Origin of the sequence: Acutalibacter sp. LFL-21, assembly GCF_025630755.1 — a bacterium.
GTDB lineage: Bacteria > Bacillota > Clostridia > Oscillospirales > Acutalibacteraceae > Acutalibacter > Acutalibacter stercoravium.
In genome coordinates this window covers 341,143-398,813 of record NZ_JAOTNT010000001.1, presented here as the reverse complement: position 1 = coordinate 398,813, position 57,671 = coordinate 341,143, and the positions used below count along the sequence as shown (strand labels likewise).

General features: G+C 58.4%; 43 protein-coding genes, 2 tRNA genes and 1 pseudogene (1 of these 46 running past the window's edge). 33 read left to right on the top strand and 13 right to left on the bottom strand.

Going from position 1 to position 57,671, the window contains the following annotated elements; genetic code table 11:
• Positions 1-104 precede the first annotated feature (104 nt).
• On the bottom strand, positions 105-2,012 hold the full coding sequence (locus ODJ80_RS01755; protein ID WP_263040643.1) for an ABC transporter ATP-binding protein: 1,908 nt from the start codon (positions 2,010-2,012) through the stop codon (positions 105-107).
• Positions 2,005-3,765 carry an ABC transporter ATP-binding protein gene (locus ODJ80_RS01750; RefSeq protein ID WP_178864256.1) on the bottom strand — a complete coding sequence of 587 codons (1,761 nt, stop codon included), beginning with the start codon at positions 3,763-3,765 and terminating at the stop codon, positions 2,005-2,007. Before ODJ80_RS01750 ends, ODJ80_RS01755 begins: the two co-directional genes overlap by 8 nt.
• 415 nt (positions 3,766-4,180) lie before the next feature.
• Between ODJ80_RS01750 and ODJ80_RS01745 the strand changes: the two genes are divergently transcribed.
• The 5 genes from ODJ80_RS01745 to ODJ80_RS01725 all read left to right on the top strand — a co-directional run bounded on the left by ODJ80_RS01745 (position 4,181) and on the right by ODJ80_RS01725 (position 19,261).
• Positions 4,181-5,575, top strand: coding sequence for an MATE family efflux transporter (locus ODJ80_RS01745; protein ID WP_442863878.1), 1,395 nt, complete (start codon positions 4,181-4,183; stop codon positions 5,573-5,575).
• Between the two features lie 148 nt (positions 5,576-5,723).
• A complete protein-coding gene (locus ODJ80_RS01740; RefSeq protein ID WP_263040642.1) occupies positions 5,724-6,560 on the top strand; it encodes a tyrosine-type recombinase/integrase in 837 nt (278 codons plus the stop codon).
• A 354-nt stretch (positions 6,561-6,914) separates the two neighbouring features.
• On the top strand, positions 6,915-7,757 hold the full coding sequence (locus tag ODJ80_RS01735; protein ID WP_263040641.1) for a tyrosine-type recombinase/integrase: 843 nt from the start codon (positions 6,915-6,917) through the stop codon (positions 7,755-7,757).
• Positions 7,758-7,827: 70 nt separating this feature from the next.
• A complete protein-coding gene (locus tag ODJ80_RS01730; protein WP_263040640.1) occupies positions 7,828-17,214 on the top strand; it encodes a leucine-rich repeat protein in 9,387 nt (3,128 codons plus the stop codon).
• A gap of 208 nt (positions 17,215-17,422) precedes the next feature.
• A complete protein-coding gene (locus ODJ80_RS01725) occupies positions 17,423-19,261 on the top strand; it encodes a glycoside hydrolase family 127 protein (RefSeq protein WP_263040639.1) in 1,839 nt (612 codons plus the stop codon).
• Between the two features lie 86 nt (positions 19,262-19,347).
• Here ODJ80_RS01725 and ODJ80_RS01720 read toward each other — a convergent pair whose 3' ends face one another.
• Positions 19,348-20,871, bottom strand: coding sequence for a hypothetical protein (locus tag ODJ80_RS01720; protein ID WP_263040638.1), 1,524 nt, complete (start codon positions 20,869-20,871; stop codon positions 19,348-19,350).
• 327 nt (positions 20,872-21,198) lie between these two features.
• Here ODJ80_RS01720 and ODJ80_RS01715 point away from each other — a divergent pair, with 327 nt between their 5' ends.
• The 5 genes from ODJ80_RS01715 (at position 21,199) to ODJ80_RS01695 (ending at position 29,960) form a co-directional block, all read left to right on the top strand.
• The gene (locus ODJ80_RS01715; protein ID WP_263040637.1) at positions 21,199-22,125 is read left to right on the top strand and encodes an ABC transporter permease; all 927 of its coding nucleotides are present in this window, start codon (positions 21,199-21,201) and stop codon (positions 22,123-22,125) included.
• 10 nt (positions 22,126-22,135) lie between these two features.
• Positions 22,136-23,068 carry a carbohydrate ABC transporter permease gene (locus tag ODJ80_RS01710; RefSeq protein ID WP_263040636.1) on the top strand — a complete coding sequence of 311 codons (933 nt, stop codon included), beginning with the start codon at positions 22,136-22,138 and terminating at the stop codon, positions 23,066-23,068.
• Between the two features lie 79 nt (positions 23,069-23,147).
• Positions 23,148-24,917, top strand: a complete 1,770-nt coding sequence (locus ODJ80_RS01705; RefSeq protein WP_263040635.1) for an extracellular solute-binding protein — start codon at positions 23,148-23,150, stop codon at positions 24,915-24,917.
• 218 nt (positions 24,918-25,135) lie between these two features.
• Complete coding sequence (locus tag ODJ80_RS01700; RefSeq protein ID WP_263040634.1) at positions 25,136-27,247, top strand: helix-turn-helix domain-containing protein; 2,112 nt, start codon at positions 25,136-25,138, stop codon at positions 27,245-27,247.
• Between the two features lie 712 nt (positions 27,248-27,959).
• Positions 27,960-29,960: a phospholipase D family protein gene (locus ODJ80_RS01695; protein ID WP_263040633.1), complete on the top strand. Its 2,001-nt coding sequence runs from the start codon at positions 27,960-27,962 to the stop codon at positions 29,958-29,960.
• Between the two features lie 273 nt (positions 29,961-30,233).
• Here the strand turns inward: ODJ80_RS01695 and ODJ80_RS01690 are convergent, their stop codons facing one another.
• From ODJ80_RS01690 to ODJ80_RS01680, 3 genes are all read right to left on the bottom strand, one after another.
• On the bottom strand, positions 30,234-30,995 hold the full coding sequence (locus ODJ80_RS01690) for an MBL fold metallo-hydrolase (protein ID WP_263040632.1): 762 nt from the start codon (positions 30,993-30,995) through the stop codon (positions 30,234-30,236).
• A gap of 392 nt (positions 30,996-31,387) precedes the next feature.
• Positions 31,388-31,463, bottom strand: a tRNA-Pro gene (locus ODJ80_RS01685).
• 220 nt (positions 31,464-31,683) lie between these two features.
• Positions 31,684-31,760, bottom strand: a tRNA-Val gene (locus tag ODJ80_RS01680).
• A gap of 232 nt (positions 31,761-31,992) precedes the next feature.
• On the opposite strand from ODJ80_RS01680, the gene ODJ80_RS01675 reads away from it, so the two are divergent.
• The 10 genes and pseudogenes from ODJ80_RS01675 (at position 31,993) to ODJ80_RS01630 (ending at position 38,708) form a co-directional block, all read left to right on the top strand.
• Positions 31,993-32,862: a glycoside hydrolase family 25 protein gene (locus tag ODJ80_RS01675; protein WP_263040631.1), complete on the top strand. Its 870-nt coding sequence runs from the start codon at positions 31,993-31,995 to the stop codon at positions 32,860-32,862.
• 147 nt (positions 32,863-33,009) lie between these two features.
• A complete protein-coding gene (locus tag ODJ80_RS01670; protein ID WP_263040738.1) occupies positions 33,010-34,512 on the top strand; it encodes a UDP-glucose--hexose-1-phosphate uridylyltransferase in 1,503 nt (500 codons plus the stop codon).
• Positions 34,509-35,216 (top strand): ComF family protein, encoded by a 708-nt coding sequence (locus ODJ80_RS01665; RefSeq protein WP_263040630.1) that lies wholly within the window; start codon positions 34,509-34,511, stop codon positions 35,214-35,216. Before ODJ80_RS01670 ends, ODJ80_RS01665 begins: the two co-directional genes overlap by 4 nt.
• A 13-nt stretch (positions 35,217-35,229) precedes the next feature.
• Complete coding sequence (locus ODJ80_RS01660; RefSeq protein WP_178864698.1) at positions 35,230-35,952, top strand: tRNA threonylcarbamoyladenosine dehydratase; 723 nt, start codon at positions 35,230-35,232, stop codon at positions 35,950-35,952.
• Between the two features lie 30 nt (positions 35,953-35,982).
• Positions 35,983-36,162 (top strand): annotated as a pseudogene (locus tag ODJ80_RS01655) (hypothetical protein); the annotation flags it as partial.
• 74 nt (positions 36,163-36,236) lie between these two features.
• Positions 36,237-36,440, top strand: coding sequence for a 2-oxo acid dehydrogenase subunit E2 (locus tag ODJ80_RS01650; RefSeq protein WP_263040629.1), 204 nt, complete (start codon positions 36,237-36,239; stop codon positions 36,438-36,440).
• 22 nt (positions 36,441-36,462) lie between these two features.
• On the top strand, positions 36,463-37,272 hold the full coding sequence (gene folP, locus ODJ80_RS01645) for a dihydropteroate synthase (protein WP_263040628.1): 810 nt from the start codon (positions 36,463-36,465) through the stop codon (positions 37,270-37,272).
• A 57-nt stretch (positions 37,273-37,329) separates the two neighbouring features.
• Complete coding sequence (gene folB / locus ODJ80_RS01640) at positions 37,330-37,698, top strand: dihydroneopterin aldolase (RefSeq protein WP_263040627.1); 369 nt, start codon at positions 37,330-37,332, stop codon at positions 37,696-37,698.
• Positions 37,699-37,700: 2 nt separating this feature from the next.
• Positions 37,701-38,177 (top strand): 2-amino-4-hydroxy-6-hydroxymethyldihydropteridine diphosphokinase, encoded by a 477-nt coding sequence (gene folK / locus ODJ80_RS01635; protein ID WP_263040626.1) that lies wholly within the window; start codon positions 37,701-37,703, stop codon positions 38,175-38,177.
• Positions 38,178-38,183: 6 nt separating this feature from the next.
• On the top strand, positions 38,184-38,708 hold the full coding sequence (locus tag ODJ80_RS01630) for an adenylate kinase (RefSeq protein ID WP_263040625.1): 525 nt from the start codon (positions 38,184-38,186) through the stop codon (positions 38,706-38,708).
• A gap of 446 nt (positions 38,709-39,154) precedes the next feature.
• On the opposite strand, the gene ODJ80_RS01625 is transcribed toward ODJ80_RS01630, so the two are convergent.
• Positions 39,155-39,715 carry a GNAT family N-acetyltransferase gene (locus ODJ80_RS01625; protein WP_263040624.1) on the bottom strand — a complete coding sequence of 187 codons (561 nt, stop codon included), beginning with the start codon at positions 39,713-39,715 and terminating at the stop codon, positions 39,155-39,157.
• A 220-nt stretch (positions 39,716-39,935) separates the two neighbouring features.
• On the opposite strand from ODJ80_RS01625, the gene ODJ80_RS01620 reads away from it, so the two are divergent.
• Positions 39,936-41,270, top strand: a complete 1,335-nt coding sequence (locus tag ODJ80_RS01620; RefSeq protein ID WP_263040623.1) for a cation:proton antiporter — start codon at positions 39,936-39,938, stop codon at positions 41,268-41,270.
• Here the strand turns inward: ODJ80_RS01620 and ODJ80_RS14130 are convergent.
• Together ODJ80_RS14130 and ODJ80_RS01615 are read right to left on the bottom strand one after the other, a co-directional pair.
• Positions 41,197-41,562 (bottom strand): hypothetical protein, encoded by a 366-nt coding sequence (locus ODJ80_RS14130; RefSeq protein WP_442863877.1) that lies wholly within the window; start codon positions 41,560-41,562, stop codon positions 41,197-41,199. The two genes, ODJ80_RS01620 and ODJ80_RS14130, sit on opposite strands and share 74 nt — an antisense overlap.
• Before the next feature lie 82 nt (positions 41,563-41,644).
• Positions 41,645-42,406: an SDR family NAD(P)-dependent oxidoreductase gene (locus ODJ80_RS01615; protein ID WP_178864957.1), complete on the bottom strand. Its 762-nt coding sequence runs from the start codon at positions 42,404-42,406 to the stop codon at positions 41,645-41,647.
• A gap of 214 nt (positions 42,407-42,620) precedes the next feature.
• Here ODJ80_RS01615 and ODJ80_RS01610 point away from each other — a divergent pair, with 214 nt between their 5' ends.
• The 5 genes from ODJ80_RS01610 (at position 42,621) to ODJ80_RS01590 (ending at position 46,616) form a co-directional block, all read left to right on the top strand.
• Positions 42,621-43,919: a YcxB family protein gene (locus ODJ80_RS01610; RefSeq protein ID WP_263040622.1), complete on the top strand. Its 1,299-nt coding sequence runs from the start codon at positions 42,621-42,623 to the stop codon at positions 43,917-43,919.
• A 13-nt stretch (positions 43,920-43,932) separates the two neighbouring features.
• Positions 43,933-44,646 carry a 5'-methylthioadenosine/adenosylhomocysteine nucleosidase gene (locus ODJ80_RS01605; RefSeq protein WP_263040621.1) on the top strand — a complete coding sequence of 238 codons (714 nt, stop codon included), beginning with the start codon at positions 43,933-43,935 and terminating at the stop codon, positions 44,644-44,646.
• An 8-nt stretch (positions 44,647-44,654) separates the two neighbouring features.
• Positions 44,655-45,239: a cyclase family protein gene (locus ODJ80_RS01600; RefSeq protein WP_263040620.1), complete on the top strand. Its 585-nt coding sequence runs from the start codon at positions 44,655-44,657 to the stop codon at positions 45,237-45,239.
• Positions 45,240-45,304: 65 nt separating this feature from the next.
• Positions 45,305-46,012 carry a GNAT family N-acetyltransferase gene (locus ODJ80_RS01595; RefSeq protein WP_263040619.1) on the top strand — a complete coding sequence of 236 codons (708 nt, stop codon included), beginning with the start codon at positions 45,305-45,307 and terminating at the stop codon, positions 46,010-46,012.
• An 82-nt stretch (positions 46,013-46,094) separates the two neighbouring features.
• On the top strand, positions 46,095-46,616 hold the full coding sequence (locus ODJ80_RS01590; protein ID WP_263040618.1) for a flavodoxin domain-containing protein: 522 nt from the start codon (positions 46,095-46,097) through the stop codon (positions 46,614-46,616).
• Between the two features lie 69 nt (positions 46,617-46,685).
• On the opposite strand, the gene lexA is transcribed toward ODJ80_RS01590, so the two are convergent.
• Positions 46,686-47,267 (bottom strand): transcriptional repressor LexA, encoded by a 582-nt coding sequence (gene lexA / locus ODJ80_RS01585; protein WP_178864951.1) that lies wholly within the window; start codon positions 47,265-47,267, stop codon positions 46,686-46,688.
• A 402-nt stretch (positions 47,268-47,669) separates the two neighbouring features.
• On the opposite strand from lexA, the gene ODJ80_RS01580 reads away from it, so the two are divergent.
• Positions 47,670-48,536, top strand: coding sequence for a M23 family metallopeptidase (locus tag ODJ80_RS01580; protein ID WP_263040617.1), 867 nt, complete (start codon positions 47,670-47,672; stop codon positions 48,534-48,536).
• Between the two features lie 45 nt (positions 48,537-48,581).
• On the opposite strand, the gene ODJ80_RS01575 is transcribed toward ODJ80_RS01580, so the two are convergent.
• Positions 48,582-48,836: a sporulation transcriptional regulator SpoIIID gene (locus ODJ80_RS01575; protein WP_178864949.1), complete on the bottom strand. Its 255-nt coding sequence runs from the start codon at positions 48,834-48,836 to the stop codon at positions 48,582-48,584.
• A 78-nt stretch (positions 48,837-48,914) separates the two neighbouring features.
• A complete protein-coding gene (locus ODJ80_RS01570) occupies positions 48,915-50,924 on the bottom strand; it encodes a S9 family peptidase (RefSeq protein ID WP_442863876.1) in 2,010 nt (669 codons plus the stop codon).
• 188 nt (positions 50,925-51,112) lie between these two features.
• Here ODJ80_RS01570 and ODJ80_RS01565 point away from each other — a divergent pair, with 188 nt between their 5' ends.
• The 4 genes from ODJ80_RS01565 (at position 51,113) to ODJ80_RS01550 (ending at position 54,803) form a co-directional block, all read left to right on the top strand.
• Complete coding sequence (locus ODJ80_RS01565) at positions 51,113-51,499, top strand: GntR family transcriptional regulator (RefSeq protein ID WP_178864948.1); 387 nt, start codon at positions 51,113-51,115, stop codon at positions 51,497-51,499.
• Positions 51,496-52,389, top strand: a complete 894-nt coding sequence (locus ODJ80_RS01560; protein ID WP_263040615.1) for an ABC transporter ATP-binding protein — start codon at positions 51,496-51,498, stop codon at positions 52,387-52,389. Before ODJ80_RS01565 ends, ODJ80_RS01560 begins: the two co-directional genes overlap by 4 nt.
• Entirely contained in the window at positions 52,386-53,147 is a 762-nt protein-coding gene (locus ODJ80_RS01555) for a hypothetical protein (protein ID WP_263040614.1), read from the top strand. Before ODJ80_RS01560 ends, ODJ80_RS01555 begins: the two co-directional genes overlap by 4 nt.
• A 222-nt stretch (positions 53,148-53,369) precedes the next feature.
• Positions 53,370-54,803, top strand: coding sequence for an MATE family efflux transporter (locus tag ODJ80_RS01550; RefSeq protein ID WP_263040613.1), 1,434 nt, complete (start codon positions 53,370-53,372; stop codon positions 54,801-54,803).
• A 91-nt stretch (positions 54,804-54,894) separates the two neighbouring features.
• Here the strand turns inward: ODJ80_RS01550 and ODJ80_RS01545 are convergent, their stop codons facing one another.
• Positions 54,895-56,829: an S-layer homology domain-containing protein gene (locus tag ODJ80_RS01545; protein WP_263040612.1), complete on the bottom strand. Its 1,935-nt coding sequence runs from the start codon at positions 56,827-56,829 to the stop codon at positions 54,895-54,897.
• A gap of 255 nt (positions 56,830-57,084) precedes the next feature.
• Here ODJ80_RS01545 and ODJ80_RS01540 point away from each other — a divergent pair, with 255 nt between their 5' ends.
• Positions 57,085-57,447 (top strand): PAS domain-containing protein, encoded by a 363-nt coding sequence (locus tag ODJ80_RS01540; RefSeq protein WP_263040611.1) that lies wholly within the window; start codon positions 57,085-57,087, stop codon positions 57,445-57,447.
• Positions 57,444-57,671 carry the 5' portion of an NAD(P)H-dependent glycerol-3-phosphate dehydrogenase gene (locus ODJ80_RS01535; RefSeq protein WP_263040610.1) on the top strand. 729 nt of this gene lie beyond the right edge of the window, so 228 of the gene's 957 nt are visible here — the first part of the coding sequence; the start codon lies at positions 57,444-57,446; its stop codon lies beyond the right edge, outside the window. The genes ODJ80_RS01540 and ODJ80_RS01535 overlap by 4 nt, the downstream gene beginning before the upstream one ends.

Below are 57,671 nucleotides of genomic sequence, written 5' to 3'. Positions count from 1 at the left end.
GGCGGCGGAAGCCCTTCCCTTTTTGGAAAGAGGCGGCTGCTCCAGAGCGGGGCACAAAAAAGGCCGCCCGAAAAAGGGCGGTCCTTTTCCGTTTAGAAGAGGGGTTACTCCAGCTCCAGGGCGCCGGTGTACAGCTGGTAGTAGGTGCCGTGCTGGGCGATGAGCTGGTCGTGGGTGCCCCGCTCGATAATGCGGCCGTGGTCCAGCACCATAATGGCGTCGGAGTTCTGCACGGTGCTCAGGCGGTGGGCGATGACGAACACCGTCCGGCCGGTCATCAAAGCGTCCATACCCTTCTGCACAATGGCCTCGGTGTGGGTGTCGATGGAAGAGGTGGCCTCGTCCAGAATCATCACAGGGGGGTCCGCCACAGCGGCCCGGGCAATGGACAGCAGCTGCCGCTGGCCCTGGCTCAGGTTGGAGCCGTTGCCGGAGAGGGGCGTGTCATAGCCCTGGGGCAGCCGGGTGATGAAGTCGTGGGCGCCGGCCAGCTTGGCCGCGGCAATGCACTCCTCGTCGGTGGCCTCCAGGCGGCCATAGCGGATGTTGTCCATTACGGTGCCGGTGAACAGGTTGGTGTCCTGCAGCACCATGCCCAAGCTGCGCCGGAGGTCGGCCTTTTTGATCTTGTTGATGTTGATGCCGTCGTAGCGGATCTTGCCGTCGGCGATGTCGTAGAACCGGTTGATCAGGTTGGTGATGGTGGTCTTGCCCGCGCCGGTGGAGCCCACAAAGGCGATCTTCTGGCCGGGCTTGGCGTACAGGCTGATGTTGTGCAGCACCAGCTTCTCCGGGGTATAGCCGAAGTCCACGTCATCCAGCACCACTTCGCCCTGCAAACGGGTATAGGTGACTGTACCGTCCGCCTGGTGGGGATGTTTCCAGGCCCACACGTTGGTGCGCTCTTTGCACTCGTGCAGGTTGCCGTCCTTGTCCTCCTTGGCGTTTACCAAGGTGACATAGCCCTCGTCTGTTTCGGGCTTCTCGTCAATCAAGTTGAAGATCCGCTTGGTGCCGGCCATGCCCATGATGACCATGTTCAGCTGGTTGGAAACCTGGCTGACGTTGCCGGAGAACTGCTTGGTCATGTTCAAAAACGGCACCACAATGCTGATGCCAAAGGCCATGCCGGAGATGCTCAGGTTGGGGGCGCCCGTCATCATCAGAATGCCCGAGACGATGGCCACGCACACATACAGCACGTTGCCGATGTTGTTCAGGATGGGCATGAGCATGTTGGCGTAGATATTGGCCTGCTCGGCGTTGTGGAACAGCTCGTCGTTGACCTTGTCGAAGTCTGCCTGGGCTTCCTGCTCGTGGCAGAACACCTTGATGACCTTCTGGCCGTTCATCATCTCTTCCACCACGCCCTCTGTGGCGGCAATGGACTGCTGCATGCGGATGAAATACTTGGAAGAGCGGCCGCCCACCTTTTTGGTGACCAGAACCATGAAGAACACGCCCACCAGCACCACCAGGGTCATCCACACGCTGAAATAGAGCATAATGGCCAGCACGGTGATGACGGTCACGGTGGAGATGATCAGCTGGGGAAGGCTTTGAGAGATCATCTGGCGCAGGGTGTCAATATCGTTGGTGTAATAGCTCATCACGTCGCCGTGATTGTGGGTGTCAAAATACTTGATGGGAAGGTCCTGCATGCCGTTGAACATCTTTTCACGCATCTTGGCAAGGGAGCCCTGGGTGATAATGGCCATCAGCTGGTTGAACACTGTGCCCGCCGCCAGGCTGAGCACATAGAGCACTACCAGGATGAGCACAAAGTGGAGGATCTGCCCGCCCACGGCGGCCCAGTCTCCCGCCTGCCAGCTCTGCTCCACCAGGGAGATGACATTCTGCATGAAGATGGAGGGGATGGAGCTGATGATGGCGTTGAAGAGGATGCAGCCGAGGGCCACGGGGAGCATAACAGGGTAAAAGCTGAACAGCATCTTGATCAGCCGCAGCAAAATGGGGGCGCTTTTCGCGCCGGAGGGTCGCTTCTCAGCCATTTTCAGCACCTGCCTTTTCCTGAGAGTTCACGCGGTTCTGCGAGGTGTAGATCTCCCGATAGGTGGGGTTAGAGGCCATCAGTTCCTCATGGCTGCCCATGGCCTCAATCTCGCCGTTCTTCATCAGGAGGATCCGGTCGGCGTCCTGCACAGAGGCCACCCGCTGGGCAATGATGATCTTGGTGGTCTCGGGGATAAATTTGCGGAAGCCCTGGCGGATGAGGGCGTCGGTGCGGGTGTCCACCGCGCTGGTGGAGTCATCCAAAATCAAAATCTTGGGCTTTTTCAGCAGGGCCCGGGCAATGCACAGCCGCTGCTTCTGGCCGCCGGACACGTTGGAGCCGCCCTGCTCGATGTAGGTGTCATACTTTTGGGGGAACTGCTGGATGAACTCGTCCGCCTGAGAGAGGCGGCAGGCCTCTTCCAGTTCCTCGTCGGTGGCATGGGGATTGCCCCAGCGCAGGTTCTCCTTGATCGTGCCGGAGAACAGCTCGTTCTTTTGCAGCACCACGGCCACCTGGTTGCGCAGGGTTTCCAGGTCATAGTCCCGCACGTCCACGCCGCCCACCTTCACGGTGCCCTCGGTGGCGTCATACAGGCGGGGGATCAGCTGGATCAGAGAGGTCTTCGAGGAGCCCGTCCCTCCCAAAATGCCCACAATCTCGCCGCTCTTGATGTGCAGGTCGATGTTAGAGAGGGCGTTGCGGCTGGCCTTTTTGGAGTACTTAAAGTTCACATGGTCAAAGTCGATGGAGCCGTCCTTGACCTCCATGACGGGGTTTTCCGGGTTCTGCAGGGTGCTCTCTTCCGAAAGGACCTCCACAATACGCTCGGCGGACTCCAGGGACATGGTGACCATCACAAAGATCATCGAGACCATCATCAGGCTCATCAGAATCTGGAAGGAGTAGGTGAGCAGAGAGGACATCTGCCCCACGTCCAGGTCCAGGCCCTGGCTGGTGATGACGGTGTAAGAGCCAAAGGACATGACGAAAATCATCACCACATAGATGCAGAACTGCATCAGGGGGTTGTTGATGGCCAGAATGCGCTCAGCCTTGGTAAAGTCCTTCTGCACGTCCTCGGCGGCGCGGTCAAACTTTTTCTTCTCGTGGTCTTCCCGCACATAGGCCTTGACCACCCGCATGCCCCGGATGTTTTCCTGCACAGAGGCGTTCAGGGCGTCGTACTTGCGGAACACCCGGCGGAACAGGGGCATGGTCTTTTTGGTGACGAAAAACAGCCCAATGCCCAGCACGGGGATGGTGAACAGGAAAATAAAGGCCATTTTCCCGCCCATGACAAAACCCATAACAAAGGAGAAGATGAGCATTAAGGGGCTGCGCACCGCCGTGCGAATGATCATCATATAGGCCATCTGCACATTGGTGATGTCCGTGGTCAGCCGTGTGACCAGGCTGGAGACGGAGAACTTGTCGATGTTCTCAAAGGAGTAGCCCTGGATCTTGTAGAACATGTCCTTGCGCAGGTTGCGGGCAAAGCCGCAGCTGGCGGTGGAACACGCCTTGCCGGCCAGGGCGCCGAAGGCCAGGGAAAGGCCGGCCATCAGGATGAGCACGCCGCCATAGCCCAGCAGCATGGGCATGGAGATGCCCGCCTTGATCTCGTTGACCAGATTGGCGATAATGAAGGGAATGATACATTCCATGACCACTTCCCCCGTGACGAATACGGGAGCCAGAATCGAAGGCTTCTTGTATTCCCGAATACTTTTCGCCAGAGTCCGAATCATAGCAAAACCTTCCTTTCAAAAAATTTCCCCGCCGGGACCCCTGCCAAAAGGGGGCATAGGTATAGAAAGAAAACCGCCCTGCCGGCGTGGACACCGGCCGGACTGTTCCCGGCTGCTTCTTCCTCCGGCCCCATCCCGAGAAGTGGTAGGGCGGAAAAGGGATGTAAAAGATTTTTGTTAGGTCTCGAACTAATTCTAAGGCAATCCGCCCTCTTTGTCAAGAGATTTTCATAGGAAAATATCCGGTGGGAAAAGGGAGGGAAATTGGGGAAAAGGGAAAGGCGCCCGGCAGGGGGCGCTCCCTGCCGGGCCTTGTCAATGCCCGGTGCCTGTGCTATACTATATATAGATTAAGCATGGGGCAAAGGAAAAAGGGCGGTGCCCTTTTTCCTTTGCGGCTTTCCCGGCAGGAGGTATGGCAATGGAAGACGCCCAGAAAACAGAGCTGTTTGAACGCACCCCCATTCCCAAGGCGGTGATGAAGCTGGCAGTGCCCACAGTGCTCAGTTCTCTGGTCATGGTGCTTTACAACCTGGCGGACACCTATTTTGTGGGCATGCTCAACAACGCGGTGCAGAACGCAGCCGTCACCCTGGCGGCTCCGCTGCTGCTGGCCTTCAATGCGGTGAATAACCTGTTCGGCGTGGGCAGCTCCAGCATGATGAGCCGTTCCCTGGGGAAAAAGGACTATGAGACGGTGTACCGCAGCTCTGCCTTTGGGTTTTACTGCGCGGTCTTTGCCGGGCTGCTGTTTTCCATTGTTTACACGCTGCTGCAAAACCCCCTTCTGCGCCTGCTGGGCGCCACCGAGGAGACCATGGGGGCCACGGTGGGCTATGCCCGCTGGACGGTGACCTTTGGCGCGGTGCCCGCCATTTTAAATGTGGTGATGGCTTACCTGGTGCGGGCGGAAGGCGCTTCGATGCACGCCAGCATTGGAACCATGAGCGGCTGCTTTTTGAACATCCTGCTGGACCCGGTCTTTATCCTGCCCTGGGGGTTGAACATGGGCGCGGAGGGGGCGGGGCTGGCCACCTTCCTTTCCAACTGCGTGGCGTGCCTGTACTTTTTTGTGCTGCTCTACGTCAAGCGGGGCAGGACCTATGTGTGTGTCAAACCCTCCATGTTCAAGCCGGACAAACACATTGTCCTGGGCGTCTTTGCCGTGGGGGTTCCCGCCTCGGTGCAGAACCTTTTGAACGTGACGGGCATGAGCGTGCTGAACAACTTTACCTCTGGCTTTGGGTCCAACGCCGTGGCGGCCATGGGCATTGCCCAGAAGATTAACTCCGTCACCGTGCAGATCGCCCTGGGCCTCTCCCAGGGCATCATGCCCCTGATCAGCTATAATTACGCCAGCGGCAATATCCGGCGGATGAAAAAGACCTTCCTCTTTGCCGCGCGGATTGCCCTGGTGTTCCTTGTCCTGATGGAGGTTGCCTATTTTGCCGGGGCCGGCCTGTGGGTCAGCCTGTTCATGCAGGATGGGCAGATTGTGGATTTGGGCGCCCGGTTCCTGCGGGGTTTTTGCCTGGGCATGCCCTTTCTGGCCATCGACTTTTTGGCGGTGGGGGTGTTCCAGGCCACCGGCCTGGGGCAGTACGCGTTCCTGTTCGCCATTTTGCGCAAGGTGGTGCTGGAAATCCCCGCCCTGTTCCTTTTGAATGCCTTGTTCCCCTTGTACGGTTTGGCCTATGCCCAGTTTGCCGCCGAGGTGGTTTTGGCGGCAGCGTCGGTGGTTGTGCTGGCGCGGCTGTTCCGCAAATGGGAGAAGCGCTATCAAAAGTCAGGCGGAAGCGCGGCATACTAATTAAAATAGAGAAGCTCAGCACAAAGGAATCCCCGGCTGCTTTACAGGCAGCCGGGGATTTTTCTATGGGTGCAAACCGCCTTCCTCTGTATAGGGTTCCCCCAGTACGGTACAATAGGGGTAAGTCTGTTGTTAGGAGGTTTTTTAAATGACCATTACCCCAGAGACCATCCGCGCCTTTGCGGAACAGCTTCGCCAGGAGGAGCGCAGCGCCGGAACGGTGGAAAACTACCTGCGCCATGTAAGGGCGTTCTGCGCCTGGCTGGATGGGAAGCCCGTGACAAAGGAGGCGGCCAGCGCGTGGAAAAGCTGCCTGGTTCAAAAAGGCTACCGCCCGGGCACTGTGAACGCCATGCTGGTGCCGCTGAACCAGCTGTTCAAATTTTTGGGCTGTGAGGACTGCCGGGTGAAGGCGCTGCGGGTGCAGCGGCAGATGTTTCGGGATGACAGCCGGGAGCTGACCCGGGAGGAGTATGCCCGGCTGCTGGCCGCCGCAGGAAGGCTGAGGCAGGAGCGCCTGGGCCTGCTGATGGAGGCCATCTGCTCCACGGGCATCCGGGTCAGCGAGGTGCAGTATCTCACGGTAGAGGCGGCCCGGGCCGGACGGGCGGAGGTCTCCCTAAAGGGGAAAATCCGCACCATCCTCATTCCCCAAAGGCTGCGGAAAAAGCTGCTGCAATACGCCAAAAAGCAGAAAACGGCCTCTGGGGAGATCTTCCGCACCCGCAGGGGCAGCCCCATCTCCCGCAAGCAGATTTGGGCCGAGATGAAGGCCCTGTGCGAGAAGGCCGGCGTAGCCGCCAGCAAGGTGTTCCCCCACAACCTGCGGCACCTCTTTGCCCGGGTGTTTTACAGCGCCTGCCGGGATGTGGCCAAGCTGGCCGACGTGCTGGGCCACAGCTCGTTGGAAACCACGCGGATCTATTTGATTTCCAGCGGCGCGGAGCATGCCCGCCAGTTGGAGCGTCTTCATCTCATCATTTAGGACAAAATTCACAGATTGTCCTAAATTGTTGATGCGAAAAAAGACACAGTACATAATTTTGGTCTAATTCTAGCACGAAAACTAGAGGAGCGCAAGAGGATTTAAAGGATTTAAGCGCAAAAATCTAGGCCGGTCAAACGCTGTTTTTGACCAGTCTGGATTTTTGCGCTCTATTCTTTTGCGTTTTGTATATTCGTTAACTTTTTATACCATTTTAAATAGAATTAGAAGCTTTTTTCGGAACGATAACAGACAATATGTGAAAATTGTCTTATTAACAAAAGATAAGGATTTAGAGCGCTTACGACAAATTGTGAAGACTGTCTTTGGTAGAATGGAGGTGACCCTTCGCAGGTGTATGCAGTAAAGCAGCAAAGAGAAGCGGTGGGGGAGTGGATGGCCCAGGTGACGCTGGAGCAGATCCAGGCTTATTTGGACAACCTCTCCTCCAAGGGGTGCTCTCAGGGGACCTTACAGACCTACCGGCGCAGCCTGATGCACTTTTACAAGTTTCTGCCAGAGGGCCAGCGGGTTGGCAGGGAAACCCTTTCCCAGTGGCAGGAGCATCTGCTGGCGCAGGGGTACATGCCCCGCACAGTAAACCTGTTTTCCTCGGCGGTGAACGGGTTTTTGGCCTATCTGGGCCTGTGGGAGCTGCAGGCCCTGCCCCGGGCCCATGCCCCCGGAGAGAAAGAACAGCCCGAGCTTTCCCGGAAAGAGTACCTGCGGCTGCTGGCCGCCGCGGGGGCCCTGGGAAAGAGAAGGGCGTACATGCTGGTTAAGGCCTTTGCCGCCACAGGGGTGGCCGTGCAGGAACTTCCCCTGCTGACGGTGGAGGCTGTGAAAAGCGGGGCGGTCCATCTGCCGAAACGAACATTGCGGCTCTGTCCCTGCCTGCAAACGGAGCTGCTGCACTACGCCCGGGACACAGGGGTGCCCGCGGGGCCGGTATTCGTCACCCGGCGGGGCAAGCCCCTAAACCGCACCACCGTGACGGCCAACATTCAGCAGTTGGCCCGCCAGGCTCAGGTGGCCCCGGAGAAGTGCAATCCCCGGTGCCTGCGCAAGCTGTTCTTCTCCACTCAGGAGGATTTTCAGCGGGACGTGGCCCGGCTGGTAGAGAGGGCCCACCACCAGCTGCTGGAACAGGAACAGCTGGCAGTGGGCTGGGAGGAAGCCTTCAGCGAAGAACGCTGATTTTTCATAGATCAAAAGCGGGCCCGGCCGGGGCGCCGCAGGATTCCAGAAAAGGAAGGAAGGAAGAACCATGAAGAAAATGTGGAAACGCTTTGTAAGCCTGCTGCTGGCCTGCACCCTGCTGGCCGGTATGCTGCCCTTGAGCGCAAGCGCCCAGGCGACGGCGCCGGGGGAGGGTTCACTCAGTGAGTGGGTGAAATCTAAGATAAGCGAGTTAAGCGAAGAAGATTATACCCAAGCAGGTCCTTTCCCTCTACAGGGAAGTGACTTATATCAGTATACCTTTACAAAAAACCAATATGATAATGAAGGAAATCTTACGCAAGATGCTGTATATATAATTTTACCGGGAATTGGTGCAGCCAATACTCAGATTCCAGATTATGGGGAGGACAGTTCTCTTAAGAAACCCTGGGGAGAAAGTAATGCTTCCGCTGTCTATATCGCCAAGGGCGTTACCGGGATTGGAAACCACGCTTTCGATGGAATGACCACTCTGGAGACACTGGAAATAGAAAATCCAACTTCTTTAAAGAGCGTGGGTGACTACGCCTTTAATGGCTGCGACAAGCTGGTGGGGCCGCTGGACCTTTCCGGCGTGACGGATATGGGCAAGTATGCCTTTAACGGCTGCGAGCGCCTAGGGTCGGGCGAAGATAATGAGGGCGTAAAGCTGAGCGACAGTCTGACAGAGATCCCAGAGTATGCCTTCAACGGCTGCGGGCTGACCAGCGTCAATATTCCCGAAAAGGTGACATCGATCGGGAATAGCGCCTTTGCCAACAACAGTTTGATCGGAGAGCTAAACTTGCCCAGTAGCCTTATCACAATTGGGGAGAGAGCTTTCTATCGCTATAATTCCAGCAGCGATACAGGAGGATTTTCCAGTATTACCATTCCTTCATCGGTAACGGAAATTGGAGCCAATGCGTTTTCTGGTCATAAGAGCCTGGAAACGGTGACCTTGGAGCATGAAAACAAGGAGAAATTGAATATTGCGGACGGAGCCTTTGGCACCGATACTTATACTGCCCATAATTACTCGACCGATATCACGGTGGGTGACATTAAGTATGAAAACGTCAGTATGGGAACACAGTTCCTGACAAAAAATGACGTCGGGGAGCTACTCAATAATGGGGTCAACTGCTATTTGGGCGATCTGAAGCTATTAAAGTTTGACCACACGGAACTTCCGACGTGTTTAAACCCGGGGTATCGTTATTATGAAATGACCTTAGAGGGCGCTAGTACCGGGAACGAGCCAGTTGTGGTGGAGACGAAAATTGAAATTTCCGCGCCAGGTCATAGTTATGTGGAATGTGAGGATCTCCCTGCCACCTGTATGCAGCCGGAGCGGACGCATGAACATTGTACGAATCTGGACGATGGGTTGGTTCGCTCTTGCGAGGAGGAAGAGAAAATCCGCATAAAGGAAGGCGGAAAGGGAGCGTTGGGGCACAACTACGTGGTGACCGGCATTGAGAATCCCACAATTGGCGCGGGCGAGGGACCTACGGTTATAACATATACTTGCCACAACTGGAGCGTTGATGAAGACAAGAATTTGCATGACGGCGATAATATTTTACATAGCTATTCATGGAAGATCGAAGATAAGGCTGTAGTAGCTAGCACCGCCAATACGCTGGAAGAATTGAACCTGCCCAGTGTACAGGGGGTGGGAAATAATTATTATGCCCATTTGGATTGGGCAGTCGATGGAGATAAATTGACAGCCCCGTTGGAGGAAGGGACACATCCATACAATGTAAAACTAGTTGTAACTGGTGCTGGATTGACATTCCCAGAATGCACGGGGATTGGTGAGCAGTTACTCCAAGTTACCGTTCAGGTTGACAAAATAAAACTGGATTTCTCACAGGTGGAGTTTCAGAACAATATCCGGTACGTTGCGCAGCCCAACGGAGACTTTGGCGTACAGAACCTGCCGGAAGATGCGAAAATTGATAAAATAGAATACAGACAGAATGATGATGATACGTGGGAAGAAACCGCCCCAAAGGAAACGGAGGACAATGTAGGAGAGTACCAGGTAAGAGTTACGTTCTCTTATACAAGCAGCAAGTATCTTCTGGATACAGATGATGGGGCTCTTCAGCCCCCCGAGGGGTATACTCTTGTGGCAGGGGAAGAACTCGGTACCGGCACGATCACAGGGCCCTATGAAATCAAGCAGTTGACGAAAGACGACCTGAGCGTTTCTAGCATTCCGAATTTAACATACGATGGTGAAAAACACAACACGGTACGGATCGTCGGTCTGCCGACAGATGCCAAAGTTACTGTAACGTGGAAAGATGCAGAGGGAAAAGAAACAGGAGAAACACACACCGCTACTGAGACTTCTATGGATGTGGCGGGCATCATCGATGCCGGGATATACAATGTAACCATTAAGGTGGAGCACGACTCATTTGAAAATGGTTCTGCCGAGATAACCGCGCAAGGTGTGATTGCTAAAAAGAGAATTCCTACGCCAAAGGCAAACACTTTGGAGTCTTACACTCCGGAGAAAGAGCAGATCGGTGTAAACGACCCAGCCGGAGAGTATACGAGTGTCTACAAAGTTACCAACAACAAACAGATAAACGCCGGCACATACGAAGCGATTGCCACTTTGTTAGAGCCCCAAAACTATACATGGTCTACCAGCACGGAGAAGGAAGTGAAAATCTCTTATACGATCCCCCGGCGTGTTGTGCAAAAGCCGGGGTACACCACACTTACCTACACATTCACAGGAGATCCAATTCCTGTGCTTTACAGGACCAATCAAGGTGTATTGGATGGAAAGTATGATGAGAATGGCAATTTAACCGCCTTCTGGAAAGGTTATGACAAAGAATATGTTGTCTATACGGCCACGAGTGTTCAAAAAACGGATGTCGGGACATACGATGTTACGGTTGCCCTGAACAATAAGGAAGCCCAAAACTATTGGTGGGCTGGCGAAGATGCGAAAGATTACAGATTTACATGGAAGATTAATCCGCAATCTATCAATGCCCCCGCCGTTAAGGTGAATAATACCACATACGATGGCGAGCCCTATAACACCGGTGGCTCGGATATTACCCTTACCGGGCAATCAGAAGTGCTGGTGTTGGGCGAGGACCACAAGTTTTACAGCAACCAAAGCAGCTCAGATCCGATGCAGGAGGCTCCTACAAACGCCGGAACCTATTATGTGCAGGTCGATTTTGATTTTAAAGAAGGCCTGAACTCGAACAACTATACCATCACGGGGAACGACAGGCGGCGGTTTACAATTGAAAAAGCTGAGTTGACCCTTACGGCGCCAGAAGAGGAAGTTTTGACAGCTTCCTTTACAGGTCAGAATATGACGATACCTGCACCTGGGGTAAGGGGGTTACAGAAGGAAGGAGACGAATACACTCTTACTTATACCTACACATTTACCCCGGCAGGGAGCGAGGAAGCTCAATCTCCTGTAGAATCTTCTAAAGCTCCTGAAGTAAGCGCCGCAGGTATCTATGAGGTGAAAGTTACTGTACCAGATACCTGTCAGAACTATCGGGCAACGGAAGCGGTGACATATACCTTTAGAATTACCTCTGCCACCCAAAGAGTAGAGCTAGAGTCTAGCACAGAAGGGTGGAATGCGGAGCAAAGCACCGTTAGCAAAACCCTAGGCGACGTACCCTTCACCGTAACGGGCAAGGGGTATGTGAACGATGTCGTGGTTAACGAAAAAGACATCAGTTATGAAGTTACAGGGGAAAACACCCAGAACCCGGTAGTAGAGGTTGACCAAACCAGCGGCCAAGTCACCCTTTTGCGGGCGGGGAGCGCCACCATCACCGTCACGGCGGCAGGCAGCGCGAACTACGGAGAGGCCACTGCCACCTACACCATTACGGTGGACAAGGGCACGCCGGAAATTCAGGCCGGCGATAAGGAAATTCTGTACGATGGACAGCAATTGGTGGAAAGCGACTATCGAGCGACAGTTTCCGGTGTAGAGGGAGCCGTGGTTCCTTCCGAAAGCCTGAGTTATCAGTTCTACCAAACAAAAGAAGCGGCAACCGAAGGCGGCACGGAGGGTAAAATAGACGCTCCAAGCGCCGTAGGTGATTATTGGTTGCGTGTCTCTTACCCAGAAGATGCAAACTATTTGCCTGCACATAAAGTAGTTAAGGTCACTATTACCAATGCTGCTCTTTTTGTAACCCCCGACCCTTACGCTAAAGAATATGATGGAGCGCCACATCCCCCGGCGACCTTTACTGTAACGGGTGTTGGCGGTGCTACTCTTGAGACGGATGACTACACAGTTTACTTTGTTAAAAAAGAAGGACAGTACGCGGACACTGCCCCTGACGCGAAAGCTGAAGGAGTATGGGACACTGCTCTTACCGTACAAGATGTAGCCGACAGCGGCCAGTTCTGGTACAAAATTGAGGCGGATAGCTACGACCCCTATGTAGGCGAGGAACCCATCACAGTGACGATCAGCCCCAAGCCTCTCCAGATTGAAAAGGAGGTAACTGCCCGCAAACCGTACGATGGAACGAAAGAAGCTATTGTTAATATTGGAGAGCCGAAGACCGGTGTGGACGGTGAGGAAATCAATGTTACAGATACCCATGCAGAATATGATTCTGCCGGAGTAGATGCCAGTTCCATCACTATTACCTATACTCTGGAAGCAGTGGGAACCACTGATCTTGACAACTATAGTGTAAGCACCGGTGGAAAACCAATTGTCGGTGGTTCGGGAACAGAAACCGTGACCGAGGTGGGAGACACCCCAGTCGGCATTACCCCCGCCCCCATCACAGTTGCCATCAGTGACCAGTCTTCCGTTTATGACGGTAAAGAGCCCATTGTGGCGCAAGAAAAAGGTACATCTGAAGGAGACCCGAAAAACTGGTATGTATCTAAGGGAACCATATACAACTCAGACAACCTCGACATCACCCTCACCGTTGCCGACGCCAAGAACGCCGGCGCCTATGCCATCACCGGTGAATGGACCAACAAGAACTACGACGTGACCTTTACCGGCAGCTGGACAGGCGGTACAGCAGGTACCTATACCATCACCCCCCGGCCGATCAAGGTAGAAATCGGCAATGCCGAAGGCTTCTATGGAGATGAGCCGGATAAGACAAAGGTTGAGTTGACGGATATTTCCGAGGGCAATCCTGACACCGGCTTGGTGTCTGGTGACTCTCTGGACGACTTCCTGAGTGGTGTGACGATCGATGCAACCGCTTCCACCGGGGTGGGGAATGATTACTCGATTGTTGGAGAGGCACAAAAGTACGGCAACTACGATGTAACGTTCTCTTCCGGCACCTACACCGTAAAGGCGCGGCCGATTACCATTACCATTGCGGACCACAGCAGTAAGTACGGCGCGGCGATTAATGGTGGAATTGCCAAACCTGTTTCCGGTACGGACTACACGGTGGCTATTACAAACGAAGTCACTACTGGGGACGCAATTGTCAATAGTGATGATCTGGGTATTGCCCTCTCCACCACTGCAAACAAGGACAGCAATGCTGGCACATACCCTATCAGCGGCGAGGCCAAGGCTGAACCGTCAGTTGTGAGTAACTATGCGATTACTTGGGCCGGTGAGACACCGTGGAGCGGAAGCGGCCAGGATTCTACTGAGGCAGATTCTGCAAAGGGCACATATACCATTGATAAGGCTCAGTTAAAAGTGTCTGTAAAGAGGAGCGATATTTATGCGCAGTATGGTGAGGAAATCTCTAATCCCGTGACGTTCACAAACGAAAGTACTGGCCAAAAGATTGCCTCAGATGCCTCTGATTACACCGCCCTTTCACAGGCAATTACCTATGAGATGAATCCCTCAGACGGTTTGACACAGGTGGAAGGCTCTGAAAATGCGGAAGGAAAATTCACAGTCGCAGTGACGCAGCAGATGGTAACTGTTACAGTAAACGTTGCAGCAACAGAGAATTATGAGGCGGCAACAGAGATCACCTATCATATCCACGCTTCTGCTTCTGGTAGTCTGGATGTCAGTCTTCCTTTTGCGGACCTAACCTACAATGGTCAGCCGCAGCAATTGCTTGCGCAAGCCCCCGAATTACCCGATGGCGTCTACATTCGTTATAAAGTGGGCGAGAAAGGAGCTTGGACAGAATACAGCGACGCAGACTCCAGTAACTGGCAGACCCTTGTGGGCACCGGTGCCGGCGATTATACTGTGTACTGGGAGACTAAGGCCGGAGGCAACTATAATGCCTCCAGTGGCCACGAGACAACCGAGATCAAAAAGGCGGATTTGAGCGCAACCTATACGGGCCTGAATGATAGTGAAGTAATCTTGGTTCTCAGCGAAATGGGAGACACCTACACTATCCCGCTGGATCTGACTGGCAACGAAGGCTATACGCATAGCAATGGCGATGGTGTTACATTCCTCAGCGGAAATACCGATGTAGCGATTGCCAAAAATTCTACTGCGACGCTGGAACTGCGTGGCGTAGCGGGCGAGGCGAAGATTACCATTAACTGCCCTGGTGACAACAACTACAACCCGGGGACCTTTACCTTCACTGTCAAAATTACAGACCAGAAAGCCGAAATTAAGTACAATATAACTGGCGCAACGACGATCTATAACGGCCAGCCCCAGACCATTGAAGTGAAGGTGACCCAGCCTGCTTCCGGTGCCACTGTGATGTATTGGAACGAAAAAACCAGTGCGTATGATCTGTTCGAGCCGCCCGCCTATACGGATGTGAAAGACAGCGGAACTACCATCAAGTTCCAAATCACCGCCCCGGGCTATAACACAGTGACCGGCGAAGCCACACTGACCATTAATCCCAAACCCATCGAAGAAGACATGATCGCGGGCATTGCCGAAAGCTATACGTACACAGGCAAAGGAATCACTTTCGATGATGCGATTTCCGTGCACGACAAAGGCGTTCTTCTGGAGCAGAACACCGACTACACCATTACCTACAGCGACAACACAGCGGTGGGCACCGGCTCCGTGACCATTACCGGCACAGGCAACTACAAGGAAAGTGTGACGAAGAACTTTACAATCAGCCCCGTGGACGCCAGCGACCTGACCGCCAGCCTGGACCACACCTTCGGCTACTATGGCGACAGCAGCACCAACAACGCCACCGTGACTGTGACCCATGGGAGGCATACGGTGGACAGCAGTGAGATCGAGTTGACGGTTACACGCCAGGATAGCATGATCGAATCCGGCGACGTTGTCAAAGAGGGCTTGAAGCTGACCTTTAATAAGGCGGGTATCTACACGATCCATGTTGAGGTCTCCGGCACTCATAAGGGCGCGTTTGATTTGACCTACACGCTGCTGCCCCAGGACGTGGCCAGCGATGACTTCCAAGTCGCGACAGACCCTGAGGATCGCGTCTGGACGTATGACGGAGGGAACCGCGCTTTTGGTGTGACTGTCACCAGTGGTGAGACTTCCCTGCAAAAAGGCGTCGACTTTACCTTGCGCTATACCTATCTGCCCTATGTGGGGAACCCGACAGACGATGTGTATGATCCGGGAACCACTGTGTTCACAGAGGCCGGTATCTATACGGTGATCGTGGAAGGAACCGGAAATTACACCGGCCATGCCGAATTGGTTGCCCTGATCCAGCCCAGAGATTTGAGCGATGCGGATATTACCGCCGCCTTTGCCCAGACCGGGTTGGTCTATAATGGGGAAGCCCAAGAGCCGGACGTCACGCTGACCTACAACGGGACACCGATCAGCCAGTTGAAAGATACCGAGTACTATGGAAACACCAACGCTGGGGAAGCCCAGGCTCTCAGCGCCGCTAGTGAGGATTGCAATAACTTCACCGGCGCCCGGGTGGACGCTTTCACCATCGAAAAGAAGTCTCTAAAAGACTCAACGATCACTGCGAAAGCTGACCCCGAGGAGTATTACTATACCGGGTACCCGGTCACGCCTGCTGTGACTGTAACGGACAGCGACCGCAATGTGGACCTGTCTATCGGTGCAGATTACACGGTGACCTCGGATGCGGTAGGCCCTGGCAAGGTCACGGCAACGGTCACTGGTACCGGAAACTACAAAGACAAGGTAACGGTGGAGTTCACCATTCTGCCGACGGGTGCGGAACCGGTGGAGACTTTGAACCTTACAGTCACCCCGTCCGAATGGACTTGGGATAACGGGCAAACGAAGGCGGCCATTTCGGTGACCTTTAATGGGAAGGAACTGAATGATACTGACTATCAGTTGACCGTGAGCAAAGACGGAGAAACTCCACAAACTGTCACAAAAGAGCGGGCGGTAGAGCTTCTCTCTGCCCCCGGCGAATACACCATCACCGCCACGGGCGTGGGCGATTACAAGGGCTCCACCGATACGGAGACGGTGACTATCCAGAAGATCCAGCCCACGGTCACGGTGAAGGCCACTCCCAACAGCCTGTCCGGCGGCGGGAAGGTGACCCTGACCCTGAAGGGCGAGAAGCTGCCCGCTTTTGCAAAAGGCGAGGATCTGTCCGACCTTCTCACTGTGACAGTTCAAAACGGCCAGCAAGCACCCGACCTGACAGAGCTGGAATGGACAGAGAATCAGGACGGCAGCCTGACGGCGGAGCTCACCCTGCCCAACACCAACGAGACCTACACCTTCGCCCTCCGCTTTGTGGGGAATGACTGCTATGAGTCCGCCAGCTCCGACGCCATGGTAGTGGTGGGGCAGCAGACCAGCGGAGGCGGCGGAGGGAGCGACCCGGGCGACCAGCCCGCCGACCCGGACGATACCGGCGTTTCCGATTGGCTGAACACCAAGGACCACCTGGCCTATCTGGCAGGCTATCCCGGCGGCACCTTTGGCCCGGACCAGAACATGACCCGCGCCGAGGCCGCTCAGATGTTCTACAACCTGCTCCTGGAGAAGGACGTGGAGATCACCGTGGAGTTTGAGGACGTCCCGGCGGACGCCTGGTACGCCAAGCCTGTGAACACCCTGGCATCCCTGGGCATTCTCAGCGGCGTGGGGAACGGCCGGTTCGACCCGGAGCGCTCTATCACCCGGGCGGAGTTCACCGTCATCGCTATGAAGTTCGCCAACACCAGCGGCGGCGGAGTGAATATCTTCTCCGATGTGAATGAGGACGACTGGTTCTACAGCGCTGTGGTGGATTCCACCCAGTACGGATGGATCAACGGCTATCCCGACGGCACCTTCCGTCCGGAGGCCACCATCTCCCGGGCCGAGGTGACGGTCATTGTCAACCACATGCTGGGCCGCGCGGCGGACCGCCCCTATGTGATCGCCCACGAGGAAGAGCTCAACACCTTCGGCGATGTAAACCGTGGACACTGGGGCTACTTCCATGTGGCAGAGGCCACCAACGCCCACGAGTACCACACGGAGGACGGCACCGAAAGCTGGACCGGACTTTCCTAAAAACAGACTTATATTGAAAGCGCGGGGAGGGGCGAAAGCCCCTCCCTTTGCTGTGCCCCGCGGTCTCTGGAATTTGTTTTGGAAAGGGGGAATTTCCCCCTTTCCAGCGGCGCGCTTCTCCGGTATAATAAGGGAAAATCAAGACCCGGCGGCATTCCCCCAGAAAAGCTGGGGGCACTGCCGCAGCACGGGAGAGGAGTCGATTGAAATGCTGAAACCATTGACGTACACCCCCTTTACCACCGGGGAGCTGAGGCCCGCGGGATGGCTGAAAAAGCAGCTGGAGATCCAGGCGGCGGGCCTGAGCGGCCACCTGGACAAGATTTGGCCCGATGTCCGGGACAGCCGATGGATCGGCGGGGAACAAGAGGGATGGGAGCGGGTCCCCTATTGGCTGGACGGCTTCATCCCCTTGGCATGGCTGTTGGAGGACGAGGACATGAAGGCCCGGGCCAAGCGGTATATCGACGCCATCCTGGCCCAGCAGCAGGAGGATGGCTGGCTGTGCCCCTGCACCCAGCAGGAGCGGGACCGCTATGACATGTGGGCCCTGTTCCTGATCTGCAAGGTGCTGGTGGTCTATCACGACTGCACCCAGGACGAGCGCGTCGAGGACGCCATTTACCGGGCGCTGAAAAATTTCCACGTCCACATGGAGCACCACACCCTGTTCGACTGGGCGGCCTCCCGCTGGTTCGAGTGCCTCATCCCCATTTTCTGGCTGTACGAGCGGCGCCCGGAGGAGTGGCTGATGGACCTGGCCTACTCCCTGCGGGTGGAGGGCTTCAACTACGAGGAGCTCTACCGCCGGTGGCGGCTCTCCAGGCCAGAGCGCAAGTGGACCCAGGTCTCCCATGTGGTGAACCTGGCCATGTCCCTGAAGGCCGGGGCGCTGTATTCCCGCGTCACCGGGGAGGACCCCAACGCCATGGCCAAGGAGGCCTATGCCCTGCTGCGTCGGGACCACGGCATGGCCTGCGGCCACTTCACCGGGGACGAGTGCCTCTCCGGCACCAGCCCCATCCAGGGCAGCGAGTGCTGCTCTGTGGTGGAGGCCATGTACTCCTACGAGCACCTGCTCTCCATCACCGGGGACCCCCAGTGGGGGGACCTGGCGGAAGCCTTGGCCTTCAACGCCCTGCCCGCCACCCTGAGCCCCGACATGTGGACCCATCAGTACGACCAGCAGACCAACCAGGTGTGCTGTACCCGCCTGCCGGAGGACCATGTGGTGTTCCGCACCAATTCCGGGGAGTCCCACCTCTTTGGCCTGGAGCCCAATTTCGGCTGCTGCACCGCCAACTTCAACCAGGGCTGGCCCAAGCTGGCCCTCTCCACCTTCATGCGCTCCCAGAAGGGGCTGGCCTCGGTGATCTTGGCCCCCTCGGTGGTGTCCTGCCAAATCGGGGAGGCCCGCGTCACCTGCGAGCTGCGGACCGATTACCCCTTCCGGGAGGCGCTGACCTATGTGGTCACCACCGACCGTCCGGTGCGGTTCCCCCTGTCCATCCGCATCCCCGGCACCGTGATATCCGCTGTGGTGGATGGGGCCCAGGCCCAGCCCGGCGCCTTCTTCACGGTGGAGCGGGAGTGGAGCGGCACTCAGCAGGTGCAGGTGTCCTTCACCATGGAGGCCCGGCTGGAGGAGCGCCCCAACGGCCTGTACTGCGTCAAGCGGGGGCCCCTGCTGTACTCCGTGGCCATTGAGGAGGAGTGGACGCCCCTGGAGTATGTGCGGGACGGGGTGGAACGGAAATTCCCCTACTGCGATTACGAGGTCCGCCCTCTCTCCAAGTGGAACTACGCCTTCGCGGACGGCCAGTTCACTGTGGAGGAGCGGGAGGATTGGGAGGCGCCCTTCTCCACAGAACGCCCGCCCATTTCCATGACCGGCAGCTTTGTGGAGATCGACTGGGGCTTTGACAACGGCCTTTGCCACCAGGTGCCGGACAGCCGCGTCCCCCTGACCCCGCCCCAGCAGGTACGGCTCATCCCCTATGGCTGCACCAACCTGCGCATGACGGAAATGCCCCTGGTAAGGGGCTGAGAACCCACGCCGCTTTTGAGCAGCAAGCAGAAGATCCCCCGCCGGTATATGGCCCGGCAGGGGATCTTTTTTGCATAGGACGGGGTTTAGAGAGTTTCCTCCTTCACCAGCGCGAACACCACCGAAGGGTCCGAGAGGTCGCCGGGGGTGGCGGTAGGACGGTAGAGGGTTTCGATGAGGCTGCCGGGGATGAGGAGGGTGCCGTCCCCCTCCCAGCCCACGGAGCGGGTGACATCCACCGCCTCCTCGGAGAGCAGGCTCTGGCCCAGGACCCGGAAGGTTTCTCCCAGCTGGACGGGCAGCCGCAGCGCCACCTGCTGGAAGGAGCCGAACACCCCCATGTAGGGGGGCAGGCTGGGGGGGCTTAGGGTGACGGAGCAAGGGGGAAGCACCTCCTGGCGGGTGGAGAGGAGCCGCCGGTGGGCGGTTACACTTAAGGCGCCGTTGGGGTTCTGGGCACAGGTGACAAAGGGCCGCTCTCCCTCTGCCTCTACCTGGGGAAGGGGCAGTCCCCGGGCGATGACGGCCGGGGCGGTCTGGTGGATTTCCTGCCCGAAGACCTGATCCACCCAGCACTCGCCGGTTTTAAACAGCCACCGGTCCGTCAGGGTTTCCGCCGAGCAGAGAACCTGGCCGTCCGCGAACGCAGGGGCCAGCCGCTGCCAAAGCACGCCGGCCGTCACCTCGTCCAGGCGGCGGCGCAGCAGGGTGGAGTCGTAGTCCAGGCCCTCGATTTCGTTCCAATAGGGAGAGCGCATGATGCCTGCGGTGCAGCCCAAAGAAGCGGAGATCCGCACATGGTCCTCACAGGTCAGCAGCCCTCCCTGGCCCGCCAAAAGGTATGCCGTCCGGTCCAAGGTGGTGGAGCTTCCCATTTGATTGAACACGTCATAGGTGCGGAACACCTGGCTGAATTGGTGGATTTCCAGGGATTTTTGAGGGATCTCGCCCATCTCGGCAAAGCGGTCCCCGGCGTAGTCTTGGGTGGGGAGCTGGCTGCCGTTGTAGGCAATCATGCAGTAAGCGTGCTCCACAATGAGCTGGGGGTAGAGCTTGGAGGCCAGCTGGGTCAGAAACAGGCGGTACTCCACATCGTGGGCGTAGGTGCCCCAGTCCACCTTCCAATATTCCACCCCGGCCTCTTTGCACCAGAGGAGCCGCTCGGTCCAATAGGCCTCCATAGCGGGGCCTTTCTCAATGGGGCCCGCGGCCTGGGCGGGAACCCACAGGCCCAAGCCGCGCCAGCCGGACTCCTTTACAAAATCGTTGAGCTTTTTCAAGCGTTGAGCGGGAGTGCCGGTAAAGGAGGGGAACCGTTCCTCGTCCAGCTCCAGAGTGCCGAAGCGGTCCCTGCTTTTATCGGGATGTACGCCGTAGGGCACGTCCCAGCCGTCGTCCAGCATCAGATACAGGTCCCCTCGGATTTTTGGGAACTGCTGGAGCCAGCGGCGCAGGTTTTTCTCATTCATCTCTGCCCGGGCAAACTGGGAGCCCACCCCGCCCAGGTAGTTGTGGTAATCGGGATGTTCGTCTTCCCGTCCAAAGTTTTGCGTGCTCCAGGTACACCAATAGTTGGGGCTCAGGCCGGGAGCGTTGGGGATTAAATTCATGGCAGACGCCTCGCTTTCCACAGATTGTACCCCCATTGTACGGGGGCGCCTGGGGAAAAGCAAGGCTCAGAAAGTTCTGGGGCGCGTTTTGTGAACGGGTACATTTTTTGAAATGGCGGAAAAACTTCCCGCGGGCCTGCAAATTTCGGATGTTTTTTTCAGGGGTCCGCTTTTTTTCGGACGGAATGAGAAGGGAAAGGCGGGGCAGGAACTTTCTGGTTCTTGTTTCCCCGGGGGCCTTGCGGGTATAATGGCAGCGAAAACAAAACATGCCTGGGCCCGCTTTGGAAGGGCTTTGGCGAGGATATTGAAGGGGAGGAAACCATTTTGAAAGCCAAGAAAACGGTCCGGGCCAGCCGGTCCCGGCGCATCGAGATGCTGCAGATTTACAGCCTGATGATCCCGGTGTTCATTCTGATTTTTATTTTCTCCTACATCCCCCTTTACGGCATTGTAATCGCCTTTCAGGACTATGTGCCTGGGGCCCCTTTCCTGGGGGAGGGTGTGAAATGGGTGGGCCTGGAGCATTTTATCGACTTCATCCAGGGCGAATATTTTGGAAGGCTGATCCGCAACACGCTGGTGCTCAGCGGCCTGAACCTGCTGTTTGGCTTTACCGCCCCCATCCTGTTTGCCCTGCTTATGGACCAGATCGGCGCGCTGCGCTTTAAGAAACTGGTGCAGACGGCCAGCTACATGCCCTACTTTATCTCCACGGTGGTGGTGGCCGGCATGGTGATCTCCTTTATCGACAACCAGGGGCTTGTCACCAACTTCCTCACACTGTTTGGATTTGAACGGCAGAACTACCGCATCAACCCGGACGCCTTCCCGGCCACCTACACCATCACCAATGTGTGGAAGGGCTTTGGGTTTGGAAGCATCCTCTATTTTTCCACCATTTCCTCCATTGACCAGGGCCTGTATGAAAGCGCCAAGCTGGATGGCGCCAACCGCTTCCAGCAGGTGCTGCACATCACGCTGCCGGGCATTAAGCACGTCATCGCCATCAACCTGATTATGGCCATTGGCGGCATTTTGAACACCAACAGCGACCTTATCCTGCTGCTTTACACAGAGGCCACCTATAATGTGGCAGACGTGATAGGGACGTATACCTACCGCCTGGGCATTGTGGGCGGGCAGTACAGCTACACCACAGCGGCGGGGCTGTTCATGTCGGTAATTGGATTTATTCTGACCTATACGGCCAATAAGGTGAGCAACCGCCTGACAGGCATGGGGCTTTGGTGAGGTGAGCGCTATGGCAACAACGGCAACAAAGAGAACCTTGAGAAAGCGGAACCCCAACAAGATCCGGGAGAACGGGCGGGTTTCCAGCGTTGTGATGTACGCCATCGCCATTTTGGTGCTGTTCATCACTCTCTATCCCATGTACTATGTGCTCATCCTCTCGTTAAGCGAGCCCAGCGCTGCGGCCACGATGAAGGTGTACACCGTCCCCAAGGGGTTCAGCCTGGCGGCCTATGAGACCCTGGTTACGGACAGCGAGATGTGGCGGGCCTATTTCAACACCTTCCTCTATGTGGTGCCCACCACCCTGCTGATGCTGCTTACCTGCGTGCTGGCGGCCTATCCCCTGACCTATAAGAACCTGCGGGGGCGCAAGTACATCAACATGTTCCTGCTGATTCCCATGTATTTCTCCGGCGGCATGATCCCCTCTTTCCTGCTGATTACCAAGTTGGGGCTGTATGACAACCCCTGGTCCCAGATCCTGCCGGCCTGCTACTCCATCTGGAACATTATCCTGGTGAAGTCCTTCTTCGGCACCATCCCAGAGACCCTGCGGGAGGCCGCGAAGATTGACGGGGCCAACGTGTACCAGGTTTTGCTGAAGGTGTACCTGCCCCTGTCCGCGCCCATTCTGGCGGTGATAGCCGTATACACCATTGTGGGCATGTGGAACAGCTGGTTCAACGCCTTGGTGTACCTGCCCCACACAGACTGGCAGCCGCTGCAGCTGTACCTGCGGCGGGTGCTGGTGGAGAGCACCGAAACCCTTACCACCACGCTGGACCCGGATACGGCCCGGGAGATGGCCCTGCGAAACCTTTCCAATGCCCAGCTGAAGTACGCCATGATCATCTTCACCACGCTGCCCATGCTGGTGGTGTATCCCTTCTTCCAGAAGTATTTTGTCAAGGGCGTGATGCTGGGTTCCTTGAAAGAGTGACCGGGAACGCGAAAACGGCTGAATGGGGCAACTTTCCCCATTACATAAAGCAAACCAATAAAAATTGGGAGGTAAAACTATGAAAACGACCATGCGCAAGCTAGTGGCCCTGCTGTTATCTGCCGCCCTGCTGACCAGCGCCTTTGCCGGGTGCTCCAGCGGCGGGAGCTCTGGCACAGAGTCTGAGACGGGCTCCGCCGCCTCAGCGTCCACCTCGGAAGAGAGCGGTGCGGAAAGCGGCTCCACCGCCACTGGAGAAGTGACCACCCTGAAAATTATGGGCATTGACAAGACCGCCACAGTGGATAGCGGCGAGATTTCCCTCTCCGACTGGGTGGCGGGCGGCAGCCCTATCTATGACGCCTTTGTGGAGAAGCTGGCCGAGTATGGCGTTGCCCTGGAGCTGGACCTGATCCCCGAGGACCAGTATCAGACCGTGTGCCAAACCCAGCTGGCCGCCGGTATTGACGCGGACATTATGAACATCACCCCCTTGGATGACCAGACCCGCCTGAACCTGGTGGACCAGGGGAAACTCATCTCCATTAACGAGGTGGTGGAGAACCACTCTCAGGGTGACGCCAAAGAGTATTACACCAACGGCAACGGCGCCCAGATGATGAACAAGCTGGCCCTGGAGGACGGCAACACCTATTGGTTGACGGATATCACCATTGCTTTAAATGAAGATGGCGAGGTGGGCCAGGGCGCCGCCATGTCCTTTATGATCCGCCAGGATTGGCTGGACGCGCTGGGCCTTTCCGCCCCCACCACCACCGACGAGCTGATGGAGACCATGAAGGCCTTCCAGGAGAACGACGTGAACCAGAGCGGCGAGGCCGATGAGGTGCTCAGCATCTCCCTGAGCGACTTTTCCAGCGGCCTGTCCAACTTCTACGGCATCGGCCGGACCATGAGCGGTGAACTGACCTATGTGAACACCGAGACCGGCACCGTGGAGTCTCCCTGGTACCATGAAAATATCCAATCTTACATCGAGTTCGTCAAGTCTTTGGTAGACGCCGGATATGTGGATACCAGCGACCAGCTGGATGAAAAGAAGGCGGAGAACAAGATTGCGGGCCTGTTTGACTGGGCGGGCGAGACTTGGCAAGAAGTGGGCATCACCGTGCCGGAAGGCGCTGCCGCCGCCTACTATGCCCCCGTTGTCCTGAAGGCCAGCAACGCCGCCGTAGAGACGGAGCCCTACCTGTGCTGGCAGCAGGGCTATCAGCTGGGCGGAAACAAATACGCTGTCACCAGCGCCTGTGAGGACCTGGACGCCGTGGGCCGCCTGTTTGATTTCCTGGTCAGCGACGATTACCGCATCCTCACCGAGTACGGCCTGGAGGACTACTCCTACACCCTGGGGGAGGACGGCTCTTACAACGCCATCAAGGACGCGGAAGAGTCCGACGCCCAGCAGCTGGCTGCCGGCTGCGCCCTGTGGACCAACGCTTCCATTCTGCCCCGGTTCGAGCTGAAGTCCGCCCAAGATTGGGCCACTGAGCTGCAGGGCTATCAGGACGCTGGCAAGACCATGGGCTATCCCGAGACGGGCTTTGAGAAGAAGAAAGAATTCTTCGATGAATATAGCGATTATGAGTATAAGCTGCCGCACGAGTCCAACCCCGAGCTGGCACCTGCCACCGCGGAGGAACTGGACACCATCTCTTCCATCACCAGCGACCTGACCACTTACTCGGAAGAGCTGCTGACCAAGCTCATCCTGGGCCAGCAGAGCATGGATGACTGGGACACCTATATGGCAGACCTGGAGCGGCTGGGCCTTGACCAGCTCATTGAGATCAACCAGGCCCGCTACGACCGCGCCCAGGGGAATGCGTGAAAAACGGACGGATAGGAATTGTTTCTTTTGGGGTACTGTAAAATAGAAGGGGAAAAGCGTGGTGAAAGCACCGCGCTTTTTCCCGTGTCCGGGGAATGGGGCGCTTGGTTGATTTTGCCCTGGTTCTCTTGTATAATAATGCGTATCATTCAATGCGCGAAAGGGGTGCTCTTTTGGTGCCCTTCCCGGAAGAGGGACGAAACGGAGGGTAGAACCGTATGACAAAGTATTTTCAAAAGCCCTTTTTCCGCAAGCTTTTTCTCTCTTATACCGCCATTTTGCTGGCTTGTTCCCTTGTTTTTTCTTCCATTCTTTTCCAGCAGATTTTGCAGCAGGAGCGCAGCGTGCAGGAACAGCAGTGCCGCAGCGACGCCCAGCTGCTGATGCAGGTGGTGGATGACAAGTTTACCGAGATTGAGAACATTGGCACCCAGCTTGCTTCGGCCCAGTGGTTTCAAAAGGTGCGGTCCCAGTCAGAGATCCTCAATTCCTCCATCACTGTGTTGGAACGCCGGGACATCTGCCAAGAGCTGCAGACGTATTACAGCATTTTGCAGGTGGCAGACAGCATTGCCCTGCTGCTCCCCGAGAAGGAGCAGGCGGTGGACCGGGTCTCCTTTTGGGAAGAAGAGCGGTATTTTTCCTCCATTGGCCTGGAGGAGGACCTGATTGACGAGGAGACCGAGAAGGCCCTGGTGGAAAGCTATAAATCCATGCTGCTGGTCCCGGGGGAGAACGGGAGCTTTTATGTGTTTAAGCAGCTCAACTATGGCACAGAGCCGGACTCTGTGCTGTTCTGCCTAATCAACGCCTCCTGGTTCCAGCAGTTCTTGTCCCAGCGGTTTGCAGATTCGCTGGGCTCCTTGGAGATCCTCTCAGACGGGGAGGTGGTCTTCTCCATGACGCAGGAAGGGGAGAGCCCGGACCAGTGGCAGCGTTTCGAGCTGGATTCCAACCTGTACCAGTGGACCTATTCCATCGCCATCCAGCCGCCGCAAACGGCCTTTGCCGGCCAGGGGCTGATGCTGGGCTCTTTGCTTTTGCTGGTGCTGCTGGTGGGCGGGGCCCTGGCCCTGTTTTTGGCCCGGGCCAGCTATGCGCCCCTGTTCCAGCTGATGCAGCGGCTGAACCTGATTGAGACCCAGGAAAACGAGCAGGAGTTCCAGGCGTTGGAGCATGTGTTCCAGGACCTGGGAAAACAGAACCGGGACTTGGAGCAGATTTCCACCCAATATTACAACACCATGCGCACCAACCTGATCTCCTCTCTGCTGGCGGGCGCCTTCTCGGAGGAGCGGATTGCCCAGCAGCTGCCGCTGTTCGGCCTGGATTTCCAGGAGGAGATGGAATATCTGGTGGGGGTTTTGGAGTATGTGGACGCTGCCAGCCCCGAGCAGAAAGCGGTGGACTACATGCAGCTTAACACCTTCTGCCAGGAGCGGCAGATCGCCGCCCAGTGGATGGAGTCCATGGACCAGCAGCTGGTGGGCATTTTCACCTCTGCCGAGGGCAGCGGAAGCCTGTTTGAGGGCGCCAACTTGGTGCGGGATTACTGCGCCTCACATTTTGGCCAGGATGTGGGGTTCTCCTGCGGGCTGCCCCAGAAGGGCCTGAGCGGCATTGGAAAATCCTATCAAGAGGCGCGCAGCCACAGCCAGGAGGATGAGGCGCAGACCTCGTATTATTATCCGTTGGAGATGGAACTCCAGCTGATTAACCAGCTGAAGCTGGGAAGCCAAGACGGGGCCCGGAAAATTTTGGAGGAGCTCCGGGAGGAAAACCTGAGCCGCCCCCTGAACGGGGAGGACAGCCGCCGGGCGGCCATGCTGGTCCTGGAGACGCTGCTTCGCGCGGCTTCGGACATGAAGCTGGAGGTGCCCAATGCCCGGGAGGAGTTTGGCCAGATCCTCTCCTCGGGAGACGGGACCTGGGCGTGGGACTATTTGGCGGGCACAGTGGACCTGATCTGCGGCGAACTGCGGAGGCAGGATGAGATGTCCTCTCAAAAGATCGGCCCCCAGCTCATCGCCTATGTGCGGGAGCATTACTGCGACTCCAGCCTTTCGCAGCAGCAGCTCTCCAGCCTGTTCCACATCTCCCGGTCCATGGTTTCTAAGGTGTTTAAAAATACAGCGAAAGTCAACTTTATTGATTACCTCCACCTGCTCCGCGTGCAGAAGGCCAAGGAGTACTTCGACGCGGGAGAGCGGGATGTGCTGGCAGTGGCCAAAAAGACCGGCTATGAAAACGAGACCACGTTCAAACGGGCGTTTCTGCGGGTGGAATCCATCACGCCGCGGAAATATGTCCAACAGATCGGAAAGCGCTGAAGCCCTTTTGGAAGGCGCGCGAACGCGGTCCCCAACCCCCGCCCGGGCAATTTTTGTGCCCGGGCGGGGGGTTCTGAATGGCAGCTGCGTAAAGGCCGGAAGGAAAGGATCTTTTTGGAAATTCTTTTAAAACTGTTTTGGGATGAGGCGGTGTATCTACCCTCCTGAGAGTGGCGGAGAGTTGCATTCTGCCGCAAGATGTGGGCTTCTTATTTATCTATTTTTTACGATAAAGCCTTGTATTAAACGGCAATTTAAGATATACTGAAGAAAATTGTGATTTCCCATTGGCGGGGGGAGGGCGCTGGACCGCTGGCAAGCTCCCTGCCGCAAATATTTCCTGTGGGAGCTGGCGGTGCGGCTGTTCCACAGTATTCCAACCGATCTTTTTCCCAGTCTTAGCGCCTCTGAGCAGCGAATCCGATTCCGATGCGCTGGACGTGCTCGGTAAGGCTTGTTGTAAAACCTAAAAATCCCATGTTTTACTCCATGCTCCATGGCAAACCGGAGCGGCAATTGGCTGATGCTGCGTTTGAGGGGGAAGATATTGACAAGGAAGGGCTTTGGGTTATCCGGGACGGGGTACCGCAAAAACGGGGACACAATGGCATCCGCGGGATTTCTGTGGATGAGGTTGTTCTATATGAATTCTGTCCGGCGGATATAACCATCCTTCAGATGATGAAACATCTCACATATAAGGAGAAATCGTATGGTAGAAAAGCTGTCCCTGTTTGAGATGGAAGAGCAAGGCCAAGAGCAAATGAGAATCAACTGTTCCGGAGCTCTGGATATTGTAAAAATGGAATTCTCCGGTGCGGAAAGCCTTTCCTGGCAGGAGCTATTTTCCGGGTACGATTCACTCCATGCCATTACATATTCTTCCGGCATCAGCTTCGTCTACCGCCTGTTGGACTTATTTGAAGAGGCAGAGATCATTTTCGGCTGCGACGAGGTCATTTCCTATTCTCTCCAGGAGATTATGGCCTACCAGTACAAGACCATTGAACGGATGCGGGAAACGGCCAGCCGAATGAAGCTGGACCTCATTTCCCGGATTGAGGCCGAGACGCTGCGGTTTTATGTGGCTCGAAGCGTTCTATCCCATGAAAAAATCTATCTTCTCTCTGCAAAAGATGGGCGGAAACGGGTGATTATGGGTTCGGCTAACCTGTCTTTCTCCGCATTTGGTGGAAAGCAGCGGGAAAATATCTGTTACCTGGACGGAGACAGAGCCTATGATTGGTATTGGGATCAATATTGCCAGCTGCGGGAGGACAGCACGGACCAAATCGCAAAAGAGGCCCTGCTATGTGCTGACGGCAAAGAGAACCTGGAAGAGTTGCCCATTGCCAGAACCATACGCACCAAGAAAGCGCTCGTCATACAGCCTATAACAGAGGCGCAGGAAGAAGTCCGCTTTTCTTTGGACATCAGAAATTTAGCGGCCAAGTTTGCCCCCTCTGTCCCTAAACCGGATAAGAAGGGTAAGCTGATGCTTTCCCCGGAGAAGATAAAATCGATCCGCCGGCAGGTGATCTCCAACCAGGAGAAGGAAAACGAACTGCAAAGTGTGTACCCGCAGCTGGAGGTGTCTCCAGATGAGGGGGTGGCCCGGCTCAATGGCAAAATTTTGGATCTGTCGCCAGCGCGGGAAGAGGTCGCCAGAGATGTGGGATTGTTTCTGAAATACATGGATGGCTACGAAAAATTTCACGGCGATGTGGCTGGGATGCAACGCCGGTACTACGAATTCGCCAACTGGTTTTTCTGCAGCCCCTTTATGGCGGGAATGCGGGACACTGCGGTGCGGTACAATCAGAACCTGCTCCCTTACCCCGTGTTCGGCCTGGTCTACGGGCAGAGCAAAGCTGGGAAGACCAGTTTCTTGGAAACCCTGCTAAAAATGATGATTGGGCAGAAGGCCAAACTCTCTGCCCCGGAGTTTACCCGTTCCAATATTGAGAGTCTAAAGCGCATCGTAAAGGGCGCCCCTATCATCGTGGATGATTTGACCAACACGCGCTTCAGCCAACATGCCATTGAGACCATCAAAAACGACAGCTTTGGAGTAGCGGAACAGCTGACCCACTATCCGGCCGTGGTCATCAGCGCCAATGAGGATGTCAAAGCCGTCGCCCAAGAGATTATCCGCCGGACTGTGATCTGCCGCGTCCAAGCCGGTCTTACCAATACGGAAGTGATGCGCAGCAGTGTGGTGCGCACGGTACAACGGGAGATTGGGACGGCGTTCTACCGGGAATACCTGAGAAAAATGATGGAGATTATCCCTGATCTGCAGGAGAATATGAAGGATGAAACGGCAGAGAACGCACCGGATATTTTGGCAGAGTCCTCCCGGATTTTAGGGGAGATCTTCAACGAATTTGCGAAGGGAGAGCTGCCGTCGTATATCCGGGCCCTGACCCTTGAGGACTATTTCAGTGAAAAAGTCACCGGAAGCTACGCTATAAAAACCATTCGCAACGCATGGAAAACCAGCCGGCCCTCTTTTGAACTGTCAGAGCGTACCAACGAACTGCGCTACAACGCTGGGGCCCCATACGAGGCGGAGCGCATCTTGAAAGAACTGCCCGAGACATTGGAGGCTCACAAGTCCAGAGATTGGGTAGTTATGAACCTGGAAGTTGCGCGGGAGTTTTTTGGGATTCCCTTTAAAAAGTCTTGGTTAGGCCGATTTTGGCAGAGGTGATCTCCTTGCCTGCATGTCAAAACGGGTCCGTGGCCGCATCTCCCAAATCATGGGGGCAGATGGAAAAAACGCCTCTATGAAGCACTCTCCGGCGAGGAGTATCTGCGCCTTCTGAACGAAAACCTGATTTTGAGAGCGAGGAAGGACAGCGGGAGTTTGTGGAGAGGAAAGCACAACAAGCCGCCAAAACGGGATAAGAGTAAAGCGCAGGGCAGGGGCATCGTCGCAGATGCTCTTGCCTTTCCTCGTTACATCGAAAAACCGGGATTTGTTTTACAACCATACTGACCAATCACCATAATCGAAAATTCCGCTGCCATGATGAAGTTGCCCTTTTGTTTTGAGCTGTCGAAATGCGTCTCGCATACGAATGATAATTTCAGGCTGGATATCAAGCGAATGATGTGCAGGGAACACCCTCTTTACAGGAAGCTCTGCAATTTTTTCAAGAGACTGCAAGTAAGCTTGTGGGTCAGTGGACGGGAACCACGCTGTGAGCCTATCCTTATACACCAAATCGCCTGTATAGAGATAACCTTTTTCTTTCTCCCAAAAGCACATATGACCGGGAGAGTGCCCCGGTGTATGTAGGACTTCTATGCGTCTCCCTCCAAGATCTATGTACTCGCCTCCGTGTAACACCCTGGAAGGCGTTCCCTGAAAAAGTTCATAAGAATTTACATCGAAGCCGTCTGGCAAATCACAACGGTCAACCACGTATTCTTTAATCGCATCTAACGGTTGCGGAAAACTGCCGTTCAGCCAATTCAATTCCGCTTCGTGTGCGTAAAAATCGGGATAATCCTTGTGTCCGCCAATATGATCCCAATGAATGTGTGTGGCAACGGCTGTGACTGGTTTATCGGTCCATTCGTTTATGACCTCAGAAATATTACAGATGCCCAGCCCAGTATCAATCAACAAACTTCGCTCTGTACCGTTCAAAAGATAACAATGGGTTTCCTCCCAATGGCGATATTCGCTGATTATACAGGTATTCTCATCAATCGTATCTATTGTAAACCAATCTTTCATTCTAAATCCCCCGCACAAATTCTGATTTGTTTCTGCAAAACATGATATCAGCATAGAAAACCAAAAACAAGGGCAGGAGTATAACTCCTGCCCTTGTCCGTCAAATCAAATTTTCAAATAGAAATGATAAATCCGAGCGCTTGGCCCCGTAACACCCTAAAAACACAGGCGAGAAAAATCGCGAGCCCCCAAAGGAGAAGTTCACGACTGGGGAGCGGCAGCTTGCCGCTGGTCGAGGTGGAAGGACAACTGCACGCTGTAAGCGCGGGCGAAAGGGCAAAAGAAAAAGCCGAGCCCGGAACGCAAATTGCGTCCAGGCTCAGGTTGGTACGGACGTTCATAACGGCACTTTGCCAAATAAAAAATCCGAGTGCCCATATGAACACTCGGACTGGTCCGAGTGACAGGATTTGAACCTGCGGCATCCTGCTCCCAAAGCAGGCGCGCTACCAACTGCGCTACACCCGGATATAAAACTGGAGAATGGCCCATCTGGCGGCCTGCCGGGCCGGACGGTGCGCTTCCCTGGGGGCGTTCCGCCGCGTGAAAAGCAGAGGCCCCGCGGGTCCTGGTATCCACCTTGTGCCGCAGGGATTTCCAGGCAGGGTTCGCGCCCGTGGCGGAAGCGGGTCAGAAAAAAGGATACGCAAAAAACCGCCCGGCCATAACAGTCAAGCGGTCTTTTCGGTGGTGGGGACAACAGGACTCGAACCTGTGACCTCCTACGTGTGAAGCAGGCGCTCTAACCAGCTGAGCTATGCCCCCGTAACGAGTATTGATTATATCAGGTTTTCCAGGCGGAGTCAAGCCCCGTTTTGAAAAAATTTAGCTGCGGCCGCCGGCCCTCCTCTGGGGGAGGGGGACCCCCAGGGGGAATTCCGCCGGGGCCATGCCCGGCGCCTGTGCGGGGGCCCATGGAAAGCGGGGGCAGGGACCTTCGGCCAGGCTATTGCATAGGATGGTGCGGGAAGGCTTTTCCCGGAGGGGAGGTGGAACCATGGCACTTCCCAAAAAGGGCATTGACATTTCGGAGTTCAACGGGGATGTGGACATCCAAGCCCTAAAAGGGCAGGTGGAGTTTGTCATCATCCGATGCGGCTACGGCAGCGACTATCCCAACCAGGATGACGCCCAGTTTGAGAACAACGTGCGCAAGTGCCAGGCCGCGGGCATTCCCTGGGGGACGTACCTCTACTCCTACGCCCAAAACACGGACATGGCCCGCAGCGAGGCCGCCCACACCCTGCGGCTGCTGAACGGGCGCAAGCCCCCCTATGGCGTGTGGTACGACGTGGAGGACAGCTCCCTGCCCAGCGGCACAGCCATCATCGACAACTGTGTGGCTTACTGCCAGGCTATGGAGGAGGCCGGGTGCTACTGCGGCATCTACTCCTTCCTCTACTGGCTGCAGACCCGGCTCAACAGCCCCCGGCTGGACCCCTATGACAAGTGGGTGGCCCAATGGAGCAGCAGCTTGGATTACACCAAGCCCTACGGCATGTGGCAGTTCACCAACAGCTTGGTCCTCAACGGCAAGGCGTTCGACGGGGACTGGGCCTACAAGGATTACCCCGCTTTGACGGGAGGAGAGGAGGAAGACGATATGACCCAGGAAGAAGTGGTCAAGCTGGCCCGGGCAGAGGCCCAGAAGGTCTACGGGGAGAATGAGGAGAAGTATAAGACCATTGCCTCCGCACCCAGCTGGGCCCGAGAGGCCATCCAGCAGGTATATGAGGAGCTGGGGCTTGCCGGCACCGGGGGCACGGGGGCCAATACCCGCATTGACGCCAGTGAAACCTATGTGCGGGCGCTGGCTGTCATCGCCAAGGTGCTGGACAAACTGAACCAAGAGCAGGGCAGCGCCTGAACCCCGCCCCCCGGGGGATTCCCGGGGGGCATCTTTCTGCCCAAAAGGAAATTTTAGAGGGACTGCCCAAAACCCTTATTGTTTCTTGACCGCCGGTGTAGTACAATAAAAGCTAAGGACGGAGAGAAAGGATGAAACGTCATGGAAATGGAAAAGCTCAGTTTCGAGATCAGCCGCCTTCTGCACTATGGCCTGCAGCGGGGGCTTATCGCCCTGGAAGACGCGGCCTATGCCGCCAACCGGATGCTGGCCCAGCTGCACCTGCGGGAATTTACCCCGCAGGCTGTGGAGGAGGAGCTTCCCTATCCGGCAGAGCCTTTGAAAGCCCTGTGTGAGTACGCCGCCCAGGCGGGGCTCATCGACCCGGACACCCAGGACGCCCGGGACCAGTTCGACACCGAGCTGATGAACTGCCTGATGCCCCGGCCTTCCGAGGTGGTGAAGAAGTTTTATGACCTGTACAGGGAGGACAAGCAGGCCGCCACGGACTATTACTACGGTTTGAGCCGCGCCTCCAACTACATCCGGGTGGACCGGATTGAGAAGGACAGGATGTGGACCGCCCCCACCGAGTATGGGGACTTGGTCATCACCATCAACCTCTCCAAGCCGGAGAAGGACCCCAAGGCCATTGCCGCGGCCAAGAGCGCGCCCCAGTCCGGCTATCCCAAGTGCGCCCTCTGCCGGGAGAACGAGGGCTATCTGGGCAGCGCCAACCAGGCCGCCCGGGGCAACCACCGGCTTATCCCCTTGGAGCTGGGGGGCGAGCCCTGGTTCTTGCAGTATTCCCCCTATGTGTATTACAACGAGCACTGCATCGTCCTCAGCCGGGAGCACCGGCCCATGAAGGTGAGCCGCCAGTCCATGGCGCGGCTGCTGGAGTTCGTCACCCGGCTGCCCCACTACTTTGTGGGCTCTAACGCGGACCTGCCCATCGTGGGGGGCTCCATCCTCACCCACGACCACTTCCAGGGCGGCCACTACGAGTTCCCCATGGCCAAGGCCCCTGTGCGGGAGAAGGTGGACTTCCCCGGCTTTGAGGACGTGGAGGCGGGCATCGTCCACTGGCCCATGAGCGTCATCCGGCTGCGCGGCAAAGAGCCCTCCCGGCTGGTGGACCTGGCGGACAAGGTGCTCACCGCCTGGCGGGAGTACAGTGACGAGAGCGCGGACATTCTGGCCTACACGGACGGCACGCCCCACAACACCATCACCCCCATTGCCCGGCGGCGGGGGGAGGACTACGAGCTGGATTTGGTGCTGCGCAACAACCGCACCACCCAGGAGCACCCCTTGGGATTGTTCCATCCCCATGCTGAGTACCACCACATCAAGAAGGAGAACATCGGCCTTATCGAGGTGATGGGCCTGGCCATCCTGCCGCCCCGGCTGCTGACGGAGACCCAGCTGCTGGAGCAGGCCTTGAAAGAGCCCCAAAAGGCGGCGGACATCATGGCCCGGCCGGAAATGGAAAAGCACCAGGCCTGGTATGAGGAGCTGAAGGCCGCCGGCGCCGGAGAGGGCGACACCCAGCGGGCCATTCAGGAGAGCATCGGCGTCATCTTTGGAAAGATCTTGGGCAACGCCGGTGTGTACAAGGATACCGAGGAAGGGCGGGAAGCCTTCCGCCGGTTCTGCAAGAGCCTGTGAGAGTCCTCCGGCCTCTGGGGTGGCGGGAGCGGCTGTGGTGCCTGTTCCTGCCCGCCCGGTGCCTGTGCTGCGGCAGGGCAGTACGGCCGGAGAGGCTGTTTTGCCCCGGCTGCGTCCCCGCCCTGCCCAAGGAGCCTCTCTCCCGGGAGTTTCCCCTCCCCGGAGGAGGCTCTCTGGCTGTTGCGGCCTGTTTTCCCTATGAGAAGGGGTTCCGCCGCACCCTGCACCGGCTGAAATTCCAGGAGGAGCGGGCCCTGGCCCGCCCTTTGGGAACGCTTATGGCAGAGGCCGCCTCCTCCCTGGGGGAAGATTTTGACGGAGTGACCTGGGTGCCCATGTCCCCTCAGAAGCTGCGCCGCCGGGGCTACAACCAAAGCGAGCTGCTGGCAAAAGCGGTGGCCAAAGAGCTGGGCCTTCCCGCCTGGGACCTGCTGGAACAGGTGCGGGAGACGGACACCCAGCACAACTTAACCCGCGCCCAGCGGGCGGACAACGTGCGGGGCGCCTACCGGGCTAAGGGTGCCGCTCTGGGAAAACGGGTGCTTCTGGTGGACGATATCGTCACCACAGGGGCCACCCTGCGGGCCTGCGCCCAAGGGCTGTATGGGGCAGGGGCCCAGAAGGTATGCGCCGTCTGTGCGGCCAACACCGCCTTCAGCCGGCGGGAGGAACTTCCCCCGGCGGAGCCGGAGGAGGATATGTGAAAGGAGGGTGCCCATGCTGCACCGCTATTCCAGAGAGGAGCTGCTCATCGGGGAAGAGGGACTGAATAAACTGCGCCGGGCCCGGGTGGCCGTGTTCGGCATCGGGGGCGTGGGGGGCTATGTGGTGGAGGCCCTGGCCCGCAGCGGCGTCGGAGCCCTGGACTTGTTTGATGGGGACACAGTGGCCCTCACCAACATCAACCGGCAGATCATCGCCCTGGAAAACACCGTGGGCCGCCCCAAGGTGGAGGTGGCCCAGGAGCGGGTGCTGCTCATCGACCCCCAGTGCCGGGTGGAGGCCCGCCAGCTGTTTTTCTCCCCGGAAAACGCTGGGGAAGTGGATTTCTCCTGCTATGACTATGTGGCCGACGCCATCGACACGGTGACCTCCAAGATCGAACTGATCCTCCGCTGCCGCCAGGCCGGGGTGCCGGTCATCAGCTGCATGGGGGCGGGGAACAAGCTGGACCCCACCGCCTTCCGGGTGGCGCCTATCGAGAAGACCAGCGTGTGCCCCCTGGCCCGGGTCATGCGGCGGGAGCTGAAAAAGCGGGGCGTCACCGGGGTGAAGGCGGTGTACTCCACCGAGGAGTCCCTGGCCCCTGCCGCCGCCCAGGAGGGGGACGTGAAGGGCACCGCGGGCCGCCCCACCCCCGGCAGCATGGCCTTCGTGCCCAGCGTGGCGGGGCTGATCTTGGCCGGGGAGATCGTAAAGGACCTGCTGGGCGGCCAGTGATCCGTTTGAGAAGAGAGAAAGGAGCGTTCCATGGAACAAGATAAAGTGATCCCTCTGGACACCCAGCGAAGGCTGGTGGCCTATCAAACGGCAAAATCCTGGGAAGAGGTGCCCCATGTGGCCTATCTCTACGAGCCGGACGCTACGGAGTTCTACCAGGCGTACCTCCGCCGGCGGGAGGAGCTTTCCGGCCAGGGGCTGCGGCTGACCTTGAATACCCTGCTGCTGAAAGCCGTGGCAGAGGGCCTGAAAGCGGCGCCCTGCTGGAGATCCTGCCGCCCCAGGTGTTCGCAGCGGGGATTTCGGCCCTTCAGGAAAAGCCCGGCGTTTACACGGACCAGCGGGGGGAGAAGGCCATCGGGGTCCGCCGGTATCTTCCCATGTGCCTGGCCTTTGACCACCGGGTGATGGACTTTTCCGGTTTGGTGCCGTTTTTGAAACGAATGGATGAGATCTTCGCCAGCCCCGCAGAGATCGGGGCCTGGTGACCGGCAGAGCAGGAGGGACGCCATGAACACGCCTGTTTTTCAAGCGGGGGAGTTTTCCCTCCCCCTGGACCGGACCTATGTGATGGGCATTTTGAACGTGACCCCGGACTCCTTCTCCGACGGGGGGAAATACCTGGACCCCACCGCCGCCCTGGAGCGGGCTTTGGAGATGAAGGCGGAGGGGGCCGGCCTCATTGACGTGGGGGGGCAGTCCACCCGGCCGGGGTATACGGCCATCTCCCCGGAGGAGGAGTGGGAGCGCATCCGAGACGTGCTGCCCGCCCTGGTGAAAAAGACCGGCCTGCCCATTTCTGTAGACACGTTCTACCCCTGGGTGGCCCAGCGGGCTCTAGAGGCAGGGGCCTCCATTCTCAACGATGTGAGGGGCTTTGGGCCGGAGATGCTGGCGGTAGCGGCGGGCTCCCGCTGCGGATGCGTCGTCATGGACCCGGGCACCACCGGCGGGGATATCTGCGCCCGGGTGAGGGGCTTTTTCCTGGACCGGCTGGAGGCGGCCCAGAGGGCTGGCATCGCCCGGGAGCGGCTCTGCTTTGACCCCGGCGTGGGCTTTGGCAAGACCGTGGAGGAAAACCTGGACCTGATTGCCCATGTGGAGCGGACCAAAGTGGAGGGCTGCGCCTTTTTGATGGCGGCCTCCCGCAAGCGGGTGACCGGGGCTTTCTGCGGCAACCCGCCCTTTGAGGAGCGGCTGCCCGCAACCCTGGCGGCCCATACCGCTTCCATTTTGGGCGGCGCGGACCTGGTGCGGGTCCACGATGTAAAAGAGGCCGTGCAGGCCGCCCGCATGGCGGACGCCTTGAAGCGGCGGTAAACGGGCAGGCGCCCCCACTGCCGGGGGCGCCGTATGAGAGAGAAAGGGGTGCTCCGGATGGACACAATACAAATCAAGGGGCTGCGGATTTTCGCCTACCACGGCGTGGGCCCGGAGGAGAAGAGGGACGGCCAGCCTTTCGTGCTGGACATTGCGATGAAAGCGGACCTTTCCCGGGCCCGCCGTTCCGACGACTTGGAGGACACGGTCAACTACGCCGCGGTGGTGGAGGCGGTGCGGGCGGCGTTCACCGCCCAGAGTTACGACCTGATCGAGCGGGCGGCCCAGGCCGTGTGCGACGCCGTGCTGGAGGACTTCCCCCCGGTGCAAGAGGTGCAGGTCCTTTTGAAAAAGCCGGAGGCGCCTGTCTCCGCGGAATTTGACTACATGGCGGTGGGGGTCACCCAGCGCCGGGAGGAGGCATAAGTATGCAGGTGGTTTTGGGGCTGGGCACCAACCTGGGGGACCGGGAAGAGAACCTGGCCCGGGCCTTGGACGCCCTGGAGCGCTTGGAGGGCACAGAGCTGCTGCGGCTCTCCAATATCTATGAGACGGACCCCTTTGACGTGCTGAGCCAGCAGGACGACTACCTCAACTGCTGCGTGCTCATAGAGACTAAATTGAAGCCCCAGCGGCTTTTAGAGCACTGCCTGGAGATTGAGAAGAGCCTGGGCCGGGTGCGGGTGGAGTACCACGGCGCCCGCACCATGGATATCGACATCCTGCTGTGCGAAGGGTTTGATTCCCACACGCAGGAGCTGACGGTGCCCCACCCCCACATCCGGGAAAGGGCCTTTGTCATGATGCCGCTGTCGGACCTGTTCCCCCTGCACCAGGCCTTTGGATATGACTTCCACCAGGCCTACGAGGCGGTGGACAAGTCCGGGGTGGCCCTGTATAAATAGGACGGTATGGAACGGATTTTGGTGATTGGCAGCCCCGGCAGCGGCAAGAGCACCTTCTCCCGGGCCTTGGCCCAGCGGAAGCAGCTGCCCTTGGTCTACCTGGACCAGCTGTTTTGGAACGCCGACAAGACCACCGTGGACCAGGTCCAGTTCGACCAGCGGCTGGAGGAGGCCATGGCCCGCACCCAGGCGTGGATACTGGACGGCAACTATGGCCGCACCTTGGAGATGCGGCTGGAGCGGTGCACCCAGGTGTTCTTTTTGGACTTGCCGGTAGAGGTGTGCCTGGAGAGCGTGCAGGCCCGCCGGGGCACCGTGCGCCCCGACATGCCCTGGGTGGAGACCGAGGAGGACCCGGAGTTTATGGACTATATCCGCACGTTCCCCCAGCAGCAGCGGCCGAAAATCCTGGAGCTGCGGGAGAAGTATGGGGAGAAGCCCTGGGTGGTGCTCCGCAGCCGGGGTCAGATGGACGCCTACCTGCGGGGCTTGGATGCAGGAATGGCAGAGGTAAAAAGGGAGCAAAGGTAAAGGTTTTGCGGTACGTCCGCGCCCAGTGCCTGGGCTGTCACTTCGCGGCGGAGTGCCTCCGCTGTCAAGTCGCGCCTTGGGTCGGCGGCTAAACGCCGCGCCTGTGCGAGCCGCTAACGCACGTCCGCGCCCAGTGCCTGGGTTCTCAATTTGCGTCTTGGGCAGCTCGCTGTCGCTCGTGCTCATCGAATCGCCAGCGCACGTGCGCGGCGGAGTGCCTCCGCTGTCACTTCGCGCCTTGGGCAGCTCGCTTCGCTCGTGCTCATCGAACCACTAACGCACGTGCGCGGCCCAGTGCCTGGGCTGTCACTTCGTGGGGGTTGCATCCCGGGGGCTGGGTGTCGCGCTCCCGCCGCTCCTGGGCTGTGTGACGGAAAAAGCGCCCTTTGCGGGAGCATCCCCCAAAAAGAAACAAGGCCTGCTGCGGTGGCAGCGGGCCTTTCCTTTTACCGGGGTGCGCCGGGGCGGTACTCCATCAGCCAGCAGTCCTCCCAAACGCCCTCGTGGAGCTCGTGCTGGGGCAGGAATTTCACCTTGCGGAAGCCGCAGGCCTCGTAGCAGCGCAGGGCCCGGGGATTGTTGGCGTGGGGGTCCAAGATGACGGCGGCGGCGCCCTCCTCCTGGGTGAGGCGGCGCAGCACCAGCGCAAGGAACCGCCGGCCTATCTGTTTGCCCCACAGCGCCGGCTCCCCGATAAACTGGTCTATGCCAAAAAGGAGCTCCCCCGGCTGATAGGGGTAGTGGTACTCCTGGCACAGCTGGGCGTCCAGCTGGTAGATTTGGATGTAGCCCACCGGCGCACCCTCAAACTCCACCAGGCAGCGGCGGGCGCCCTCCTCGGGGGCGTAGAAGTCCTCTTGGATTTTCTCCGGTGTGTAGGCCATGTCCCGGCCGCCGTAAAACGCCAGCACCTGGGGGTTTCGCATCCAGGTGAGAAGCAGGGGTGCGTCCTGGGGGCGGAGGGGCCGCACCGCCACCGGGCCCTCCCGCAGGGTGAAAGGTTCCATAGGCTGACCTCCTTACTTGATTTCTGTGTTCAGTATAGCACAGCAGGCTTTCCAGCGCAAGGCGCTGCCGGAGAAAAAAAGACCAGTTTTTTGCTGAAATACTGGAGAAATAGCCGAAAACAAGTTCGGTTTCCGTTCTATTCTTGCATTTGCAAAAAAGAAGCGTATAATAGCACACTGGAGTAATTTTTAACAAATTGTGAAAACAGGAGGGATGGGCATGGAAGGCGGATATGGATTTCTCCTTGATTTAGCCTTGATTTTGCTCTCTACAAAGCTGCTGGGACTTCTCACCCAGCGGTTCCAGCTGCCCCAGGTGGTGGGCGCGCTGCTGGCCGGTCTGATTTTGGGCCCGGCTGTGTTGGACGTGATTCAGGAGACGGAGTTTATCAAAGAGACGGCGGAAATCGGCGTCATTGTGATGATGTTCTGCGCCGGCATGGAAACAGATGTAAACGAGCTGAAGCACAGCGGCAAGGCGGCCTTTATCATCGCCCTCATCGGCGTCATCGTGCCCATTTTGGGCGGCTTTGGCCTGGCCTATTTCTTCAACCAGCCCGGCGTCATCGAGTCGGACGCCTCCACGCCCATCTTTCTGCAAAACCTGTTCATCGGCGTTATCCTCACCGCCACTTCGGTGAGCATCTCGGTGGAGACGCTGAAAGAGCTGGGCAAGCTGAAGACCCGCTCTGGCAACGCCATTCTGGGGGCGGCCATTATCGATGACGTGCTGGGCATCATCGCCCTGACCATCATCAGCAGCATGGCCGACTCTTCTGTGAGCATCGGGATTGTGCTGCTGCAGATTTTGGGTTTCTTCGTCTTTGTGGCGGTGGCTGGCTTCCTGTTCTACAAGTTCTACATCCACTGGGTGGTGAAGGCGGAAAAGGGCATGCACCGCCATGTGATTATCGCCTTTGTGTTCTGCCTGCTGATGTCCTACATCGCGGAGGTGGCCTTTGGCGTGGCGGATATCACCGGCGCCTTCTGCGCGGGTGTGATTATCTCCATGACCCAGCGCAGCCAGTACCTCAACTCCAAGTTTGACGTGCTCAGCTACGCCTACCTTTCCCCCCTGTTCTTTGCCAGCATCGGCCTGCAGGTGACTTTGCCGGAGATGACCCCGGCTATCGTCTGGTTCTCGGTTCTGCTCATTGTGGTGGCGGTGCTCACCAAGGTGGTGGGCTGCGGCCTGGGCGCCAAGCTGTGCCATTACCAGAACTACCAGGCGGCCCGCATTGGCGTGGGCATGATTTCCCGGGGCGAGGTGGCCCTGATTGTGGCCAGCAAGGGCATGGCCCTGGGGCTGATGGGCAACAACTTCCTGGGGCCGGTGATTTTGATGGTGGTGGCCACCACCATTGTCACCCCCATCCTGTTGAAGTTCGTTTTCCGCTGGGGCCCGGCCAACACGCCCCCCGTGGAGAAGGGTTTCTCCGAGAACTACGCCCAGCTGGGCGCGCTGCGCAGCGGCATCGGCGTCAAGGAAATGGCGAAAAAGGCCCAGGCGCAGGCCGCCCAGGAACGGAAGGCCTCTTCCAAGAAAACAAAATAAAGTTCCGGCCTTGCCGGAAAACAAGGGCCCGGGCACTGCCCGGGCCCTTATTTTCCCATTCATCCAGCGGCGGCTCCCCCTCTAGGAAAGTGAACAGGGTCCGGCAGCTCCGGCAGTAATAGGTGATGGGCGGGTCCTGGGCAAAAAATCCCATGAGAAAAACCCTTCCCAGCGCGATACCCCGTTTTTCTCGACGCCGGAGGGGGTGACAAGGCCCCTTTTCAGAGGGGCCCCCTCCCGGAAGCCAGTACACACCGCGGCCCCCGGGGGCCAGCAAGGCGCCGTTTTCCATTTCCTTCCCGCAGCGCCCCTTCTGTCCACAGGGGCTTTTTCCCTTCCATGAGAAAGGCCCCTCCTTTTGGAAAAGCAGCGTGTCAGACCTCGGTAAACTCCATCATAAGCCCGTTGGGAAGAAGCTTGGAGAGAACGTGGTAGAACTTGTAAAAGGCCCCCTTGGTGTAGGTCATCTTCCCACGTTTAGCCGCCCGCAAAGAGCCCTCCGCCACCTCCCGGGGATCCACCCGGGGCAGCTTGTCAATCAGGCGGGATTTCCCCTCGGGTACGCCCGCCACGTTCCAGAAGGCCGTGTCCATGGGGCCGGGGCACACGGCGCACACCCGAATGCCCCTGGGCCGCAGCTCCTCGTGAAGCGCTTTGGAAAAGGCGGATACATAGGCCTTCGTGGCGCAGTAGACGGTCATCCGGGGGGTGGGGGCAAAGGCGGCGATGGAGGCGATGTTCAGCACCAGGCTGTCATCCAGCATATAGGGAAGGCACAGCCGGGTAATGCCCGTCAGGGCGCGGCAGTTCAGGTCCACCATGCCGGTCTGGGATTCCCGGTTGGAGGTAAAAAAGTCGGTGCACTTGCCATAGCCCGCGTTGTTTACCAGCACCTTGATCTCCGGCTGGTTTTCCTTTAAGAGCTTTTCAAAAATTTCCAGGCTCTCCTCCTCTCCCAGGTCCAGGGAGATGGCGGCGATGGTCTTGTCCGGGTGCTCTTGGGCAATTTCCTTTAATAGCTCTTTGCGGCGTGCCACCAGCCAAAAGGCGTCCACGCTGGGATATTGATTGATGATTGCGTTGATGTATTCCTTTCCGAGCCCGCTGGAGGCCCCGGTGATGACGGCAGTTACCATGGAAGGACCGGCCCCTTTCTGAAAAAAGCAGTGTTCTACCTTGTATTGTACCCCCTTCCCGGCGGCCCGTCAATGTGGGAGCCGGGCAGAGAGTTCATAATTTTTTTGGAATTTTCTGCTGTTGTCCCCGGCGAGTTTGTGTTATAATGACTACAACCCTGCGTTTGGGGGCTTTCCCCAGAGCGATGAGAACACATAAAGGACGGATGTAATTGTGAAGCACACCAGATGGACAGCGGCGCTTCTGGCGCTGGCGCTTGTGCTCTCCCTGCCTTTTACGGCGGCGGCAGAGACCTTTTCGACAGAGGACTTTTCCCTGGAGATCCCCGAGGGGATGTACACGTTCACCCCGTCCACTCCGGTGGACGACCCCTCTTGGGCGTTGGCGGGAGTGGCCGATGCCCAGGGTAAGCTGGAGGAGTACCGGGATATGGGCGGCGTTGTGGAGATGGTCTCTGAGGATGGCGAGACCTCGATCCTGCTGACCCAGTCCACCACGGACGATTCAGAGAGCATCTTTAACCTGGAGGACCTGACCGAGGAGGAGCGGGCCGAGTTCCTGGACGGGCTGGCCCAGACCAAGACCGATGAGATCCAGCTGGAAAAGAGCTATGTGGAGATCAACGGGCGCCTCTTCTACCGCATTCGGTTCGAGGGCGTCTATCAGGAGATGGGATATAACGAGCTGCTGTACGGTACCATCATCAACGGGTACTCCTTAAATTTGGATACCTATGGCAATTTGGACCCCGTCAGCCAGGAGACGGAGGATTTGATGGTTTCCATTGCGGAAACCATCACCTTCCCAGAGATCCTGGAAAAGCCGGAGATCACCCCCCAGGATACCACCCAGGCCCTGGTCACTGTGGGGCTGCTGGTGGTTTTGATCCTGGTGTTCCTGGCGCCGCTTATCTACTTCCCCATCCGCAACAAGCGGGACAAAAAGCAGAAGGCTCTCTTGACCGAGCGCCTGACGGAATACCACAAGACCCACGGCAACAACGAGACCATCGCCGGGGAAATGCTGTTTGCCAACTCTACAGAGTGCACCAAGGAGGCCATCCACACCTTCAGCATCTACCAGGCCTACATCAAAAACCTGGGGACCCTGGTGGTGGGCGCGCTGCTGTGCCTGGTCACCCTGGTGATCTCCTTCCTGGTGGATGCGGAGTGGTGGCTGAAGCTGCTCACCTTTGGCGTAGTGGTTTACTACGGCTATAAGATCGTCAGCGCCCCCCATACCCTGGAGAAGATCCAGCGCCGGGTGTTCGACCGGGGCGTTTCCTCCACGGCCCATTACGCGTTCTATGACGAGGCTTTCCGCGTTTCGGGAATCCAGTCTGCCAGCGTGTTCCCCTATTTCCAGATCGTGGACGTGCGCAAGCACGGGCACTATATCTATCTCTATTACGGCCCGGAGAACGCTTACATGGTGGACCAGTTTGGCTTCTCCAAGGGAGAGTTCAGCGACTTTGTCAAATTTATCTCGGAAAAGACCGGGAAGAAGCTATAAGGAGGCATACCACATGAACCAACAGCCCATCGGCGTCATTGGCGCCATGAAAATGGAGGTGGACGCCATCCTGGCCGCCATGGAGGGCAAGCGGCAGGAGGTCCATGGGAGCATGGCGTTCACAGCGGGCACCCTTTCCGGCGTACCCTGCGTGGCTGTTCAGTGCTCGCCTGGCAAGGTGAACGCCGCCCTGTGCACCCAGGCTTTGGTGGACTTTTTCAGTCCCCGCCTGGTGCTGAACCTGGGCGTGGCCGGCGGCATTGGAGAGGGCGTCCACATTGGGGATGTGGTCATTGCCACCGCCTGTGTGGAGTACGACTTTGACACCTCGGCCCTGGGCCAGTGGCCCGCGGGCCAGCTGACCCTTCCCGGCCAGGAGGGGCCCGTGCGGTTCCTGCCCTGTGAGGAGGGGCTGGCGAAGGCCCTGGCCGCCGCCGGGGAGGACTTGTACGGCCGGGCGCACCTGGGGGTGGTTGCCACGGGGGACAAGTTCGTGGCAGACCCCGCAGTGGGGGAGTGGCTGCAAAAGGAGTTTGGCGCCCTGGCCTGCGAGATGGAGGGCGGGGCCATCGCTCACGCCTGCCTGGTGAACCAGGTGCCTTGCGCCGTGCTGCGGACTATCTCTGACAACGCCCACGACAGCGAGACGGTGGACTTTGTGACCTTCGCCCAGGGCTCGGCCCAGAAGGCCCAGGAGCTTTTGCGGAAGGTCCTGCCCCGGCTGTGAGGTGAGCCATGAAGATCTATGACATTTCCCGAGAGGTGTTTTCCGCCCGGGTGTTTCCCGGCGACCCGGTGCCCGGCTTTCAGCCTGTGCTGGAGCTGGAGAAGGGGGCGCCCTGCAGCCTGACCCAGCTCTCCCTGGGCAGCCACAGCGCCACCCACATGGACGCTCCTAGCCATTTTCTTCCGGGGGGGAGAACCATCGACCAGGTGGAGCTCTCCCGGTGCGTGGGTCCCTGCCGGGTGCTTGAGGTCCATGGCTATTTAAGCGGCGCATGGGCCCGGGCCGTGATGGGCACCGGCGCCAAGCGGGTGCTTCTCAAGGGGGAGGTGGAGATCTCCCTGGAGGCCGCGGAGGAGTGGGCCAAGGGCGGACTGCTGCTTCTGGGCGTAGAAGGCATGACCGTGGGGCCCGTGAGCGATCCCGGCCCGGTGCACCGGGCCCTTTTGGGGGCCGAGGTGGCCATTTTGGAGAGCTGCGACTTGAGCCAGGTGCCGCAGGGCGGATATTTCCTGGTGGCGCAGCCCCTGCGCTATGGCGGGCTGGATGGGGGCCAGGTGCGGCCCCTGCTGTTAGAGGGCATTGATATCCGGTAAGTGATGAAAAACGGGGGAGGGCCTGTGGCTCTCCCTTTTTCCAGGCATAGAGAAAGGAGAAGGCGATGGACGCGCTGCAAAAAGCCAGAGAGTATTTGGAGCGGGACCCCCTGCTGTATATGGATATGCTGGGCCCCTTGGACCGGGGCATGGTGGAGGTGGTCTCCTTGCGGAAGGACGGCTTGCTGCTGTACAACGGCCCGGGAGAGGCATTCATGCTGGCGGCGGACAGCTTGGAGGCAGGAAAGGCCCTGTGCGCCGGCGTGGAGGCCATGGAGATTGCCACAGCCCACGACGGGGAGACGGGGGCCTTCCTCCGGGACCAGTATCACCTGCCGGATCTGCGGGGCTGCACCCAGGCGGCCTATCTGGAAAAAGAGCCCCTTCCCGTGCCCCCGGGGTTTGAGATCCGCCCCCTGGGGGAGGAGTTCTTTTCTTTGATCCTGGAGAACTACCACTCTTTCACCGACCCAGAGTACATCCACAAGCGCATCGCCGCCGGTGTAATGCACGGGGCCTTTCAAAAGGGGGAGCTGCTGGGCTTCATCGGCATGCACGCCGAGGGCAGCGTGGGCATGCTGGAGGTGCTGCCCCAGCACCGGCGCAAGGGGGCTGCCACCGCCCTGATGGCCTTTATGACCGGGTTCTGCCTGGAACGGGGATGGGTGCCCTTCTCCCAGATCTTCCACGGGAACGAGGCCTCTCTGGCGCTGCACCGCCGGCTGGGCTGGGCCCTGAGCCAGCGCCCCCTGTATTGGGTCATGCCAGAGTGAGCGAAGATTTAACTTGACAGGGGCCGCGCCGTTGGATATGCTGGAGAAAAGGGCCTTGCCCGCCTGGAAGGGGAGCGATGTTATGAGAACGCTGGTCATTTACTATTCCAAAACAGGCTTCGCCAAGCGCTACGCCCAGTGGCTGGAGGAGGACCTCGCCTGCCGCTGCGTCCCCTTTTCCCAGCGGGACAGCGTGGACCTGGCCGCCTATGACAAAGTGGTGTTCGGCTCCAGCGTCCACGCCGGGGGCATCCGCAAGCTGGGGTGGTTCAAAAAGCAGCTGCCCCGGCTGCGGGGCAAGCGGCTGGCGGTGTTTTTCACCGGGGCCATGCCTCCCGAGGAGCACACCGTGGAGCAGTGCGTGGCCCAGAACCTGACCCCGGAAGAGAGGCGGCAGGTGCGGGCCTTCTACCTGTGGGGCGGCCTGAACTACGAGGCCATGGGCCCCGTGGACAAGTGGATGATGGGTGTATTCCGCAAAATGCTGGCCGGGAAAAAGAATCCCTCCCCAGAGGACCGGATGGCCGCCCAGATGGTGGCCTCCTCTTATGATAAGGCGGAGCGCAAGTACCTGGAGCCCCTGGAGGAATACCTGCGGGGATGAGGCTTCTCCTCCTGGAACAAAAAGAAAGGCCGTCCAAAAGGACGGCTTTTTTCACAGGCTGGCGTTTTTTCAATAGTAGCGCACCACGGCGATGACCTTGCCCAGCACAGAGGCGTGGTCGGAGTAGATGGGCTGGAAGTCCGGGTTTGCAGGCTGCAGGCGCACGCCCTCCTTTTCCCGGTACAGGCGCTTGACCGTGGCTTCATCGTCGATCATGGCCACCACGATCTCCCCGTCGTCCGCGGTGGAGACCCGCTCGGCCACCACATAGTCCCCGTCTAAAATGCCGGCGTCCCGCATGCTCAGGCCGCTGACATGCAGGGCAAACAGCTCCTTGCCTGCCTTGGGGGGGAAGGGGATGTAGCCCTCAATGTCCTCCACCGCCAGGATAGGCATGCCCGCCGTGACCTTGCCCAGAATGGGCACCTGGGCGGCAGGGGACTCCCCCTCCACCCGGATGGAGCGGTTCAAGCCTGCCTCTCGGGTGATGTAGCCCAGGCGCTCCAAGGTCTTCAAATGGGCGTGAACCGTGGAGGTGGAGCGCAGCCCCGTGGCAGCGCAGATCTCCCGCACCGTGGGGGGGACGCCCCCGGATACCTTCTGCCGGAGGAAATCATAGACTTTCTGCTGGCTTTTCGTGAGATGCTCCATACCCGCGCCCCGCTTTCCTGGAATGGTTTTCTCTATTATAGCACAAGATGAAGCGCTTCGCAAACATTTGTTTGCGAAAAAACGGAGTTTTTGCGGGAAATCCGATGCATTTTGCCCCCCTGAAAAGTTCACAAAATCGGAAGAAATTCTTTAAGGTTTATTCACAGCGCCGTAACAACTCTCCCGGAATTTTTGGGTATAATAACAGCGTACTCAAAAGAAATGGACCGCACCTTTTCTTGAGATACATGTTCTACCCTCCTCAATAATACCCCTCAAGCTAAAGAGAAACCCCCGGCAGCGGAAGCTGCCGGGGGTTTCTCTTTCTTTGCTGCATAAACCCGTTCCAACAGGCCCAAAATACCTGTGCGACCGTATTTTGAGCCGAAAGGAACGTGTGATATGAACGGAAAACGCTTTACGGAGGAAAAGGCCCGGCGCAGCGGATTTTACCTGGCGCTGGCGGTGTGCCTGGTGGCGGTGGGCGTTGCCGCGTGGAGCACCTATGACGCGGTAAACAGCTATGTGGAACCCACGGCGGAGGAATCCTCCCTGGCCAGCCAGCAGGCAGAGGATGTGCGGGAAAGCCAAGAGGCCAAGGAGGAAGCGGACACCCTAGCGAACGCCTCCAGACAGGCGGAGAGCGCTGCCTCTCAGGCGGCCGATCCAGAGGATACGGAAAATGACGACCCGGAAGCGCCCCGAACCTCCTCCTCCCAGCCCGCCCAGGAGACGGCGGGAGAGGTGACCCAGCAGGCAGAGCCCTCTCCGGAGAGTCAGGCTCCAGAGAGCAGCCAATCCTCAGAGAGCAGCCAGGCCCCCCAGGTGCCTGCCAACGCTCCCCTGTATGAGATCAGCGCGGAGATGATATGGCCCGTTGAGGGCGGCGAGGTGCTGCATGCCTACAGCGCCGGGGCGCCGGTGTATTCCCAGACCATGAAGGATTGGCGCATCCACACAGGGCTGGATATCAGCGCCCAGCCCCAAGCCCCGGTGATGGCCTGCGCCAACGGCCAGGTGCGGGAGGTCTACACCGACAGCATGCTGGGCAACGTGGCCCTGATTGAGCACGGGGACTACCTGTTCTACTACTGCGGCCTGGGGGAGGACTTCCAGGTGGAGGCCGGAGATGTGGTGGCCATGGGCCAGCAGATCGGCGTGGTGACGGCCGTGCCCTATGAGGCGGCCGAGGAGCCGCACCTCCATGTGGAGGTGCGCCGGGACGGGGTGGCGGTGGATCCCCAGCCCCTGCTGGACAATGCCCAGTAAGCCGGAAAAAGGCGGAGCTGCCCCAAAGAGGCGCTCCGCCCTTTTTTATTTGAGAGCCTGGTATTTCTTTTTGGTGGCCAGCCCGCCCCGAATGTGGCGCTGGGCCTTGTTGACGGCCAGCACGTTTTTCACGTCCCGGTACAGGCCGCTGTCCAGGTATTTCAGGCGCTGGGAAACATCCTTGTGCACTGTGCTCTTGCTGACGCCGAACTGCTTGGCGGCCCGGCGCACGGTCGCTTTGTTTTCCACAATGTATTCGCCGAGCCTGGTGGCCCGGTCGTCGATGACACGGTCAGACATATGCACCCCTCGCTTCCAATGTGTTTATACATATGAAAGCGGGGGAAGGGTTAGTACAGGGGAATGGCGCCGGAGGCGTTAGATGTGGCGCTCAAACCATTGGGTGATCTCCTGCAGCCGGCGGATGCGGTGCCGGGGTTTGCCGCTGCGGGAGAGCTCGTGGTTTTCCCCGTGGAAGATGATCATGCGGGTCTCCACGCCCCGCTGCTGCAGGGCGGCATACATTTGATACCCCTCGGACAGAGGGCAGCGGTAGTCTTCGTCGCTGTGGAGGAACAGGGTGGGGGTGGAGCAGTTATCCAGGTACTTTAAGGGGGAGTGTTCCCACAGCTTTTCCATGCTGTTCCACACGTTGTCCCGGGCGCCCAGGCCCATTTGATCCCGGGCAAAGTCCTCTCCAATGTCCGAGGTAAACCCAAAGCCCACCCAGTTGGCGATGGAGCGCTGGGACGCGGCGGCGGCGAACCGGTGGGTGTGGCCGATGATCCAATTGGTCATAAAGCCGCCATAGCTGCCCCCGGTGACGCACAGCCGCTTCTCGTCGATTTGGGGATACTTTTCCAGCACACGGTCCGTAAAGGCCATCAGGTCGTCGTAATCAATGGTGCCGTATTTTCCCCGCAGGTCGGCAAACTGGTTGCCCCGGCCGTCTCCGCCCCGTGGGTTGGTAAAGAACACAAACCAGCCCTGGCTGGCCCAATACTGCATCTCGTGGTAGAACACCTCGCCGTAGACCGTTTTAGGGCCGCCGTGGATATCTAAAATGGCGGGATAGGACTTTTGCGGGTCAAAGTCCTTGGGCAGCAGCACCCAGCCCTCCAAATCCACTCCATCGTTCTCGTAGGGAAGGGCCTGGGGCAGGGCCACATACCGGCCGGCAAGCACCTTCTCGTTCAGGGTGGTGAGCTGGTCCCGTTCCTGGGCGCGGCAGTCCCAGCGGTACAGCTCTTGCAGCTTCCCGTCCTGCATGCCCACAAAGTAAAGGGAACCCTCCGCCGCGTCGATGCAGTCCACCGAGCCGGCCTGGGTGTACACGGGGCGGATTTCCCCAGCCTCTTCCAGGCAGTACACCTGAGAGGCGCCCCCCAAGGTGGTGACAAAGTACAGCTTGTCCCCTTCCTGCACCCACTCCCGGCCGCCGCCCAGGCGGCAGTCGCTGCCCACAGAGGAGCCCAGGGCGTCCTCATAGGGGGCCAGAAGGGCCACCTCTCCCGAGGCGGGGTTCAGGGTGTAGAACTGGGCGTTCTCGTTGAGGCCGTAGCGCTTGCCATCGGTGGCCAGCAGCAGGATCTTCTCCCCCCACCAAAGGGCGTCGTACAGGTCGTAGGTGCGGGGCTTTAACAGCTCGGTGGTCCGGCCGGTCTCCCGGTCATATACATACACCCCAGACTTGTTCTTCCGCTTTACGGTGTAGCTTTGGCCGGTGAAAAGCACCTGTTTCCCATCGGGGCTGAGGTGGGCGCTGCCGGTGGAAAAGGCCTCTTTTGTCACCCGTGTGAGCTTTCCGGAGGACTCTTCGTAGAGGAAGAGGGCGTCCCGGTGCTTGTTGACGTAGCCCGCCCCGTTGAAGTAAAAGGGCATCTCATCCAGCACCTGGTAGTCCTTCTCCTCCTTCTTTTCCTTCAAAAGGGCCTCTTTGGCGCCGCCTTTGAGCTGGTGCGCCTTGGAGAAGCGAAGGTCCCAGTCCACGGCCAGCAGGTACACGCCCTCGTCCGCCTTTTCCAGCAGAGAGGCGGAAAGAGGCACCTCAAAGGCCTTTTGGGCCTCGCCGCCCCGAAGGTCCAGGCGGTAGAAGGCGGTGTGCTCCTCGCCCGCCTCCGCGCGCTTTTTCTGCTCCGGGTCCCTGGTGGACTGGAACAGCAGGGTGTGGGGGCTGTCCCACAGGAAGCCGCCGGTCTTCCCGTCTGTGGTCAGGGGGAAAGCCGGTCCGTCCAGGGGCTTAAGCCACAGGTCTTTCCGGTAGGAGTTCTCCTCCACGTCCGCCTGGGCGGTTAAAAAGGCCAGCTCTCCCAGCGGGCCCCGGCGCAGGCCGGAGAGAAATTTGTATTGGGTAAACAGGTCCATGGTAATGGGTTCCAATGAAATCATCCTTTCTAAAACGGGAGTATGGCTCCATTATAGTGCGGATTGGGAGAAAGGACAAGGGGCCATGGTCCCCACTCTGCAACATCCTGCAAAAAAACGAAGCTTCCCCCTTGACAGCGGGCGCGTTCCTGTGTATTATAGTGTTGTGGTTAGTTACTTGACTAATTAACTAGAAAAGATAGGAGGCAGCCATGGAACTGGATTTCAATTCGGACCGGCCGATTTTCCAGCAGATTGCCGAGGGGCTGGAGGACGGCATCCTCTCCGGGGCCTTCCCGGAGGAAAGCCAGATCCCCTCCATCACAGAATTTTCCGTGCTGTATAAGATCAACCCTGCCACCGCCCTAAAGGGCATCAACCTGCTGGTGGAGGAGGGCGTGGTCTACAAGAAAAGGGGAGTTGGCATGTTCGTGCAGACCGGCGCGGTGGAAACGCTGCGCGCCAAACGGAAGGAAGGCTTTTACGACCGCTTTGTGGCCAGCCTGGTGGCAGAGGCCAAACGGCTGGGCATCGGCCGGGAGGAGCTGGCAAAGCTCATCGACCGGGGCTTTGCCCAGGGGGAAAAGGAGGAGTTATGAGCATTGTCATTGAAAACGTGAGCAAGCGCTTTGACCAGGTGCAGGCGCTGAAAGATGTGAGCTTTACCCTGGAGGAGGGGAAGATCTACGGCCTGCTGGGACGCAACGGGGCGGGGAAATCCACCCTGCTGAACGTGCTGACCCAGCGCATTTTCCCCGATGGGGGCAGCGTCACCGTGGACGGGGAGCCCGCCGGCGGCAGCGACCGGGCCCTCTCCAAGCTGTACCTGATGAGTGAGAAGCTCTACTACCCGGAGAACATGAAGGTGAAGGACGCCTTTAAGTGGAGCCGGGTGTTCTATCCGGAATTTGACTGGGAGTTCGCCTGGAAGCTGGCCGGGGCCTTCCAGCTGAACACGGGCGCCAAGGTGAGCAAGCTGTCCACCGGGTACAGCTCCATCTTCAAGATCGTGGTGGCCCTGTCCACCAACGCCCCCTATGTGCTGCTGGACGAGCCCGTGCTGGGCCTGGACGCCAACCACCGGGACCTGTTCTACAAAACGCTGCTGGCCCGGTACGCGGAACGCCCCTTCACCGCGGTGATCTCCACCCACTTGATCGAGGAGATTTCCCACCTGATTGAGGACGTGGTGATTTTGCACCACGGCCAGGTGCTGGAGAAGGGGAACCGGGAGGGGCTGCTTTCCGGGGGCTACACGGTCAGCGGGCCCAAGGGGCTGGTGGAGGCGTACATCCGGGGCAAGCGCCTGCTGGGGACAGACACCCTGGGCGGCCTGATGAGCGCCCACCTGCAGGGCGTGCCGGACCGGGCCTCCCTGCCCCAGGGTCTGGAGCTCTCCAGCCTGGACTTACAGAAGATGTTCGTGCTGATGACCAGCGACCCGGAGCAGATGGCTGCCGGGTCCCCCAGAAAGGGAGGAGAGGTATGAAACTGAAACAATCCATCCGCTATCAGCTGGCGGACTTCATCGGCCCTGTGATCATCTACTACGGCGTGGTAATCGCCCTGCATATCGTGCTCTGCCTGGCGTGGATTTTCGGTTCCATCAGGGCCTATATGAGCGGAGGACTGTCGGCCTTTTCCACAGTGTTTTTGTTCATCTGCGGGCTTTGCTCCTTCCACGACAACCTGCCCATGCACCTGCAAAACGGCGTCAGCCGGAAAACCATGTACACCGCCTGGCTGGCGGTCACGGGGATTGTGTCCGCGTTTATGGCGGCGGCGGACACGGTGCTGGCCGTTCTCATCGACCTGCTGGATCTGCCCATTTGGGGCTATGGCTCCGCCAATTTGTTTCTCACCCTGTTTAACTTGGACAGGCTGGCCTTTGGGCAAACCCTTGTCAACACCCTGTTTTCCATTCCCTTCAGCTTTGTACTGCTGGCGCTGGCCATGACCTTGGGCTACTTTATTGTGGTGTTCTTCTACCGCCTGCCGGTGAAACTGCGGATTGTGGTGGGGGCCTGCGCGGGATTTCTGCTGTTCTTTGGCCTGCCCGGAGCGAAGATACTCGATACCAACCTGCTGGGCGAGGGGCTGCGGGCCTTCTTCCGCCAATACTTGGAGCCCGTGCTGGAGTTCATCTGGGAGAACCCCTTCGCCCTGATGGGAACCTGGGCCGTGGCGGCGGTGGTGCTCTCCGCCCTCAGCTGGCTGCTGATGCGCCGCACGGCGGTGGCGCGTTGAGAAGCGGCTTCCGCTCTTTTCCCAGAGGAAAAAAGGCATCCGGCCAGAAGGCCGGATGCCCTTTTCTGATTTTGGGTGATGGTTTTTGGCGAATGTGGTGAAAAATATCCGGAAAAAGATTAGAAATTCCCACAAAAGATTTCTTGTTTTTTCTGTGATATAATGTTTCCTGGACAAATTTGACCCAAGAGGGAAACAAGAAGGAAAGGAAGAAAAAGAGTTATGTCTGGAAAACTGACCACGCTGTTTGCCGCCCAGGATATGACCCAGGGCAGCCCCGCGGGGAACTTGATCCGGTTCTCCGTCCCCCTGCTCATTGGCAACCTGGCCCAGCAGCTTTACTCCACGGTGGACTCCATCGTGGTGGGCGCCTATGTGGGGGACGGCGCCCTGGCCGCCGTGGGCGCCAGCGGCCCCATCCTCAACCTGCTTTTGGTGCTGTTCATGGGCATCTCGGTGGGCGCCAGCGTCATGGTGTCCCAGTACTTTGGCGCCCGGGACCGGGAGCGCTTGGAAGAGACCGTGGGCACCACCATTACCGCCACCGTTGTCTCCTCCATTTTCATCATGGTGGTAGGCCCCCTCATCACCCCGCCGGTGATGAGCGCCCTGGGCACCCCTGAGGAGATTTACGACATGTCCTGCACCTATCTGATCATTCTGTTCGCGGGCATTGTCGGCAGCGCCTTTTACAACATCCTCTCCGGCGTGCTGCGGGGCCTGGGGGATTCCGTCATGCCGGTGATCTTCCTCATCATCGCCTGCCTGCTGAACATCGTGCTGGACGTGTGGTTTGTGGCGGGCTTCCACTGGGACGTGGCCGGCGTGGCCATCGCCACCATTATCTCCCAGGTGGTCTCTGGCGGGCTGTGCCTTATCCGGCTGCTGCATATGCGGGACGTCCTCCAGGTGAAGCCCTCCCATCTGCGGCCCAAGGCTGCGTTCCTCAAGCAGCTCATCAAGCTGGGGCTGCCCAGCGGATTGACCCAGGCCATTTTCTCCTTCGCCATGATTATCGTCCAGTCCCTGACCAACTCCTTTGGCACGGTGGTCATCGCGGCCAACACCGCCGTTATGCGGGTGGACGGTTTTGCCATGATGCCCAACTTTACCTTTGGCACCACTATGACCACCTACACCGGCCAGAACATTGGCGCGGGCAAGCTGGACCGCTGCGTAAAGGGCACCCGGGACGGCTTGAAGATCGGCCTGAGCGTCTCTGTGGTGCTGGTGACCCTGATCTTGATTTTCGGCCAGTATCTGATGCAGATGTTCACCTCCACCCCAGAGGTCATCTCCACCGGCATGCGGATGCTGCGGATTCTGGCGGTGGGCTACATCGCCATGGGCGTCACCCAAATCCTCTCCGGCGTGATGCGGGGCGCGGGGGACACCATGACCCCCATGTGGATCTCCATTATCACCACGGTCATTATCCGGGTGCCCATCGCCTATGGGCTGGAGTTCCTCACCCGGCCCGAGGGCGGCGCCATGGGTTCCGGCACCCCGGACCCCCTGTTTGTGTCCATACTCATCAGCTGGGTTATGGGTGCGGTGATCACCTCCATCGCCTTCCGTATGGGCCGCTGGAAGAAAAAGTCCATTGTGTCCTCCCAGCAGGAAGCGGGCAGCGCAGAAGAGGGGGCTTCTAAGTAAATGGGAAAAATCAGAGAGCCCCGCGGGGCTCTCTTTTTTGGCGGAAAAAGGCCGGGAGCGCGCTCCCGGCCTTTGTGCATGTCCCAAGATTTTAATGGCAGCCCCGCTGCTGGCAGGCGTAGTAGGCGGTGGGATCGGTGGGGTCCCAGGTGTGCCAAGAGGGCAGCTGCAGGCCGCTGGGCTTCTTCAGGGGCCCGTCGGTCTCCGTGGGGGAGATGTACACCTGGGTGCCCAGCTGGCAGTTGTCATAGATCCATTTGGCGTCCCGGCAATTCAGGCGGATGCAGCCCAGAGAGCGGGTCTGGCCCAGGCGGTTGTACTCCTCCACCTCCAGGTCGAAATTGTTGTAGGTCCAGTTGGGAACAGAGTGGAACAGGTAGCTGCCCTGAATCTGGGTGCACCACTGGGCCCAAGTGTCGCCCACCATCTTCAGCCAGCGGTAGCGGGCGGGGGTGTAATAGGTGCCGGTGGGCGTTCCATAGCCGCAGGAGACCAGCATAGAGCGCACCGGCGTGTTGTACTTGCCCGTAGCGGGGTCCTTGGCGAAGATGATTAAATAGTTGGCGGGTTTATACACCTTGATATAGTAGGGCCCGCTGACCACCCCTAAGCCGGAGATATCGTTGACCGCGGTGCCGTTTTGATAGTACCGCCGCCAGTCGCCGTCCATCCGGAAGCCGTTGAAAGCCGCGCCGGAAAGGCTGTCGAACACATACTTCACGCCGTTGATAGTGGTCTCTCCCCGGACTACCTTCCGGGTGGCGCTGTCCACATAGTAGAGCTTGCCGTTTTCCCGTACCCAGTGGCTCTCTACGGTGGACTCATCCTTTTCATAGGTGTCCCACACTTCGGCGGTTTCCTCGTCCGCTCCCTCCACATGGTAGGTGTGAGAAGTGGAGGCCTCTACAATGGCGGCATAGCCCCAATGCTCGGGGAACAGGTCGTAGAAGTTCTTCACATCGTCCAGTTCCTTCACCCCGGCGTCCGCCTGGCGGCCCAGCATCTTGTTCAGAATGGTCACCGCCTGGGCCCGGTTCACGGGGGAGTTGGGGGAAAATTCCCCTTCTCCCATGCCGTTGACCCAGCCCAGCTTGTGAGCGGTGTAGATATAGGGCGCCGCCCAGGAGGTGTCCTCCACATCGGAGAAGGGGCTCTCGCCGTACTCCAGGGTGGAGAAGGCCATGGCCATGGTGACAAACTCCGCCCGGGTGATCTGCCGGGTGGGCTTAAAGGTGCCGTCCTCATAGCCGGAGACCACCCCCAGGCCCGCCAGGGTCTCCACGGCCTCGGCGTACCAATCAGTTTCCTTCACATCGGAGAAGCTGCGCTTTTCCCAATCCGTAGAACGCAGCAGCTTATAGAACATGGTGGCCGCCTCCGCACGGGTGACGGCTTTGTCCGGGCAGAACAGGCCGGTGTCATAGCCAGAGATGTAGGAGCTGTGGTCCTCCGTGTTCAGCAGGTCCTCCACGTTCCGGCCCCAGCGGGCGGTGTAGGTCACATCCCCCGTGATGGGAAGGGTGGCGGGGTCCACCTTCTCGCCCTTTTCATTGAACCAGCCCAGAATGGCGGCGGCGGGCAGGGGCTGGATTTCCGGCACCAGGGAGGGAATCTGCCCCTCCTCCACCTCCAGGCTGGTGGAGCCGAAGCTGCCCATCTGGAAGGTGACGGTGTAGCGCTTTACCTCAGGCGTGGGAGAGGGGGTGGGGCTGGGCGTCTCCGAGGGGGCCGGGGACTCGGTGGGGGAGGTCTCCGGCTGGCTCTCCTCCGGGTCCTGGCTGGGAGAGGGAGTGGGCGTGGGGGCTGTCACGGCAGAGCTTTCCGGGTCCTCCTCGGTGGAGGAGGGAGCTGGGGAGGGCTCTGAAATCTGGGAGGACAGGGAGGTGTCCTCCTCCAGGGCCGCGGGGATGGGAGAGGCAGAGGCCTCCTCCGCCTGGGCGGGCAGGCTTCCCAGGGCCAGCAGGCAGCAAAGGGTGAGGCACAACAGACAGGTGATAAGTTTTTTTGCTTTCGGACGGTGTTTCATAGCGCAGGTCTCCGTTCTATTCAGTGTGTGTGGTTTTGTTTCCTCTATTATAAGGCAAGAACGCCAGGAAGAAAAGAAAAATTTGGTTTACAAAATTTTGCTATTCTGCCGGATTTTCTGGAGATGGGGAAATCCTTCCCGTTTCTTAGACGGGGAGGGGGAGAAAAGGGTGACAGGCCGAAAAAATTTTGCGCTTCCCCCGGTGGCTGTGCTACAATGACAGGGAACATAGCCAGCAGAAAGGAGCGCGCGCTGATGGAGCTTATAGACCAGAGCAGCATTATGAAGGGGATTCTGGACAGCTATCCCTATCCCATTGTCTTTGTGGATGACACCTATACCATCCGCTTCCTCAACCGGTATGCGGAGTACCACTATTACCAGGAGCGGGGCTACGGCCCTCTGCTGGGCAAAAGCATTTTCGACTGCCACGACCAGGAGAGCTCGAAGCAGCGCATCCGGGCGGCCTTTGAGAAGATGAAAAAGGACGGCAAGGAGATTTTCTTAAAGGTCAACGCCCGGAACCAGCGGCTGTATATGCAGCCGGTGCGGGACGAGTCGGGCAGGCTCATCGGCTTTTTCGAGCGGTTCGAGCTGAACCTGGAGGTGCGGCAGTGAGGGTCTCGGTGCTGGGCTGCGGCCGCTGGGGGACTTTCTTGGCCTGGTACCTCCGCCGCTCGGGCCAGGAGGTGACCCTCTATGGGCGGAAAGGCTCTAAGCGGATGGAGGGCTTGCTGGCCACCCGCACCAACGGGGTGGTTTCCCTGCCGGAGGAGGTCCGCCTGACCCAGGATTTGCGGGAGGCATTGCAAAACGATACCCTGGTGGTCTCTGTGGGGTCC

What these genes read in the sequence shown, in the direction of transcription:
- ODJ80_RS01615 (WP_178864957.1), bottom strand. Translation starts at nt 42,406, where the DNA reads ATGGTAACTGCCGTCATCACCGGGGCCTCCAGCGGGCTCGGAAAGGAA.
- ODJ80_RS01720 (WP_263040638.1), bottom strand. Translation starts at nt 20,871, where the DNA reads ATGAATTTAATCCCCAACGCTCCCGGCCTGAGCCCCAACTATTGGTGT.
- ODJ80_RS01625 (WP_263040624.1), bottom strand. Translation starts at nt 39,715, where the DNA reads ATGGAACCTTTCACCCTGCGGGAGGGCCCGGTGGCGGTGCGGCCCCTC.
- ODJ80_RS01710 (WP_263040636.1), top strand. Translation starts at nt 22,136, where the DNA reads ATGGCAACAACGGCAACAAAGAGAACCTTGAGAAAGCGGAACCCCAAC.
- ODJ80_RS01565 (WP_178864948.1), top strand. Translation starts at nt 51,113, where the DNA reads ATGGAACTGGATTTCAATTCGGACCGGCCGATTTTCCAGCAGATTGCC.
- ODJ80_RS01705 (WP_263040635.1), top strand. Translation starts at nt 23,148, where the DNA reads ATGAAAACGACCATGCGCAAGCTAGTGGCCCTGCTGTTATCTGCCGCC.
- ODJ80_RS01670 (WP_263040738.1), top strand. Translation starts at nt 33,010, where the DNA reads ATGGAAAAGCTCAGTTTCGAGATCAGCCGCCTTCTGCACTATGGCCTG.
- ODJ80_RS01550 (WP_263040613.1), top strand. Translation starts at nt 53,370, where the DNA reads ATGTCTGGAAAACTGACCACGCTGTTTGCCGCCCAGGATATGACCCAG.
- ODJ80_RS01600 (WP_263040620.1), top strand. Translation starts at nt 44,655, where the DNA reads ATGAAGATCTATGACATTTCCCGAGAGGTGTTTTCCGCCCGGGTGTTT.
- ODJ80_RS01555 (WP_263040614.1), top strand. Translation starts at nt 52,386, where the DNA reads ATGAAACTGAAACAATCCATCCGCTATCAGCTGGCGGACTTCATCGGC.
- ODJ80_RS01570 (WP_442863876.1), bottom strand. Translation starts at nt 50,924, where the DNA reads ATGATTTCATTGGAACCCATTACCATGGACCTGTTTACCCAATACAAA.
- ODJ80_RS01690 (WP_263040632.1), bottom strand. Translation starts at nt 30,995, where the DNA reads ATGAAAGATTGGTTTACAATAGATACGATTGATGAGAATACCTGTATA.
- ODJ80_RS01545 (WP_263040612.1), bottom strand. Translation starts at nt 56,829, where the DNA reads ATGAAACACCGTCCGAAAGCAAAAAAACTTATCACCTGTCTGTTGTGC.
- ODJ80_RS01605 (WP_263040621.1), top strand. Translation starts at nt 43,933, where the DNA reads ATGAACCAACAGCCCATCGGCGTCATTGGCGCCATGAAAATGGAGGTG.
- ODJ80_RS01560 (WP_263040615.1), top strand. Translation starts at nt 51,496, where the DNA reads ATGAGCATTGTCATTGAAAACGTGAGCAAGCGCTTTGACCAGGTGCAG.
- ODJ80_RS01740 (WP_263040642.1), top strand. Translation starts at nt 5,724, where the DNA reads ATGACCATTACCCCAGAGACCATCCGCGCCTTTGCGGAACAGCTTCGC.
- ODJ80_RS01590 (WP_263040618.1), top strand. Translation starts at nt 46,095, where the DNA reads ATGAGAACGCTGGTCATTTACTATTCCAAAACAGGCTTCGCCAAGCGC.
- ODJ80_RS01575 (WP_178864949.1), bottom strand. Translation starts at nt 48,836, where the DNA reads ATGTCTGACCGTGTCATCGACGACCGGGCCACCAGGCTCGGCGAATAC.
- ODJ80_RS01745 (WP_442863878.1), top strand. Translation starts at nt 4,181, where the DNA reads ATGGCAATGGAAGACGCCCAGAAAACAGAGCTGTTTGAACGCACCCCC.
- folB (WP_263040627.1), top strand. Translation starts at nt 37,330, where the DNA reads ATGGACACAATACAAATCAAGGGGCTGCGGATTTTCGCCTACCACGGC.
- ODJ80_RS01725 (WP_263040639.1), top strand. Translation starts at nt 17,423, where the DNA reads ATGCTGAAACCATTGACGTACACCCCCTTTACCACCGGGGAGCTGAGG.
- folP (WP_263040628.1), top strand. Translation starts at nt 36,463, where the DNA reads ATGAACACGCCTGTTTTTCAAGCGGGGGAGTTTTCCCTCCCCCTGGAC.
- ODJ80_RS01580 (WP_263040617.1), top strand. Translation starts at nt 47,670, where the DNA reads ATGAACGGAAAACGCTTTACGGAGGAAAAGGCCCGGCGCAGCGGATTT.
- ODJ80_RS01695 (WP_263040633.1), top strand. Translation starts at nt 27,960, where the DNA reads ATGGTAGAAAAGCTGTCCCTGTTTGAGATGGAAGAGCAAGGCCAAGAG.
- ODJ80_RS01595 (WP_263040619.1), top strand. Translation starts at nt 45,305, where the DNA reads ATGGACGCGCTGCAAAAAGCCAGAGAGTATTTGGAGCGGGACCCCCTG.
- ODJ80_RS01630 (WP_263040625.1), top strand. Translation starts at nt 38,184, where the DNA reads ATGGAACGGATTTTGGTGATTGGCAGCCCCGGCAGCGGCAAGAGCACC.
- folK (WP_263040626.1), top strand. Translation starts at nt 37,701, where the DNA reads ATGCAGGTGGTTTTGGGGCTGGGCACCAACCTGGGGGACCGGGAAGAG.
- ODJ80_RS01700 (WP_263040634.1), top strand. Translation starts at nt 25,136, where the DNA reads ATGACAAAGTATTTTCAAAAGCCCTTTTTCCGCAAGCTTTTTCTCTCT.
- lexA (WP_178864951.1), bottom strand. Translation starts at nt 47,267, where the DNA reads ATGGAGCATCTCACGAAAAGCCAGCAGAAAGTCTATGATTTCCTCCGG.
- ODJ80_RS01750 (WP_178864256.1), bottom strand. Translation starts at nt 3,765, where the DNA reads ATGATTCGGACTCTGGCGAAAAGTATTCGGGAATACAAGAAGCCTTCG.
- ODJ80_RS01755 (WP_263040643.1), bottom strand. Translation starts at nt 2,012, where the DNA reads ATGGCTGAGAAGCGACCCTCCGGCGCGAAAAGCGCCCCCATTTTGCTG.
- ODJ80_RS01730 (WP_263040640.1), top strand. Translation starts at nt 7,828, where the DNA reads ATGAAGAAAATGTGGAAACGCTTTGTAAGCCTGCTGCTGGCCTGCACC.
- ODJ80_RS01540 (WP_263040611.1), top strand. Translation starts at nt 57,085, where the DNA reads ATGGAGCTTATAGACCAGAGCAGCATTATGAAGGGGATTCTGGACAGC.
- ODJ80_RS01620 (WP_263040623.1), top strand. Translation starts at nt 39,936, where the DNA reads ATGGAAGGCGGATATGGATTTCTCCTTGATTTAGCCTTGATTTTGCTC.
- ODJ80_RS01675 (WP_263040631.1), top strand. Translation starts at nt 31,993, where the DNA reads ATGGCACTTCCCAAAAAGGGCATTGACATTTCGGAGTTCAACGGGGAT.
- ODJ80_RS01660 (WP_178864698.1), top strand. Translation starts at nt 35,230, where the DNA reads ATGCTGCACCGCTATTCCAGAGAGGAGCTGCTCATCGGGGAAGAGGGA.
- ODJ80_RS14130 (WP_442863877.1), bottom strand. Translation starts at nt 41,562, where the DNA reads ATGGAAAACGGCGCCTTGCTGGCCCCCGGGGGCCGCGGTGTGTACTGG.